The 57,373-nt window shown below is 60.9% G+C and carries 31 protein-coding genes (1 of these 31 running past the window's edge); 17 read left to right on the top strand and 14 right to left on the bottom strand.

Annotated features, from left to right (window positions below):
* Window positions 1–258 precede the first annotated feature (258 nt).
* On the top strand, window positions 259–18,651 hold the full coding sequence (locus H1B37_RS13690) for a beta-propeller fold lactonase family protein (RefSeq protein WP_182867220.1): 18,393 nt from the start codon (window positions 259–261) through the stop codon (window positions 18,649–18,651).
* A 112-nt stretch (window positions 18,652–18,763) separates the two neighbouring features.
* Here the strand turns inward: H1B37_RS13690 and H1B37_RS13685 are convergent, their stop codons facing one another.
* Both H1B37_RS13685 and rph read right to left on the bottom strand, forming a co-directional pair.
* The gene (locus H1B37_RS13685; protein ID WP_182867219.1) at window positions 18,764–19,792 is read right to left on the bottom strand and encodes an L-threonylcarbamoyladenylate synthase; all 1,029 of its coding nucleotides are present in this window, start codon (window positions 19,790–19,792) and stop codon (window positions 18,764–18,766) included.
* A gap of 7 nt (window positions 19,793–19,799) precedes the next feature.
* Window positions 19,800–20,495, bottom strand: a complete 696-nt coding sequence (gene rph / locus H1B37_RS13680) for a ribonuclease PH (protein ID WP_182867218.1) — start codon at window positions 20,493–20,495, stop codon at window positions 19,800–19,802.
* A gap of 486 nt (window positions 20,496–20,981) precedes the next feature.
* Here rph and H1B37_RS13675 point away from each other — a divergent pair, with 486 nt between their 5' ends.
* Window positions 20,982–21,506: a four helix bundle protein gene (locus H1B37_RS13675; protein WP_182867217.1), complete on the top strand. Its 525-nt coding sequence runs from the start codon at window positions 20,982–20,984 to the stop codon at window positions 21,504–21,506.
* Window positions 21,478–22,077 carry a hypothetical protein gene (locus H1B37_RS13670; RefSeq protein ID WP_182867216.1) on the top strand — a complete coding sequence of 200 codons (600 nt, stop codon included), beginning with the start codon at window positions 21,478–21,480 and terminating at the stop codon, window positions 22,075–22,077. The genes H1B37_RS13675 and H1B37_RS13670 overlap by 29 nt, the downstream gene beginning before the upstream one ends.
* Before the next feature lie 128 nt (window positions 22,078–22,205).
* On the opposite strand, the gene argF is transcribed toward H1B37_RS13670, so the two are convergent.
* Both argF and argB read right to left on the bottom strand, forming a co-directional pair.
* On the bottom strand, window positions 22,206–23,141 hold the full coding sequence (gene argF / locus H1B37_RS13665; RefSeq protein ID WP_182867215.1) for an ornithine carbamoyltransferase: 936 nt from the start codon (window positions 23,139–23,141) through the stop codon (window positions 22,206–22,208).
* Window positions 23,142–23,200: 59 nt separating this feature from the next.
* A complete protein-coding gene (argB, locus tag H1B37_RS13660) occupies window positions 23,201–24,064 on the bottom strand; it encodes an acetylglutamate kinase (protein ID WP_182867214.1) in 864 nt (287 codons plus the stop codon).
* A gap of 204 nt (window positions 24,065–24,268) precedes the next feature.
* Between argB and proC the strand changes: the two genes are divergently transcribed.
* Window positions 24,269–25,075: a pyrroline-5-carboxylate reductase gene (gene proC / locus H1B37_RS13655; RefSeq protein ID WP_182867213.1), complete on the top strand. Its 807-nt coding sequence runs from the start codon at window positions 24,269–24,271 to the stop codon at window positions 25,073–25,075.
* Window positions 25,076–25,258: 183 nt separating this feature from the next.
* On the opposite strand, the gene odhB is transcribed toward proC, so the two are convergent.
* The 7 genes from odhB to H1B37_RS13620 all read right to left on the bottom strand — a co-directional run bounded on the left by odhB (window position 25,259) and on the right by H1B37_RS13620 (window position 37,957).
* Window positions 25,259–26,530, bottom strand: coding sequence for a 2-oxoglutarate dehydrogenase complex dihydrolipoyllysine-residue succinyltransferase (gene odhB, locus H1B37_RS13650; RefSeq protein WP_182867212.1), 1,272 nt, complete (start codon window positions 26,528–26,530; stop codon window positions 25,259–25,261).
* A gap of 136 nt (window positions 26,531–26,666) precedes the next feature.
* Window positions 26,667–30,041: a DEAD/DEAH box helicase gene (locus H1B37_RS13645; RefSeq protein WP_353620836.1), complete on the bottom strand. Its 3,375-nt coding sequence runs from the start codon at window positions 30,039–30,041 to the stop codon at window positions 26,667–26,669.
* 62 nt (window positions 30,042–30,103) lie between these two features.
* Window positions 30,104–31,813, bottom strand: coding sequence for an ABC transporter permease (locus tag H1B37_RS13640; protein ID WP_182867211.1), 1,710 nt, complete (start codon window positions 31,811–31,813; stop codon window positions 30,104–30,106).
* Complete coding sequence (locus H1B37_RS13635) at window positions 31,810–32,736, bottom strand: ABC transporter ATP-binding protein (protein ID WP_182867228.1); 927 nt, start codon at window positions 32,734–32,736, stop codon at window positions 31,810–31,812. Before H1B37_RS13635 ends, H1B37_RS13640 begins: the two co-directional genes overlap by 4 nt.
* Before the next feature lie 56 nt (window positions 32,737–32,792).
* Complete coding sequence (locus tag H1B37_RS13630) at window positions 32,793–35,096, bottom strand: hypothetical protein (RefSeq protein ID WP_182867210.1); 2,304 nt, start codon at window positions 35,094–35,096, stop codon at window positions 32,793–32,795.
* The gene (locus H1B37_RS13625) at window positions 35,093–35,422 is read right to left on the bottom strand and encodes a hypothetical protein (protein WP_182867209.1); all 330 of its coding nucleotides are present in this window, start codon (window positions 35,420–35,422) and stop codon (window positions 35,093–35,095) included. Before H1B37_RS13625 ends, H1B37_RS13630 begins: the two co-directional genes overlap by 4 nt.
* Window positions 35,423–35,875: 453 nt before the next feature.
* Window positions 35,876–37,957 (bottom strand): hypothetical protein, encoded by a 2,082-nt coding sequence (locus H1B37_RS13620; RefSeq protein ID WP_286177723.1) that lies wholly within the window; start codon window positions 37,955–37,957, stop codon window positions 35,876–35,878.
* 1,028 nt (window positions 37,958–38,985) lie between these two features.
* Between H1B37_RS13620 and H1B37_RS13615 the strand changes: the two genes are divergently transcribed.
* Window positions 38,986–40,794, top strand: a complete 1,809-nt coding sequence (locus H1B37_RS13615; RefSeq protein ID WP_182867207.1) for a response regulator — start codon at window positions 38,986–38,988, stop codon at window positions 40,792–40,794.
* A gap of 233 nt (window positions 40,795–41,027) precedes the next feature.
* Here H1B37_RS13615 and H1B37_RS13610 read toward each other — a convergent pair whose 3' ends face one another.
* Window positions 41,028–41,984 carry a hypothetical protein gene (locus H1B37_RS13610; protein WP_182867206.1) on the bottom strand — a complete coding sequence of 319 codons (957 nt, stop codon included), beginning with the start codon at window positions 41,982–41,984 and terminating at the stop codon, window positions 41,028–41,030.
* Between the two features lie 51 nt (window positions 41,985–42,035).
* On the opposite strand from H1B37_RS13610, the gene H1B37_RS13605 reads away from it, so the two are divergent.
* From H1B37_RS13605 to rplL, 4 genes are all read left to right on the top strand, one after another.
* The gene (locus H1B37_RS13605; RefSeq protein ID WP_182867205.1) at window positions 42,036–42,524 is read left to right on the top strand and encodes a CinA family protein; all 489 of its coding nucleotides are present in this window, start codon (window positions 42,036–42,038) and stop codon (window positions 42,522–42,524) included.
* Between the two features lie 217 nt (window positions 42,525–42,741).
* A complete protein-coding gene (gene rplA, locus H1B37_RS13600; protein ID WP_182867204.1) occupies window positions 42,742–43,419 on the top strand; it encodes a 50S ribosomal protein L1 in 678 nt (225 codons plus the stop codon).
* 40 nt (window positions 43,420–43,459) lie between these two features.
* On the top strand, window positions 43,460–43,984 hold the full coding sequence (gene rplJ / locus H1B37_RS13595) for a 50S ribosomal protein L10 (RefSeq protein WP_182867203.1): 525 nt from the start codon (window positions 43,460–43,462) through the stop codon (window positions 43,982–43,984).
* A 74-nt stretch (window positions 43,985–44,058) separates the two neighbouring features.
* Window positions 44,059–44,472 carry a 50S ribosomal protein L7/L12 gene (gene rplL, locus H1B37_RS13590; protein WP_182867202.1) on the top strand — a complete coding sequence of 138 codons (414 nt, stop codon included), beginning with the start codon at window positions 44,059–44,061 and terminating at the stop codon, window positions 44,470–44,472.
* Window positions 44,473–44,725: 253 nt separating this feature from the next.
* Here the strand turns inward: rplL and H1B37_RS13585 are convergent, their stop codons facing one another.
* A complete protein-coding gene (locus H1B37_RS13585) occupies window positions 44,726–45,520 on the bottom strand; it encodes a metallophosphoesterase family protein (RefSeq protein ID WP_182867201.1) in 795 nt (264 codons plus the stop codon).
* A 469-nt stretch (window positions 45,521–45,989) separates the two neighbouring features.
* Window positions 45,990–47,174 carry a methionine adenosyltransferase gene (metK, locus tag H1B37_RS13580; protein ID WP_182867200.1) on the bottom strand — a complete coding sequence of 395 codons (1,185 nt, stop codon included), beginning with the start codon at window positions 47,172–47,174 and terminating at the stop codon, window positions 45,990–45,992.
* A gap of 184 nt (window positions 47,175–47,358) precedes the next feature.
* On the opposite strand from metK, the gene H1B37_RS13575 reads away from it, so the two are divergent.
* The 8 genes from H1B37_RS13575 to H1B37_RS13540 all read left to right on the top strand — a co-directional run.
* Window positions 47,359–48,417 carry a vWA domain-containing protein gene (locus tag H1B37_RS13575; RefSeq protein WP_286177722.1) on the top strand — a complete coding sequence of 353 codons (1,059 nt, stop codon included), beginning with the start codon at window positions 47,359–47,361 and terminating at the stop codon, window positions 48,415–48,417.
* Complete coding sequence (locus tag H1B37_RS13570) at window positions 48,414–49,415, top strand: hypothetical protein (protein WP_182867199.1); 1,002 nt, start codon at window positions 48,414–48,416, stop codon at window positions 49,413–49,415. The genes H1B37_RS13575 and H1B37_RS13570 overlap by 4 nt, the downstream gene beginning before the upstream one ends.
* 473 nt (window positions 49,416–49,888) lie before the next feature.
* Window positions 49,889–53,656 (top strand): protein kinase domain-containing protein, encoded by a 3,768-nt coding sequence (locus H1B37_RS13565; RefSeq protein ID WP_182867198.1) that lies wholly within the window; start codon window positions 49,889–49,891, stop codon window positions 53,654–53,656.
* Between the two features lie 168 nt (window positions 53,657–53,824).
* On the top strand, window positions 53,825–54,439 hold the full coding sequence (locus H1B37_RS13560; RefSeq protein ID WP_286177721.1) for a hypothetical protein: 615 nt from the start codon (window positions 53,825–53,827) through the stop codon (window positions 54,437–54,439).
* A gap of 103 nt (window positions 54,440–54,542) precedes the next feature.
* On the top strand, window positions 54,543–55,253 hold the full coding sequence (locus tag H1B37_RS13555; protein ID WP_182867197.1) for a PDZ domain-containing protein: 711 nt from the start codon (window positions 54,543–54,545) through the stop codon (window positions 55,251–55,253).
* Between the two features lie 420 nt (window positions 55,254–55,673).
* Window positions 55,674–56,285, top strand: a complete 612-nt coding sequence (locus H1B37_RS13550; RefSeq protein WP_286177720.1) for a hypothetical protein — start codon at window positions 55,674–55,676, stop codon at window positions 56,283–56,285.
* A 262-nt stretch (window positions 56,286–56,547) separates the two neighbouring features.
* Window positions 56,548–57,306, top strand: coding sequence for a hypothetical protein (locus H1B37_RS13545; RefSeq protein WP_182867196.1), 759 nt, complete (start codon window positions 56,548–56,550; stop codon window positions 57,304–57,306).
* Between the two features lie 30 nt (window positions 57,307–57,336).
* On the top strand, window positions 57,337–57,373 hold the start of the coding sequence (locus tag H1B37_RS13540) for an ATP-grasp domain-containing protein (RefSeq protein WP_182867195.1). It continues 824 nt past the right edge of the window; the window shows 37 of its 861 coding nt (coding positions 1–37); the start codon lies at window positions 57,337–57,339; the stop codon falls past the right edge of the window.

Below are 57,373 nucleotides of genomic sequence, written 5' to 3'. Positions count from 1 at the left end.
ATGGCGTGGGGGCACTGTCTTGGCGGGTCCCCGCCAGTTTTTTGCGGCGCGCACCGGCAACCGCTAAGCTAGCGGCCCCCAGCACCACCGGTGCCTCGTTCCCTTCCTTCTCCACCGGAACACCAGTCCGTCGCATTCGCTTTTCCTCCCGGCGACTCGATGGCTGGTGCGCTCATGATGATGCACTCTCCACGCAAGCTCCGACGTTCATTGTCTCGCCGTGCCGCCTCGCGACAACCTTCTCAATCTCGACGCCGAATGCTGTACGAGGCCTTGGAAGCACGTCATTTATTGACGGCATCGATCGAAGGTTTGGTGTTCGGCGATACGAATCAAGATGGGATCCAGAACAACGCCGAAACGGGAATCGCCGGCATCACGGTCTATGCCGACCTGAACAGCAACGGCGCCAGAGACGGCGGCGAACCGTTCACGCAAACGACGGTCGATGACCCGGGAACCCCGGATGTGGACGAGCTTGGCCGCTACGTGATCGACAATCTCAGCGAGCAAACGCATCCGGTGACGATCGAGCTGTCGGCCAACACGCGGCAGACCGCGCCGCTTTCGCCGGCCACCGGATTGACCTTACGACTGTTTGAAGACGCGATTCGGCCGGTCCAAACCAGCGGTTCCAGCCCGTCGGACATTCAGGTCTCCATCGACGGGCAATTTGTGTTTGTCGGTTGGGACCAAGGGCGACGGATCACGACGTTTAGCCGGCGAGTCCAAGACGGCCAGTTGACATTTCAGTCGGAACTGCATGGCGATTCGTTGTATGGAATTCGTCGCAGCGTGGCCTCGCCGGACGGGACCTTTCTGTACGTTCCGGCGGAGTACTCCGATGCGATCAATGTTTTGCAAATTGATTCCTCCGGAACGTTGTCGGTCGTCCAGTCGATCACGATCAGCGAGGACGGCAACCTGGACCGCGTCAACGCGTTGGCGCTCGCGCCGGACGGGTCGCAGCTGCTGGCGACTTCGACCACAACGAAATCATTGTTGATCTACGACATTGATTCTGCCTCCGGTACGTTGACGTTGTCCCAGACCTTCAAAGAGGGCGTCGACGGAGTCACCGGGTTGAACTTTCCGGCTCAGCCACGGGTTTCCCCCGATGGAACCTTGGTCGCAGTTGCGACGCAAGCCAGCGGCAATCCATTGACGTTGCTGGACCGTGATCCGGTGACAGGAATCGTCACGGCCGGCGGGAACAGTTTGTCGGTGGGCTCCAACCGCGACGTCATTTTTTCCGACGATGGGCGATTCCTTTACGTCGCCGACTTCAACGGCCGTCTGTGGACGTTAACGCGGGATGAAACCAGCGGTGATGTGCAGGTCCAAGGATCAATCGATCTGGGCACGAAACGTTTGGACAAATTGGTGATGCGTCCCGACCAAGCGGGGATTTACGCGACGTCCAGCTACACCGATTCGTTGTTGGCGTTCGATCGTGACCCGGTCAGCGGTGCGGTGACATTCAACGCGACCCTCGACCCCGGCGATGTACCGGGAATCTCCGACGCCGAGGGCATCGCGATCAGCCCCGATGGCCAGCACCTTTATCTGGCGTCCCAGCGAAGCAACCGGATTCAAACGTTCTGGACCGGCGCAGCGGGGCAAGTCGCGGTGGCGAACGTGGCCGCCACGGTCAGCGGGCAAACGGTCACGGACATCAACTTTGCCGTCAGCGACGCTTCGCCGCGGGTGACGGAATTTTCAACGACGTCGGTCAGCCCTGAATCTGCGGATTCTGTCGCGTTCACGGTGGTGTTTGACGAGGCCGTGACGGGCGTCGATGTCAGTGATTTTCAGCTTTTTGACAGCGGCTTGTCCCAAGCGGCGATCACGTCGCTCAGCGGCGGGCCGACCGACTACACGGTCACGGTGTCCACGCCGAGCTACGCCGGCAACGTGCAACTGCAATTGGTCGACGACGACACCATCGTTGATGTGGACTCAGTCCCACTGGGCGGCAGCGGCACGGGGGCGGTGGCGGCTCGAACGGCACCGCTTCAGGTCGACTCGCTGCCGCCGCAGGTCGTCGCCATTGCCTCGGCGTCCGACGTGACGCCGATGGCTCGCGAGCTGTCGTTCTACGTGACGTTCGATGAATCCGTCAGCGGGGTCGATGTCGGCGACTTTCAATCCATCGACGGTGGCGGGGCGGTGGCAACCGTGGATGCCGTGGTCGCAACGGGTGATACGAGTGTCTATCGGGTCGATGTCAGCGTTAGCGGTTCGGCGGGAAGCATTGCGCTCCGGTTGGTCGATGACGACACCATCATTGACGTGGCCGCCAATCCGCTCGGTGATGTCGGCACCGCCGGCGGTGCATCCGGTGACGGATCGTTCCAATCATCCGCAGTCGTGATCGACGACGCCCGGATCGTCGGACGTGTTCGGGGGGACGACAACGGCGATGGCTTATTCGATTCCGACGAGTTCGGCCAAGCCGGCATCACGGTCTACGCCGACACCAATCTGAATGGAATGCTGGACGCAGGCGAACCTTCGGCGGTCACCCAGAGCGATGATCCTGGGACAAGTGGCATTGATGAATCCGGGATCTACGAATTGACCAGCCTTACCGCGGGGACGACGTATTCATTGCGTATCGATTCGTCGCAACATCGTCAAACCACACCTGTTTCATACACCGTTGACGATGGGACGCTGACGTTTGCGGATTCTGTTTTCGGGGGCGTCAGCACGTCGGATTCCCTGTATAGCGTTGACGGCATCACGGTGACCAATGACGGAAAGCAGCTTTATGCGATCTCGCCGTTTGGCAACAAGGTCAGCCTGCTCACGCGCGAATCGGTCAGTGATCCGTTCATTTATGAAACTTCGTGGTCGGACGTCACGCCAGGGTTTTCGGGGCTGGCAAGTCCCACCTTATTGATCTTCCGTCCCGATGAACGGTTTGGGTACCTGTTGGCGGGCAATACGATCTATGTGGTCCAACGTGACAGTCTCAGTGGTGAGCTGAGTGTCACCAGCACGGTCGACGGTGCGACCAGTGACGACAGCACCTTTCACCGTATTTTTTCTGCATCGATCAGCCCCGACGGTCAGTATCTCTACACCGCCGGTGTTTATAGCGACACGCTTTCGGTGTATCGAATCGACGCGACGACGGGGGCGTTAGAGCCGATCCAAGAACTGCGTCAGGGAGTCGACGGCGTCCAAGCCTTGGACTATCCCGACAGAGTTCAGGTCTCGCCAGACGGGGCGCATGTCTTTGTCCATTCATTCTTCAAAGCGGCGATGACCATCTATTCGGTCACGCCGGGAAGCGGCCGCCTGGTCGAGTCCAAGGTTTTCGCGTCGGTCCCCTCCGCATTCGACATCGCCTTTTCACCGGACGGAAATTTCGCCTACTCCACCAGCCAGTCCTCCACATCCGACAAGATTCGAGTGTTCCACTTGGACGCCGGCCAATGGATTCAACTGCCCGGCACCAGCGTCGGATTGAACAACCCGCGTGATCTGGATATCAGCGCGGACGGACGTTTTGTGTACGCGGCCGACGCGACGGCGGACTCGGTCGTCGTCTTCTCGCGTGACACCCAATCCGGCGCTCTGACGCTGTTGCAAACGCTCAACGACGTTTCACCACACGATTCATTGAACGGTGTGGAGTTCATCAAGTTGTCGCCGGACGGACGGGAATTGTTTGCCGCTTCGTCACAGGATCACAGCTTGACACGGTTTACGCGGCTCAGTGGCGCCGTGACCGAACAACCGCACGTGATCACGACGCCCCATCGCGAAACCAGCGGAGTGGACTTCGGAATCCGCAGTTTATTTCCTTCGGTCACGGAATTGATTGCGGCCGCCGCCGGAGCGACGTCGGAACCGACGCTGACGTTCACGGCGACGTTTGACGAAGCGGTCAGCGGAGTGGGGCCCGACGATTTTGTGATCGAGTCGACGGGAATCAGCGGCGCGGCGATCATCGAGGTGACCGGAGGACCGACACAGTACAACGTGCTGGTGGACACAGGCAGTGGTGACGGAACGCTGCAATTGCGACTGGTCGATGATGACAGCATCGTCAACGCCGCGCAGTACCCGCTCGGCGGCGTCGGTGCGGACAACGGCGGCGTTCTCTCTGACCCGATTGCGATTCAAAAGTCGGGATCGATCGAGGGCCGGTTGGTACTTGACGTTGACGAAGACGGTTATGCGGACCTGGGCGAAGTCGGGCTTGCAGGAGCGACCATTTTTGTTGACACCAATGCTGACGGTGTGCTTGATCCCGGCGAGCCGTTTGCAGTGTCGATCGCCGATGATCCGGCGACGACCGGTGTCGACGAAGCGGGGACCTATCGTATCCAGGGTGTCGCCCCCGGGGACGCCGTGATCGTTGTGATCCCGCCGGCCGGCTTAGAACTGTCCAATCCGGCGACGCGTGCAGCACCGATCGGAAACACGTTCTTTGTCCGATCGATCAAAGATGGATCGTCCGGGGCGAACTACTTGGATGAAGCCGCCGGGGTGACGACCAGCCCGGACGGCAACTATTTGTACGTCGCGTCCTACAACGATGACTCGGTCACGGTGTTCTCTCGAAACGCCGCGACGGGACAACTGACCGTCGTCCAACAGGTCGTCGACAACGTCGGTGGCGTCTCGGGGCTGTGGGGCGCGCAGTCGATCGCGATCACCCAAGACGGCGAAAACCTGTATGTCGCTTCGGCGCTGGACGATGCCTTGGTGATGTTCGACCGCGATCCGTTGACCGGGCAGTTGACCTTCCTGGGGAAACTGACCGACGGGATCGGCGGCGTTGACGGGTTGAACGAGGCCGTGGGGGTCCAAGTGAGCGACGACGGAAACCACCTGTACGTGGCAGCGTTCACCGATGGCTCGGTCACGTTATTCACGCGCGATCCATCCACGGGGCTGGTTTCTTACACCCAGAAATACGTCGGCAATACCAGCGGCGCGTTTGCCGCCGAGTTCAGTCCCGACCAGCGACACGTTTATGTTTCCGCAGCGAACAGTTCAGCAATCACCGTTTACGATCGCGACGCATCGAGCGGATTGCTGACGTTGAAACAGACCATCCGCCAATCGGACGTCGGCGTCGACGGACTCTCCGGCGTTTCCGGCATGTCGGTCAGCCCCGACGGCAAGAACGTCTACGCGGCGGGGCATTTCAGCGACAAGATCGCCGTGTTTGATCGCGACACCACAACCGGTTTGTTGTCGTTCCTTCACACGACTGCCGATCCCAATGGCACGTCGTCCGCTCGTCCGATTTCCGTGTTGGCCAGTCCAGACGGTCATCAAGTCGTGGTGATGTATGAATTGTACGATGCGATTCAAATCTACGATCGCGATCCGTCGACAGGGCAATTGACATTGTCGCAGCAGTTTCGCGACGGCTTTGGCGGCGTGGACGGCCTGAACGGCGCCTGGGACGCCGAGTTTTCTAACGATGGTCGGTTCCTGCATGTGGTCGGTGCCTACGACGACGCCGTCGTTGTTTTTCATCGCAACGCCGGCCCCTGGGTTGCGACGACGACCGAGACGGCCGTGTCGACCGGGACGACGACCCATCTGCCCGCATTCGCGGCGTTCAACGTCGCCCCACAAGGGATCGCGATCGATTACGACGGTTCCAGTCCGGTCACATCCGACACGATCGACGTCGAGATCAGCTTCAGTGAACCGGTGGTCGGGTTTGACGCCGACGACTTGCAACTGGGCGGTTCGCTGACCTCGGCAACCGTGACCGATGTCGCCGGATCGGGCAGCAATTACACCGCGACGATCTCCCTCGGTGCCGAACAGGGCACGCTGGTCGTGACGGTCGTCGATGACGGATCGATTGACGACGCCTATGGCCTTGACCTGGGCGGCCCCGCCAACGGGGACGGCACGTTTTCTTCAGCCGTGATCGATGTTGATTTGCTCGCCCCGGTCGTCACCTCGATCGAAAACGTCTTCAACGCTGCGACATCGATCCGCCGACTGGAGTTTGAGGTAACGTTCAGCGAGCCCGTCACGCAAGTCGACGCGAGTGATTTCCAGGTGGTTGCCAATGGATTGTCAGATGTCGCGATCGAGTCGGTGACCGGTGCGGACGATCGTTACACCGTTGTCGTCACCAACACCGCCGGCACGGGGACACTGGCGCTGAATCTGATCGACGATGACACCATCGTGGACGTGGTCGCCTTGCCGCTGGGCGGGACAGGGTTGGGCAACGGAGACTTTGCGGGGGCGGCCCAGCAGGTCGAACCGGCCCAACTGACCGGACGCATCTTTCACGATCTGGACGACGACGGATACGGGGACGCCGCCGAACCGGGAATCGCAGGCATCACGGTCTATCTGGACGAAAACAACAACGGCATTCGCGACGCCGGCGAACCGGTTGCAGTGACGGCCGACGACGATCCGGGAACGCTCGGTGTCGATGAGTCGGGAACGTACTCGATCACGACCGAGCAAACCGGAGCGGCGACGCTGGCGATCGATCTCGCCTCTTCCCAGTACCAGCAAACCTCGCCCCGGCAATTCGGCGGCGGCACGGGATTCCTGACGCATCAGCAAACGATCACCACCGACCCGCTGGCGGTGACAGTGTTCGGCAATTACGGCGTCGAAGTCTCTCCCGACGGCAATTTCGTCGTGCTGCAGGTGACCGATGGCGGGGGCGGCATCGCGGTGTTTCGCCAGCATCCCGGCGGAACGCTGGAATCGTTGCACTGGTATCCGGCTGGCAGTCTGACCGATTTTGGTGATCCGCAATCGCCGACGTTTTCGCCCACCGGCGAGTTTCTGTTTCTCTATTCCAAGCAGAGCAAGCAGGTTCAGACCTATGGATTTGACTTGAGCGACGGCTCGCTCACACAGCTCCAAAGTCTAGATCTGTCAGCGGCAATCCCCGGCAATTTCGTTTCGCTGGATCTGCAGATCAGTCCCGACGGGAAAAACCTGTATGCAACGTCCTATTCCGAAAGCACACTTCGGGTCTTCGGCGTCGATTCGGCTACGGGTGCGGTCACGCTGTTGCAAACCTTCCATGATTGGGCCGAAACACCGAGGTTGCAAAACGCATCGGGACTGACGATTTCCCCGGACGGCCGGCACGTCTATGTCGGCAGTTTTGCCGAGTACTACATCAACGCGTTTGATCGTGACCCGGCCGACGGCACGCTGACCAAGATCCAAGAATTGCCCGATGTGCGTCGTCCGTCGCGATTGCTCAGTTCACCCGACGGCGAGTTCATTGTCGTCAGTGCTTGGGACACGTTCACCGGCCAAGACTTGATCACGTTGCGGCGTGATCCGGAAACGGGGTTATTGAGCGTTCATTCACGACGCGTGATGCCGGCGACACCCTCGGGAGCGTCGCTGTCGCCGGACGGGACGTCGCTGCACTATGCCGACGACGATTACGCGGATTTGAACACCCTGACCCGGGACCCGGCGACCGGTGCGTTCACGGCGTTGGATGTATTGACCGACGATGTCGACGTGCCGGGGATGCGTGGTGTGGACGACACCGCCGTCAGCCCCGACGGCAAGTACCTGTACGCGGTCAACGGGTTTGAACGCAATCTGCATCGGTTCACCCGCGACCAGGGGACTCGCAGCATCATCCCCCACCTGACGTCGCTTGGATTTGGTGCCCAGGGCACAACCTTCAACTTCGGAATCTTCAACCCGCCGCCGACGTTGGTGTCGGCGACTTCAAATCGCGATGACCCGACCACAGAATTCTCGGCGACGATCACCATCGAATTCAATGAACCGGTGACCGGATTCGATTCCGACGACTTGGCGTTCACCGCCGCGACGTTGGCGGAGTTCCCGACGGCCATGATCGGACCGGTCAGTGGCGGACCATCGACGTACACGGTCAGCTTGAACGGATTGGCGGGATCGGGTCTGGTCGAATTGATTCTCAATGACGACGACACGGTGGTCGACTCCCTCGGGGCGCCTTTCGGCGGAACCGGGACGGAAGCCCTGGGCTTGATTTCATTTGCCGTCGACAACGTCGCGCCGTCGGTGCAAGGCTGGTTACCAAGTGCGGGGACCACGACAACCGAAGCGACGCTCGCGTTTACGGTGACCTTTGACGAACCCGTCCAGGGAGTCGGGGTCGATGACTTTCAGTTGGCCGCCGTCGGGGTCACTGGGGCGTCAATCATCGATGTGACCGGGGCCGATGACACGTACACGATCAACGTCAACACCGGCAATGGCGACGGGACACTGACGGTGCAGTTGGTCGACGACGATTCGATCACTGACCTGCTCGCGCAACCGCTCGGCGGCCTAGGTGCGGGCAACGGCGATTCGGCTTCCAATCCGGTGACGATCACCAAGACGGGGACGATCGAAGGCACGCTGTGGCACGACTTCCACGAGAACGGCGTGCGAGACCAGGCCGAAGGAGGGGTCGTCGGGGTCACCGTTTATCTGGATCTCAATGGCAACGGCCAATTTGATGCCGCGACCGAGCCGAGCGTGGTCACCGATGCCGACGATCCGGGCACGCTGCAGTACGACGAAGCCGGACGCTATCAATTCTTCAACGTGGATCCGGGAGAGTATTCCGTGCGTGTCGACTCGGCCGTCTGGAGTGCGTCGGTCGAAACCGATTGGGAAAGCGTGACGTCCAGCACTTACACCGACCAAGGGAACTTCGGCGCTGACAACAAGTCGCTGCGTCTAAGTCCCGACGGACGACACCTGTACGTGTTTGACCACCTGACCGACGCGATCGTGGTCTTGGCCATGCCACAGTCCGCGACGGAATCCTTGACCGAGGTCCAGGTTCTGGCCGATCAATTTGTCGACGCCAGCAACGCCGCCGGTGACATCGCGTTCACACCCGACGGCGCGTTCATGTATGTCTCCGAAGACCAGACCGAACGTGTCGCTGTGTATGCGCGAAATACCAGCGACGGGACGTTGGTGCGAAAGCAATTGATCTACGTTCCTGACATCGGACCGTATGCCCTGGAGGTCTCGCCCGACGGCAAACATCTGTACGTCGGCGGAGGCTACGTCGCACCGTACGCGATCGACCCTGTCGAAGGGACGCTGACCACGCTTGCCAACACCGGCACGCCGGCGCGTGTGCAGGACCTTGCCTTTAACAGTGACGGGACCAAGCTGTACGCCGTGGACTATGGCAACGTCCTGATGCGGGTCTACACCCGCGACCCCGCCACCGGCGGAATCACACAGATTCAGGCAACCGGTTCACAGACCACGCCCAACTTGTATAGCAACTGGTCGGTCGAAATCGCCGACAACGACCGTGACGTCTATGTCGCCGCACCGCTGAATGATTTGGTTTGGCATTTTCACGCAGCCGCCGACGGGACGCTGTCGTACTTCAGCAAACTGGATCTCGATCACGATGGGGTTCGAGATCTGCCGATGGACCTGCAATTGAGTCCGGACGAAGACATTTTGTTTGCGGCCTTGGGGTTAGACAACGCGATTCAAGTTCTGTACCGAACGCCCGACGGCAGTTTGGTCGAGGGGCCGATCTACGGCACCAAGGACCCCTCGATCACGAACATCTATCAGAACACGTCCTCCTTGATGGCGGTTTCTGACACAGGCGACGCGGTGGTCCGCGTGAACAATCGCTCCCAATCCATCGAACTCTATCGCGCCGATCGGACGGATGCAGCCACGGTCACCGTGGTCTCTGCAGCAGTCGCCGCTGCCGACCTGGGCGTCACCACCCCGGCACCGGAAGTGGTTTCGGTGACGACGTCGGCGACGAGTCCTTGGACGGGAGATTCACTGCAATACGAGGTCAGCTTCAACGAAGGCGTCACCGGTGTCGACACCAGCGACTTTCAAATCGTCTCGTCCTCGATCAGTGGTGCGACGATCGGCGCGGTGACAGGAAGTGGAACGACCTACACCGTCACGGTCGACTTGAGCGCGGCCTACGGGCAAGGCGATCTGTCGATCGAGTTGATCGATGACGACTCGATCAGAAACGATCTTGACGTGCCGCTGCTGGGATACGGCGTTGGTTCGGCGACGGTCTCGCCGACGATCACGATCGAGTTGCCTGCGCCGACGTTGAATTCATTGGTGTTCACAAACGGCACGGCAAGCGAGATGCAGTTCACTGCGACGTTCAGCCAAAGTGTTTCGGGCGTCGACATTTCCGACTTTGATTTGGAATTCGTTTCCGGCAATCTTGCGGGACTTTCTCTGGCTGCGGTTGCCGATGGACCGACCGTCTATTCCGTGACCGTGGATCTTTCTTCGGCGACGGGGCAAGGCGAGTTTTACCTTTTCCTGAAGGACGACGACTCGATTATCAACGGACGATCGATTCCTTACGAAGGTGTCGGGGTTTCATCGACGACACCACGCTCGGACACGATCCAACTTGATTTCTCAAACCCATCGGTCACCACCATCACCGCCGATCCCTCGCCGCTGCTGGACAACTCCGACATCCGATTCGAAGTGACATTCTCCGAGTCGGTGTTTAACGTCGACGCCGCCGACTTCTCACTCCTCCAGTCGGGCGTTTCGGGGGCTTCGATCCTGTCCGTCACTGGACTCCCCGACGGCAGGACGTTCCAGGTTCTTGTTGATTCGGGATCTCTTGATGGGACGATGCAGTTGTTGCTGGTCGATAACGACACGATCAGCGACGGACTCGGCAATCCGCTCGGCGGACAGGGGCTCGGTAACGGCGACCAGGCCAGCGAGATCGTGACGGTCGAACGATTCCCGCGCCGCGTCTTGTCGGGGCATATCTTCTTCGATACCGATGGGGACGGTGTCCGTGATCCGGGGGAACGCGGAGTCGACGCGGCGGGCATCTATTTGGATTTGGACAATGACGGCCAACGTGACGGCAATGAACCGGTCGGCACGGCGAGCAGTGATGATCCGCAGACCCCTGGCGTGGACGAGGGGGGATTCTACCGCTTCGGCAGCCTGGAATTGGGGCAGTACATTTTGCGTGTCCGCCCCGATGTGCGTTGGATCGACGACATCAATAACTTTACGCCCGTGACACTGGAACTTTCGACGACCGAGGCCGTCGCCGATCTGGGTGTCACCGAAAACCTGGCGGCGATCAACGGGGTGGTCTTCGACGATTTGAATCAAGACGGGGTGTTGGACGCGGGCGAACCCGGATTGGCCGGATGGACGCTGTACATCGACGACAACGACAACGACCAACTGGACGCGGGAGAACGCACGACGGTGACGTCGGACGATGATCCGCAAACCCCCGAGAACGAAACCGGCCAGTATTCGTTCTCGCCACTCGAGTTTCAGTCACACCGGGTGCAACTGGTCAGCCGGCCCGAATTCTTTTCGACCTCGCCCACGTCGGCCGATCGTACGATCGCCGGCGGCACGTCGGTGGAGATCGCCAATTTTGGGACCACTGCGAATTTGACGCAAATCAGCGGGGCGGTGTTCGACGACACCGATGGCGATGGCATCCGCTCGGCCGGCGAAACGGGGCTGGCCGATTGGACGGTGTTCTTGGACGAAAACCAGAACGGCCAATGGGATACCGGCGAACCGACGATGCAAACCCTGGCCGATGATCCGGCGACGGCGTCGATCGATGAAGCGGGGATGTTCGAGTTCACGACGCTGCGTCTGGGAACGCATGTGGTTTATGCGTCTGAGCCCACGAACTACTTGAGCACCAGTCCGAACCCCGTCTCGGTCTCGTTTTCCGCCAGCACCGACACGGCGGACGTCAGTTTCGCATTGGTGGCCAATGACACAGCGCTTTCCGGTGTCGTTTTTGACGATGTCGATCGTGATGGCGTTCGGGATGCCGGAGAAGCCGGGGTGTCCGGTGCGCGGGTGTATTTGGACTTGAACGACAGCGGCAGTCGTGATGCGGATGAACCGTCTCGCTTCACCGCCGCCGATGGGCAATACGAGTTTCTGCATGTTGTCCCGGGAGACCACGTCGTACGCGCGGATTTGCCGCCGCTGCACGAAGCGACAAGCCCGGCGCACGATGTAACGGTGGCACTCAATCAGGTGATCACCGATTTGAATTTCGGCGCCCGCTATCTCGGCTACCAGATCACCGGCACGCAGTTTGATGACCTGAACGACAACGGCGTGCGCGACGCCGGCGAACCGCCGCTTAGCGGCGTCACCGTGTTTGCCGATTTGAATAACAACGGTTTTCCGGATTCCGGAGAGCCGCAGACGACGTCGGGATCGGGCGGCGATTACGTGTTGACCGGAACGCAACCGGGAACCTTCACGGTTCGCGCGCTATCGCCCGAACATTATCGCCCCAGCAACTCGTATCCGTCGCGTGATCGATTGTTCGGCATCTCCAATTTGCATTCGCAACTGCCCAGCCCCACCGGGCTCGTGCTCAGTGAATTCGATCCGGCCAACGGTGATGTGTTGGGCGAATTTGTCGTCAATCAGCCGGTCACGACCGAGACGGAACTGACGTTTGACGGACAGAATCTGGTCTTGGTCAATAGTGATTCTCACACGCTGACTCAACTGGCATTTGACGGAGCGGAAGTGCGAGGGTTCAGTTTGCCGAGGGCGTTGACTGGGGCACCGTACACGATCTTCAGCGTGTCGTCTCCTGTGTTGATCGGCGGGTTCTTGTTTGTCGTTGCCGGCCAGACGACGGACGACATGGAATTGTGGCGAACGGATTTGCACCCCGACGGCCTGGGGGCCAACTACGCTTCGGCTGGCGACTGGGAACTTGTCGGACCGATCACGTTGGCAACACCGGGATCCGCGGTCTCGCTGCGACCTGCCAGCACGACGTCCACCGACGGTCGGTCCATCGTCGTCGGCACCACGTCCAGTGACCCCGGCAGCGGTGCCTGGCTGCAGATCGATCCGTTCACGCAAACGGCCGACTGGGTCAGCGATTTCAATACCGAAGACGACGAACGCGGCATGGCGCGCATCGGTGACGAGGTCTTTGTCGCCTACCCGGACTTTTTCGCGCCCGATCAGGGGGAAATCCAGGTTTACGATGGTTCCGGTACGTTCCGCCGCGTCTTGTTCGGGTTTCCGTCCCAGCAAGGCCTTGCCGGCGGCGTGTATCGTGACAACGGCGTGGTCGTCACGCTGGCCGAGCGTGAGTCGGTCGCCGACGTCAACCATGCCCACCATGCCGAACTCGCCTCGATCAGCGGCAACATTTCCAAAGACCTGGACGTCAATGGAACGATCGATGCCGGCGAGCCCGCCCACCAGGGCGTCACGGTCTATGTCGACTTGAACCAAAACCGCCAATTTGATGTTAGCGAACCCTCCGCGATCACGGATGCAGGCGGCGACTACACGATCTCAGGATTGATTCCCGATCAGTACACGGTGAGGCAAGTTTCCCCGGCAGACCATGACGGGTTCGCAGTCGCCGATCCGATCTCCCGGCTGTTCACACAGGCGACCGATGCCGGCGTGTCGACGATCTATGAAATCGATGTCGAATCCGGCTCGGTGTTGAATCAATTCCCATCACCCGGCGCCGTCGAAGCCCATGCCGGCATGACGATCTATGACGGCGATCTGTATCTGGCCAAGTCGAATCAATTGTTCCGAATCGACCCGGACAGCGGTGAAGTCTTGGAGACGATTCCGACCACGCCGGGCCTGAAAGACGCGATCGAAATCCGTGACGGCGTCGCCTACATGACACAACTGGGCGGCGTCGGGATCGAGCAGTTTGATCTCGTGCGCCGACACCTGATCGCACAGCTTGACATTCACGCGATCAACAATCTGCACGGACTGGGGTATGTGATTTCGACCCAGGGTGCCGCGGTCGATCGTGAAAGCTTTGTCGTCAACATGCGTTCGGGAACCTACAACGTCGACTTCCGCACCGGGCTGATCATCCCGCACGCGCCGACGCACGGTTTCCCTTGGAATGCGTATCTGGCCGCTGCCGCAGGCGAATCGTTCGACTACGCCACGTATGGCACGTCACTGCGAACGATCGCGACGACGTCCACCGCCGCTTACAACATCCCCGGGGCGGTGACCTACCGCAACATTTATTCCGCGATCCCGGGAACGGTCAGCGACTACGGGGCCGACGTCGATCTGCCCGCCGAGCACACGGTCTGGGCCACGCAAGGTGAATCGGTCACCGGCGTCGATTTCGGCAACCAACCCGCGGCGGGTACGATCAGCGGTGTTCAATTCGAAGATGACAATGGCAATGGCATCCGCGACGCCGGCGAAACCCCCTTGGACGGCGTCACCGTGTTCATCGATCAAAACGCCAACGGGTTTGCCGATCCCGGAGAGCCGCAAACGGTCAGCGCCGCCGACGGGACGTACCTGTTTGCCGGCGTCCCACTTGGGCGACACCTGATTCGCGCCGAGTCCCCCGAACTTTATCGGCCGACCAACACCAGTGGCGTCAGCGATCGGCTGTTCGGCGTGACCGTTGTCAGCAATGCGGAAAGCCCCACCGGCAACTACCTGCAAATCCGCGAAATCAATCCGATCACCGGAGATCGAATCCGCACCACCGACACAACCATCCCAATGACCGTCGCTCAAACCGCCGCGTTCGACGGAAAACGGTTGATTGTGGTCGACAACAATCTGGATCGGTTGTTCGAAGTGGGGCTCGATGGAACGCTGCTCGACCAAACGCCGCTTCCCGGACTCAATGGGTCCACCGTCTTTTCACAGGGGCCGGTGGTGATCGACGGCACGATCTACTTGATGACCGTCGGCGGTTCGATGCCGATGCAATTGATTCGTTACGATGCCGAGGCGAACACGTTCTACGGCGCGATGCCGATCTCGCGCTACATCGATCCGGCCAACGAGCTGAACGGATTGCCACAGTTTTCGCTTTCGCTGAGCGAATCGCCCGACGGTCGATCGATTCTTGCGTTCTCCTACGTCGATTCACGCGTCTTTGTGATCGATCCGCAAACCGCTCGAATGACGACTGTGATCAACTTGCCGCGGACCGATGACGGCGATTGGAGTGCGGGGACTGTCGGCGGCGAGTTGTTCGTGCGGTCCTCGAGCATCCAAGGCGCCGTGGATGTTTACGACAGCCAGTACAACCTAGTCCGCACCCTCGCCAATCCCGGGGCATCGGGAATGGGTGGCGGTGAGTATGTGGACACGGGGATCGTCGCGGCGGTCACCTCCACCGGTGCCACGTCGGGGATCGATTTGGGGCACCAGTCTGACGCGACGGTGATCTCTGGGACGGTGCGGGATGACTGGAACCAGAACCGCGCCGTCGATGGCGGCGAGCCGACTTCTGTCGGCGTCCGCGTCTACCTGGACTCCAATCGCAACGGCCGATTTGACAGCGGTGAACACGAAACGCTGACCGATGCCAGCGGGGCATATGCGTTCACGGGGCTTCCGCCGGGCGATTACACGGTGCGCGTGGATCAACCGATCAGTTTAAAAGTGCTGACTGACACCGATGGCGTGGAATTGTTCACCCTGGAAGTCGCCCAAGGTGTTTCGACGATTCGCAAGTATGATCCGATCACCGGTCAGTTGCTGCGCCAGTTCCCCGCTCCCGGCGCGAGCACGACGTTCGCCGGATTGGCGCTCGACGATTCAGGATTGTTCTATTCCGCCGACTCGACGCTTTGGAAGCTGGATCCCGATGACGGAACCATCCTCGATTCGCTTTCGTTGCCGAGCGGTGAGTACGGCGGTCTGGCGGTGATCGACGAGATCGTTTACGCGGTCGAGGCCAGAAATGAGACGCTTTACAAGATCGATGTGTCGACCTTACAAGTGATCGAATCGATTGAGACCAACAGTGTCAATCAGGGGCCACGTGCCTTTTTGCTTCAAGACAATCTGGGAGAATCCGCCGACGGGACGAACCTATTGACGCGTCTTGATAACGGTGACGGCACCCTTCTCATCCACCCCGAGACGGCGGTTTTCATCGACTACCTTCCGACCAACCAGGGGACGGTGGGGCTTTCTGGAGTCGGGGGCGAAATCTTCCGGGCATCCAACGATCAGATCCGTGTTGAATCATATTGGGAAGGCTTGATTCGTGACCTTGAAACGGTCCAGTCGCCTTACGGCATCGGCGCCGCGTTGGTCCCTTCCAGCGAGTACACTGTCCGCGCGGCGCCGGGCGTCGACCATCCGGGACTGGATTTCTTTCAGCAGGTCGAAGTAACATCGATCCAAGGCGTTCTGTGGGATGACCTCAATGCCGACGGCGTGATGGATCCCGCCGAGAATCGACTCGCCGGTCGGACCGTGTTCTTGGACGACAATCACAACGGTGTGCTGGACAGCGACGAGCCCTTCGTTGTGACCATGGCCGATGATCCGGCAACGACGGGAATCGACGAAACGGGCCGCTACCGGTTCGGCGACCTGGTGCCCGGGGCTTATGACGTTACCCAGGTGTTGCCGGAAGGCTGGCGACCGACGTTCCCGTTCGCCGACGCGTTTGACGTCGGCCATCTGGTCGCCAATGGATATGTTGCCGGCGTGAATTCCGGAACGAATCCGTACTACGATTCTTCGATCAGCGACGATGGTGCGTTCATCGCTTTTTCGACCGACAACGCACTGCTGCCCGAGGACACTCATCCCGGCTCGGACATCTATGTAATCGACAGCTCGACCGGTCAGTTGGAAATGATCACGGTTTCCAGTGAGGAGGTGGTCGGCAACGCGAGGAGCTTGCATCCGCTGATCAGTGCCGACGGACGTTTCGTTGTGTTCTGGTCCTATGCGACCAACTTTGTCGCCAATGACAACAACAACACGCAAGACATTTTCGTCCGCGACCGACTCCTTGGCACCACGACGCTGGTCAGCGCCGCCGATCCGAACCTTGCGACGGGAAGTTCGACCGGCAACAGCTATAGTTACAGCCCGGGATTCAGCGACGACGGCCGCTACGTCACCTTTTGGTCGGACGCAACCGATCTGGTGCCCGGCGATACCAACGGCGTGTTTGACCTGTTTCTCCGTGACCTTCAATTGGGGACGACCGAGCGAATCAATCTCGCCCCCGATGGAAGCCAAGCAATCGGCGGGAACACGCACAACAGTCACCCCAGCGCCGACGGTCGCTTCATCGCCTATTGGAGCTGGGCCGACAATCTCGTCGCCGACGATACCAACGGCGTCTCCGACGCGTTTGTCTTGGACCGACAGACCGGGATCACCGAACGCGTCAGCGTCACCGCCGCCGGTGTTCAAAGCGATGCCAATGTGCACAACGTCAGCATTTCCGATGACGGACGCTACGTCGTTTTCCACTCCGGTGCAACGACGCTAAGCAATGGCCCCGGTGTGGTCGGAACGCAAGTCTATTTGAAAGACCGATTGACCGGTGAATTGCGGATGATCGGCCGGGACCAGGATGGAATTGCTCCCAACCAATCCTCGGTCATGCCGCTGATCAGCGGCGATGGTCGATGGGTGGTCTTTAGTTCTTGGGCCAGCAACTTGGACGAAGACGACCCCGACGGCGGCAGCGATGCCTTCCTGTACGACGTCAACCGAGACACGGTGACACTGCTCAGCCGATCGCTCGCGGGCGGATCCGGCAATGGACGCAGCGACTGGGTGCGGATCTCCAACGACGGCTCGACCATCACATTCAACTCCGTGGCCGACAACCTGACATCCGCCCCACCGTCGGGCGGCAATCTCTATTCGGTCAACATCAACGACGTCACAAACGCGACGCTCGTGCAAACCGTTTCCGTCGCATCGGGACAGGCGGTTGCCGGAATTGATTTTGGCAGCATCTACGACCCGATCGCGCCGAGCGATATCGTGCTGTCCGGCACGTCGATCGTCGAGAATCTTGACACGTCGGCGTCCGACACGCCGATCGCGACGCTTTCGACCGTCGATTCCGACACACCCACCGGACACAGCTATGAACTGGTTTCCGGAATCGACGATGCGGACAACACGCGTTTCACCGTCGTCGGAAACCAGTTGCTGCTCAAACAGGGCGAGACCGTTGACTATGAGGCGCAAGACACGTACCGCGTTCGGTTGAAAGTCACCGATACGACCGGGATGACGTTTGAGAAAGCGGTGGTGTTGGACGTGGTCGATGCACTGGAGTTGTCGCCGATCGATCTCGACGAGGGATCAGCACAGCGGTCTTCATTGACGAGCCTGTCGATCGCCTTTGACGGCCAGGTCGACGTGGACCCCGGCGCATTTTCGATTCGCCACCGTGACAGCGATGGGATGGTCGATTTCGTCGTCTCGCTCGATCACAGCGGCGGTCAAACGACGGCGACGTTCACGTTTACCGGGGCGTACACCGAGACGGGAGGCTCGCTTGTCGACGGCAACTATCAATTGACGATCGACGGCGACAAGATCCGCTCTGCCGGCGGTGGCGCGAACTTCGATGCCGACGGGAACGGCACCCCCGGAGGTCTGTATCACTTCGGTGAAGAAGCTGCCGACCGTTTTTTCCGTCTGTTTGGTGACAGCGACGGAGACCGCGATGTCGACGGCCAAGACTATGGACGGTTCGGGATGTCGTTCTTGAAGCGCGAAGGGCAGCCCGGGTTCGATGACGCCTTCGACAGCGATGGTGACGGAGACGTTGACGGCCAAGATTACGCACGCTTTGGCCAACGCTTCCTGCGATCGCTGCCGTTTGAATGACGAGCCGTTTCAGCGGACGGTTGTTCGACGTCCTGTGGAACGGCGTCGCACACGGAACGTTGATCGCCCTAGGCGGGACCGCCCCCGGGCGCTGTCCAGCGGGGCCAGCCGACTAACCGGAGGCGCGGTCGATGCGGTCCATGATGGCTCGGCCGATGCCGGTGCGATCGCACCGGTCGATCACAATCCACTCGCATGGCGTCGCGTCGGCTTGGCGGATCGCCGTGAACAGGTTCCGGGCGACTTCGTGCAGATCGCCCGTCTCGCTGAGCGATCGATACCAGCCGAAACTTGCCGCCTCGCTGCGAGGCAGTGGGGCGAAGCTGATTCGGGCGACCCGAGCCGGTTCGATTTCCTCGGGTTGCCAACTCCCGACGACCCGCAGCGGTTTGGTCGGTGAATAGTGCTTGGCCAACATGCCGGGTGCGGGCATCGCGGCAGGTGGATTGGTTGAAGGGGCGTCGGCGGCAGCCGTGTTCTTTTCGGTCACGCGTGCGGCGATGACCGCGCCAAAGGCGGCTTGCAGTTGTTCGACCGAGATGCTTCCCGGGCGGAGCAGTTCTACCCCGTCGCTTTGCAGGCGGATGATCGTCGACTCCAGTCCACACTGGCACTCCCCGCCGTCCAGGATCATCGCGACTTTGTCGCCGAGCCCTTGCCGGACATGTTCGGCCGAAGTCGGGCTGACGTAGTTGGACGGGTTGGCACTGGGCGCGGCGATGGGAAAGTCGCACGCGGCCAATAGGGATCGCATCACCGGATGGCTGGGGACGCGGACGGCCACGGTCGGCGCCCCGGCGGTGACTTCATCGACCACGTCGCCCGAGCGGGGAACCACGACGGTCAACGGACCGGGCCAGAACGTCGCGGCGCGCTGCCACTGGTCGGCCAGCCACTCGGGATCGTCGACGCGGACCCAGCGGCGGGCCGCCAGAGCCGATTCGACGTGCATGATCAGCGGGTTGTTCGCCGGCCGACCTTTGGCCTGAAAGATCTTTCGAACCGCAGCGGGATTGGTGGCATCGGCGGCCAAGCCGTAAACGGTTTCGGTGGGCACGCCGACCAGTTGTCCGTCGGCGAGCAGTTTGGCGGCTTCAGCGATCGAAGCGGCCGAGGCGGATTTGATCTTGGAATCGGCCACGGGACGCTCAGCCGATCAGATCGCGTTGCATGGTCGTCAGTTCGGCGATCCCCTTTCGGGCCATCGCCAGCATGGAGGCCAGTTGGTCGTCGTCGAAGGTGGCTTCTTCGCCGGTGCCTTGGATTTCGACGAACTTGCCGCTGCCGGTCATGACCACGTTCATGTCGACGTCGGCGGCGAAATCGAGTTCGTAGTCGAGATCCAGTTTGACGGTGTCCTTGATGACACCGACGCTGATTGCGGCGATGGAGTCGCGGAGCGGGCCTTGGCCGATCTTCGCGTCGGGCAATTCATTCATCACCGCTTTGGCCAGCGCGATGAACCCGCCGGTGATCGACGCGGTCCGCGTTCCGCCGTCGGCTTGCAAAACGTCACAATCGACGACGATGGAGCGTTCGCCGAGTGCTTTCAGATCCACGACGGCGCGCAACGAGCGGCCGATCAAACGCTGGATCTCTGTCGTCCGTCCGTCGACCTTGCTGCGTTCACGTCGCTTCCGCGGCACGGTGCTGCCGGGCAACATGTTGTACTCCGCGGTGACCCAGCCCTTGCCCTTGCCTTCCATCCACGGCGGAACACTCGGTTCCACCGAAGCGGTGCACAGGACGATCGTGTTGCCGGATTTGTAGAGGACGTTGGCGGGATGATGGGCGAGGTAGCCGAGTTGGATCTCGACCGGACGGAGTTGATCGTCGGGACGCATGAAGGGGCTGTGTGGGGTAATTTGTGTGAGATTAGCAGCAGATTCGCGGGAGCGTCCGGGCACTTCCGCTGAATTCTTGGGGCGAATGAAGCAGTTTAAAGTTGCTTGCTCGCAAACGTTGATGAAGCAAGCCGGCTCAAGGTTAGCAGACTCTCATCCGTGGTCATCAAGCGTAACACGGTTGTCGCTTTCGATGGACATTGCTACATCCTTGAAGCCACTTCTGCAAGCCTTCACAGCCGCAATCATTGATTGCCGATCCGCTTCTCTGTGGAGGGGATTCGATAACCCCATTGCATTGCAATCTTATCAGAAAACAGGATAATTCGAGGATCACTGATCGCCGGGCCGGGGATAAGACGGCCGATAACCCCCCCGGCCTACGAGACCGGGTAATGAACAAGTTCTGCCATGTAAAAAATCGTACTCGTACTCGTACTCAGGGCGCAGGCCGGTACTCGTCCTCCTACTCGAATCGGGGCACCAATGACCGAACCAATCTTCGACCACGATCGATTGGACGTTTATCGCCTTTCGATTGAATACGTTGCTTCATCGTTCGCCGCCGCCAAGGATTTGAACGGCTGTCATCGTCATGCTCGCGATCAATGGCTTCGCGCGGCACAATCGATTCCGCTGAATATCGCCGAGGGCAATGGCAAACGCAGCCTAAAAGATCGAAGCCGCTTTCTTGATATCGCTCGCGGTTCGGCGCTAGAGTGTGTTGCGGTTCAAGACGTTCTTGCTGCGACCGACGGACTGGGCGATGATCGACACGGTGAACTTAGACGAACGCTCCACCGGATCGTTTCAATGTTAACTCGTCTCATTGCACGCTCGGATACTGTGGGCGAGCCAGCTGTCAAGCACACTGCGGGAGTCGAGTACGAGTACCGCGATGCTGAGTACGAGTACAAGTACGACGAAGGCAGGAAGCCAGAACCAGGCCGTCCACCTGAGGACGGCTTGCGCGGTTTTACAAATGGAAAATCAATCGTTCGTCCTGGGTGACGGCCGCCGTACGAATGATGCGATGCACGACTGCTTGAAAGTCTTTACAACGAGCACGCTGATATTGGCACTTCAATCCGCGGTTGCAGCCGAATCATCGGGTGATGCACTTCCGTCGCCGGGATTTTGGCGCATCACTGAGTCCCAGTCGAGCGTTCGCGTTCAAGGGAAAGTCAGGAAAAACGATCCGCACTGGCGTTATATTCTCATCACCGAGAAGTCCATCATCACCTTCTACAAGGCAGGGGATCCTTGGTGGCATGCGACTACGGCCCACGTCAAGTGTGCTAAGAGCACAGCAGAGGGGTGGATCGTAGAAACCGCAGATGCTCAAGGAGTTCAGCAAACGTGGACGCTGCAGTTGGGCGACAATGCAACGTCGATCAAGTTGAGACGAACGTGGTCACAAAACGAAATGGAATTCGAATCCGAGCGTCGCTTGGAACGCGTGTCTGCGCGTTCTGAGACGGAGTTTATGGATAGGTTTATCGAAAATTGCCGGTTCCTGGCTGACGAGGAAGGCAAGAGAATCGTCCAACGCTACAACCGTCGGGCACAGAGGGCCCCCTAATCCCAGCCGTTGACGCTGCTGGCCGAATCATGAAGCCAGGGACTTCGTTGTTGGTCAGTGACGCGCGGAGGACGTCCGCTCACGTGAGGTGAGTGATTGGAGGGTTCGTTTCCGATGAGCTCTTGCCGTCAACGGACGTGTTTGCTGATCCAATCGCGGCCGAGCAGCCAGACCAACAAACCTTTTTGGGCGTGCATCCGGTTTCCGGCCTGACGGACGATGTCGCTTTGTTCCCCGTCGATCACCTCGTCGGTGATCTCCTCGCCGCGGACGGCCGGCAAGCAGTGCAACACACGGGCCGTCGACGGGGCGGCGTCGAGCAACGTCTTGTTCAACTGGAACGCCTTGAACGCCTGGCGACGCGCGACCACCTCGGCTTCCTGCCCCATGCTGGTCCAAACGTCGGTGTAGATCGCATCGGCCGTTTTCACGGCGGCGGCGGGGTCATGCAGCGTTTCAATCTGGGCGTTCGGGTAGCTGGCATTGATCTTTGCCAACCAATCCGCATCCATCTCGTAGCCTTCGGGACAGGCCAATGTGAACCGCATGTCCAACATCGCACAGATCAGCGCCAGCGACTGTGACACGTTGTTGCCATCACCGACGAACACCAGATGTTTGCCGGCGTAGGACCCGAACGCCTCTTCGATCGTCAAGACGTCCGCCAATGCTTGGCAGGGATGACACAGATCGGTCAGCCCGTTGATGATCGGCATGGCGTCATAGCTGGCCAACAACTCGACCTGGGCGTGCTGCTTGGCGCGACACACGACGGCGTCGACGAATTGGCCGAGCACGTTGGTAAAGTCCGACGGTGACTCGCGTTTTCCCCAACCGACATCGGATCCGAGAAACAGACTCTCGCCGCCCAGCTGCGCCATTCCGGCCTCGAAACTGACTCGGGTGCGGAGACTCGGTTTTTCGAACAGCAGCGCGATGACCTGGTTTTTCAAGATGTTGGGACGATCACCGGCGGCCAACTTTTGTTTGACGACGCCGGCTGTCCTCAGAATCAGCTTCAAGTCTTCGGGGCTGATGTCGAACAGGGATAGGAAGTGTTGCATGAGAAGAACGGCTCACTTTCCAGCGTGATGAGAAACGTGCCAAGGCAAGACACGGTGAGTTACTTGTAGATTTCGGTACCGACGCCTTCGGAGGTGTAAATTTCCAACAGCAGCGAATGTCGCAATCGTCCGTCGACGATGTGGACCTTGCCGACGCCCCGGCCGAGCGTTTCCAAACACGCTTCGACTTTGGGAATCATACCCGAGGCGATGTGTCCGGAGTCGATCAGTGCGCGGGCTTCGGTTTCGCTGAGCGAGTGGATGATCGTGTCGGGATCATCCTTGTCCATGCGAACGCCGTTGACGTCGGAAAGGAAAACCAGTTTTTCGGCCCCGAGTGCCTGGGCGACCGCCATCGCCGCGGTGTCTGCGTTGACGTTGTAGCAACGCCCATCTTTGCCCTCGCAAAAACTGGGGATCACCGGGACCTGGTCGGTGTACAACAGCCCTTCGATGACGCTGCGGTCGACCTCGGTCACCCGGCCGACGTGCCCCAAGTCTTCGCCGCTGTCGAGTTTCAATTGTTCGCCGAACAACACGTTGGTGCTGTGCACCGACAGATTCATCGCCCGGCCGCCGAGCCGTTCGATCTCGTCGGTCAAAAATTGATTGACCTCACCGGCCAACACCCGCCGCACGACCTCCAACGTCGAATCATCGGTGTAACGGCGGCCGTGAATGAACTTCGGTTCGACGTTGGATTCGGCCAAGGCGCGGTTGATCGCTTTCCCCCCGCCGTGGACGACGACCGGTTTCATGCCCACCGTTTCCATGAAGATCACATCCAACAAGATGTGCATCAGGGCGTTTTCGTCATCCAGGACGCTGCCGCCCAGCTTGATCACGGTCGTCTTGCCGCGGAACTTGCGAATCCATCCCATCGCTTCGATGAGGGTATCTGCTTTGGCAATCGCTTCTTGCACGCGGGAGACTCCAGACCGTGGGAAGGTTAAACTGTGCATGTCGAAATGGGCGAAACGAAAAACGGACCATGCTAGGTGCCCGCCCGATGGGGGTCAATTGCGTGCCGGCCCGATGGCCCCAGGTATCCGGAAAGATCCGCGCCGCGGGCGACAATCCGGCCCCCTAGCCGAACAGCGAATGCATCCTACGGAGAAGAAATCTTGATGAAGAAAGCGAATGTCGTTGTCATCGGCGGGGGGCAAATGGGACGTGCCCTGGTCGGCGGAATGCTCTCCTCCGGCTTCGCTGCGGCCGAGCAAATGACGATCATCGACCCCAGCGGCCCGTGCCGGCAGTGGTGGGCCGAACAGCACCCGGACGTCGCCACGGGCGAGCAAATCGGTGACCACGCCGCCGGGGCAGACGTCTTTTTGCTGGCCGTCAAACCGTACCTGGTTCCCGACGTGGCTGCGGAATTCGCGAAATCGGTCGACCGGCCCAGGCTGGTCGTTTCGATCGCCGCCGGCGTCCCGCTGAAGACGCTTTGCGACCACGCCGGTCACCAGCGTGTCATCCGCGTGATGCCCAACACACCCAGTCTGGTCGGTGCCGGAGCGAGCGCGTTTTGCGCCGCGGCGGGCGTGACGGACGAGGATTGCCAGTGGATCCGGCAAGCGTTGGCGGGCGTCGGAACCGTCGCACAAGTGGCCGAAAACCAAATGGACGCGGTGACCGGATTGAGCGGTTCCGGGCCGGCGTACATCTGTCTGGTGATCGAAGCCCTGGCCGATGGCGGCGTGCTGGCCGGATTGCCCCGACCGCTGGCGATGACGCTGGCCGCCCAAACGGTCCTGGGCACCGCCAAGATGGTGATGGAAACCGGTCGCCACCCCGGCGAACTCAAGGACGCCGTCGCCAGCCCCGGCGGCACCACCATCGCCGCACTGAAAGTTCTCGAAGAAAAGGGGCTGCGGGCGGCGCTGATCAACGCGGTCGAAACCAGCGCCCGACGCAGCGGGGAGTTGGGTTAAATTAAGGTTTCTGGTTTCTGCCGCGTTCCGGCGACGTCGCCTGGGAACAGGCGGAATGGTCAAAAAATAACCGGCGGTCGCCCGACCGCCGCGAGAGACCCCCGCAGGATTCTCCCATTTTTTGACCAACCCATCTTCCAGCCAGCCGGCAACTGACTTGGAACTCGAAAACCTGAAACTCTCTTAAAGCTCCAAGAACAGCCGCGCCGGGTCTTCGATCACTTCTTTGATCGTGCGCAAGAAGCTGACGGCTTCGCGTCCGTCGACGATGCGGTGGTCGTAGGTCAGCGCGACGTACATCATCGGCCGGATCTCGACTTTGCCGTCGATCGCCACGGGACGGTCCTGGATCGAGTGCAGTCCCAAGATACCGCTTTGCGGCGGGTTGACGATCGGGGTGCTGAGCAGTGATCCGTAGATCCCACCGTTGCTGATCGTGAACGTTCCGCCGATCAAGTCTTCGGCTTGCAACCGGTTTTCGACCGCCTGCTTGGCAAAGTCGGCGATCGTCCACTCGATTTCGGCAAAGGACAAGCGTTCGGTGTTGCGGACGATCGGCACGACCAGTCCCTTGCCGCCGCCCATCGCGATCCCGATGTCCTGGTAGTTGCGATAGATCGCGCTGTCGTCACGGATTTCCGCGTTGACGGCGGGGAATCGTCGCAGCGCTTCGACGCTGGCTTTGGCAAAGAACGACATGAAGCCGAGCTTGACGCCGTGCTTTTCCTGGAAGGCGTCTTTGTACTTTTTGCGCAGATCCATCACGGGCTTCATGTCGATTTCGTTGAACGTCGTCAACAGTGCCGCGGTCTGTTGGGCGCTGACCAGCCGCGACGCGATCGTGCGACGGAGCATGCTGAGCGGTTTGACCTCTTCGCTGCGATCGGGCGCGCCGGTGACCAGGGTGCTGGCCGGTTTGCTTGTCGCGACGGCGGTCGACGCGGCGGGTTTTGACGCCGGAGGCTTTTCTTGCGGTTTCGGCTTAGACTTTGCCCCGCCTTGATCGAGAAACTTCAGGACGTCTTCCTTGAGCAATCGTCCGCCGGGGCCACTTGCCGGGACGTCGGACGCGGACAACCCGTTTTCGTCCAGCAGCCGTTGGGCGGCCGGCATCACAAAACTGGCCTCCGCCCCGGCGGAGCTCGCCGGTGAGCTTGACGACTCGGCCTCGCCCCCACCGCCGGCAGGGGCGTCGTCTCCGTCGGGACGCGGGGCGACGCGGATTTTTGCAATCACCTCCCCGATCTCGGCAAAGTCTTCCGATTCCTTGCTGATATTTTCCAAGAATCCCGCGGCCGGGGCGGGAAGCTGGACCGAGGCCTTTTCCGTTTCAATCTCGACAAGATCTTCGCCCTCGTCGACCCAGTCGCCTTCGGATTTGATCCAGGTGCCCAGTTGGACTTCGGTGATGGATTCACCCACGGTCGGCACTTCGACGTCTACGATTTCGCTCACGGTTTCCGGCTTCCCATACAGGATTGGACTTCGACATTGGTTTCTCGGGCTGCGCCGCCGAGCGACGGGCCGCCGACAGGATAACCAGCCGGAGTCGCAGTGTCATCGACGGGGCCGCAGAGAAAGGAGGCGTTTGTCAGCCGCGGAGCATGCGAATCAGGTCGTCGTTGGACAGCTTGGCGGCGGCCTCGGTCCCCTCCATCACCCCGGCGACGAGATCGCGTTTGGATTCGTGCAGCGCCAGAATCTCTTCTTCGATCGTGCCCCGGGCGACGATGCGGTACACCATCACCGGTTTGTCTTGCCCCATCCGGTGGGCCCGGTCGGTCGCCTGGTCTTCGACGGCCGGATTCCACCACGGGTCCATGTGGATCACGTAATCGGCCGCGGTCAGATTCAACCCGGTTCCGCCGGCTTTGAGCGAGATCAGGAAGACGTCGGCGCTGCCGGATTGGAATTCGTCGACGGCCACCTGGCGGGCCTTGGCCGGCGTTGATCCGTCCAAGTACTGGTAGCTGAATCCACGCTCGTCGAGTGCCTTGCGGATCAACCCCAGGTGCTCGGTGAATTGGCTAAACACGAGCGCCCGGTGGCCTTCTTCGCGCAAGCTGTCCAGGGTCTCACAAAGCTGGTCCAGTTTGGCCGAGGAATCGGTCCACTGCTTGTTGACCAACCCGGCATGGCAGGCGATTTGCCGCAGCCGGGTCATCAGGGCCAGGATCTTGAAGCGTTGGTCTTGGATGTGCGGCAGGGCTTCGATGGAATCGATTTCGCCGATCGCCGCCAAGCGAACCTTCTCGTACTCGGCACGTTCGGCCGGGCTCAGGTCCACGTACAGGTTCATCTCCGTGCGGGGCGGCAATTCCGTCAATACTTCGGATTTGGTCCGCCGCAACACGAAGGGTTTCAATCGTTCGGCCAGCGCCCGTCGTGCCGGCTGGCTGGCTTCCTTTTCGATCGGGGCGGCGAAGCGTTTGCGAAAGTGTTCCCAGCCGCCGAAGACGCCCGGCGACACGACGTGGAACAGGCTCCACAATTCACCGAGATGGTTTTCCACCGGCGTTCCCGTCAGCGCGACCGTCCAATCGGCATCAATCCCGGCGATCGCCTTGCTGGTTTTGCTGCGGCTGTTCTTGATCGCCTGGGCTTCGTCCAACACCATCGTCGACCAGTTCACGCCGGCCAGCGCCTCGGCGTCTCGCAACGCCAAACCGTAGCTACAGATCACAAGCGATCCGGGGCCGACCGAAGGCAGGAACTCGCCGCGTTCGGTTTCTCGGTACAAGTGAACGTCCAAATCGGGGGCGAATCGCTCGGCTTCTCGCTGCCAATTGAATCCGACACTGGTCGGCGCGATCACCAGCGCCGGGCCGTCGGCGGATCGATCCAACAGGACGGCCAGGGTTTGCAGGGTTTTGCCAAGGCCCATGTCGTCGGCCAAGATTCCGCCGACGCCCCACTCGGCCAATTTCCGCAGCCACTTGTAGCCGTCGACTTGGTAATCCCGCAAATCGGCATCCAAGCCTTTCGGCACGGCCGGGTCCAGCTTTTCCGCTTTGGCCAGGCGTTTGACGCACTTCTCCCACGCCCGACTGGCTTTGACGGCGACGTCGGCATCGACCAGTTCACGGATCGCCGGGGCCGCGGTCGCGTCCAGTTTAAGCGTCTTGCGATCGGTGTGCGTCGCCGCCTGCAACTTCTTGAGCCGCTGACGCAGCCCCGCGGAGATCCTGGCCCACTGCCCGTCGGCCAGTTTGATGTAATCGCCGATGCCCGCTTGGTCGTCGTCGGGAAGCCCGTTGATCAAGTCACCCAGCGGCATCGAATGCTCGCCGAAGGTGCACTCGCCGGTGATTCCGAACCAGTTGCGTTTGTTGGTGATGTCGACCTTGACGTTGCTGCTGGACAGATTGCCGAGCACCGAGACCGGTTTCTCACCCGTGCGATCCCACAACACTTCGACGTCGCTGTCGGGCGATTGCAGGTCCTCGATCAACCGCAACGCGACGCCAAAATCTTCGATCGTCCCGAACCCGTCTTCGGGATCGATCGACAATCCCCAACGGCTGAGCAACCGGTCGATCTGTTCGGATTCGCGCGTCACCGAGCGAACGAGTTGCACTTTCTGGCCATCGCGTTCGGTGGCGACCACCATCGGGTCGGACAACGGTCGCCGCAACACCCCGGCCGCGTCGCGGATACGGATCCCGAAATCCAGTCGGCCGTCGGCGCGGCTGCGCAGCAGGATCGCCGGGCGGCCCTCACCGGCCTGGATCGAACCGGCGATCGAAGGCGGCAACAGAATGGACAGTCGTTTTTGAAACTTGACCAACGGCTGAACCAAATCGTCCAGGCGCCCCTTGGCAACCGGCGGCAACTGAGCCAACGACCGAATCAATTCAGAATCCGTCTCTGTCGTGCGGCCGACCAAGATCGCGTTGTTGTCCAGGTCGAATCGCAAGAAAGACTCACGCGATGCAAGCACTTTGGTGAAAATGCTGCCGCCCGTTTCGTCGCAGAACAGAACACGAAACTTATCGTCGGCCGATCCGATGGAAAGGTAGTTGGGATAGGGCAGCACACGGACCGGTTCCTTCTCCCACGCAACGTTGTCCTGCCCGACGAGCTGTTCGATCGCGGCCACCGGATCTAATTGATACGAGTACTGGCTGTAGTAGCTCGTGTCCCGCTCGATCAGGTCCACCACCCGCTCGTCGGCTTCGGACAACGGAATCGAACGATCATTCAGCAGGTGGTCCAGCCGAATCTTCTTGCCTTTGGTGTACCCGTCGCCGCGTTTCTTTTTTTGCTGAAGCAGTGGTTGGACCGACAGATACCCTCCGCTGCTCTCACTGAAATCCCACAGCACACGCTGCGGGACCGAGTCGGCAAGCGGCGGAAGCAGATCGTCATCGCGATCGACGACATCCGAAAACAGGTCGGTTTGGTCGGCAACGATTTGATTCAGCTGGGCGATGGCGATCGTCGATGGATCGGGCAAAAACGATTCCCGCGGCGGTTCCCCCGACAGCATCTCATCACGCTCGATCTTGGCCCGCAAGCTCCGATCCTGATCCAGTCGCTCGATGGCGTGAATCACAAATTGATAGCAGTGCAAACAGGGGTTCATCCCCTCAGATTCCTCGCAATCGCATCCGGCCGGCGCAGATTCCTCATCAACCGATGCATAGACGTTGTGGACCTCCCCGTCCTTGCTCCACGTCCCCTGCATTTCGCCGCAGTCATAAACCTGCTCGATTCGAATTTCTGCCCGGTTTGACCGTTCCCGTTTCGAACGAACGTGGGCGGATTGAACCGAACTGGGAAACTGGCCCGTAATGTCTCGCATCCATTCGATCCACGAGTCGGGATCCAGTGGATCGAAGACCGGCTCGTCGAACCAATCATCGTCGCCGCCAAAGAGCGACATCAACTCGCTGAGGTTCCCCGGACTGCGTCGGGACGCGAGGACTTTGCGGAGTTTTTCCAATTGGCTTTGAGATCGCGACACGTTGAACTCCGTTTCGGATGAGGGGGCGTCAGGCGAGCAGCAATTTAACAGCGCCCGCTCAATCAGACGAGTTCGTTTTCCGACTGGTCGGCGAAATCCTGCTTCACCCGCAACGGGACCGCGATTTTCCGCAGTCGAAACTCGCGGAACAGCAGGATCAGATTGATCGCCAGCACGCCCGACCCGACCACCAGGATCAAAATCGCGACCTCCGCCGGCAGCCCCCGACCGCTGAACGCTTCATTCCAGGTCCACATCCAGTTGCTCGCATGCAGTGCGGAATAGGTTATGGATATGCGGCCTCGCAGAGTGACATCGATGATCGCCGGCACGATCACGCCCATGAAATAGACGACGATCGCCGCAACCAGCGGGGCGACAAAGGACGGCCCCAGCCGCTTTAAAAACGGCATCGACAGCAACCGCATCGCGCCCAGGTACCCCAGCAAGTACCCGATCATCATGGCCGCAAAGATCGCGACCGGTGTGTCGGGCCCGGCCCCCAGGACAGTCCCCGATTGGCGCCACAGCGTCCCCACGCCGGCCAGCACCACCAGCCCGGCCACGCCGGTCGCGACGACGAACATGAACCCGGTCCCCGGCCCGGGCATCCACCACGTGAACAACATGCGAGTCGTGTAGGTCGCCGGCAACCCGCGGCGGACGCGGGGGCTAAGCTCCGCCGACTCGCCGCACATGAACATTCCGACCAGCAACCAGAAGATCCCCAAGTACAACAAGCCTTCGTTGATCCATGCCAGATCACCGGTCGCCAGCGTGGCGTACGCGATCGTCACCACCCAGATCGCCTGTTGGCAAAACAAAATCGCCCGCAACCGCGTCGATCGGTTCTCGGTGACCGGAGCGATCCGAGCCGCCGCCGCGGCGACGAACAGTACCACGAAGGACGCCGCGACGGTGAACGAGGACAAAAACCCGAACCAGGTTCCGCTCCACTGCTCCGGCAAAACCATCGAAAACACAAACCCGCAACATGTAAACTCGACGATAACAATGAACGCGACCAAGGCGACCAGTAGAAACGTCTGCAGCGTCCGCCCCTTGGCCAACGTCGACAACACCAGCGCCAACGCGGTCAACACCAGCGCGATGATAAAGATGATGGCGACCACCAACAAAATCGTCAGCAACCCGATCCCGCGCAACAGGTAACAGAACGCCAGGCAGGGCACGATGGCAGAAAAGTAGATCAACATCTGCAACACGGCACTGTTCATCTTGCCCGAGACGATCCTCCAGGCCGTCAGCCGCGTGATCGCCAACATCTCATACGTGCCTTCGTCCAACTCGGCCGCCAGGGATCGAAACGCCACCAAGGGGACAAAGGCGAACATCGAAATCGACAGGATCAAAAAGTACCCGATCATCATCGTGTCGCCGGTCGGGATGTAATAAACATCCGGCGCGTTGAACACGATCCCCATGATCGTCCAGGCGCACGAGGCGGCAAGCAAACAAAAGAACGTGATCAGAAACTGTTTGCTCTTGAGTGATTGACGGGCTTCCTTGACCAGAATCGGATTCAACAAACTCGTCAGTCGCTCGGTCGCCCGGTCGATCCAACCCCACCACCCGCTGCCCTCGGGGTCGAGCGCAAGCGCCGGGTAGGGGAACGCCTGGCCGCCGCCGCCGAGCGAAAGCGTCGCATCGATCGACGATGTCCCATCAACCGCCGTCGGCACATCGCGAGCTGCTTCTGCATCGGCTTGCGACTGATGATCCCCTGGGGCGGGCTGGCGTGACTCGGTCATTGCACGTTCCCCGCGGTGACCTTCAAGAACAAATCCTCCAGCGACTCGTCGACCAGCCGATATTCCAGCACGTTGACGCGGGCGTCGCACAAACGATGCAGCACCTGGATCTGGCGATCGCGTTTGCCATCGATGCGAAACCGAAGCGAGCCGCTAAGCTCGACAACTTCCGAGACATCCTCCAGTTGCTGCAAGACGGTTTTCGCCGTTTCCGTTTCGCCGTCGATGACGACGATCAATTCCAGGTGCGGCTTCGAGTTGCCTTTCAGACCGGCCACGGTGTCGTTGGCCAGCAAACGCCCCTGTTCGATGATCCCGACCCGATCACACATCTCGGCCAATTCGCTCAAGATGTGGCTGCTGATCAGAATCGTCTTTCCGTCGGCGGCCAAAGACCGAATGATGTGCCGCAATTCGATCCGGGCGCGGGGGTCCAGTCCGGCGGCGGGTTCATCCAGGATCAACACGGAGGGATCGTGGATCAGCGCGCGGCCGAGACACAGGCGTTGCCGCATCCCCTTGCTCAAACCGGTGATCGGTTTTTCGGCCATCGAACGCAGGCCGGTAAAGTCCATCACCCAGCGGATCCGTCGCGTCCGTTGGCGGCCGATCAAGCCATTGGAACGTGCGAAAAAATCCAGGTACTCCGCACAGTTCGTATCGCTGTAGGAACCGAAGGCATCGGGCATGAACCCCAATCGCCGGCGGACACGGTCGGGGTCGTTGACCGAGGACAGGCCTTCGACAAACGCGTCGCCTTCGGTCGGCAACTCCAGCGTGGCCAGGATCCGCATGCTGGTCGTCTTGCCGGCCCCGTTGGGACCGATGTAACCGAACACGCTGCCGCGGGGCACCATAAAGGACACGTGGTCGACCGCGCGGGTGCTGCCGAACAACCGCGTCACATCCTGCAATTCGATCATCGGCCCCTGCCAGGGCGTCGGCGGAACCACGGCATTGCGGTGCATCGTCACGTCGGTCACGGCAACAGCCCTCCGATCATGCGGACGCATTCGTCTTGAACACACTGCCGCAGCGCAAACTGGTCCTCATCGACCTCCGTCAATGCCAAGAACGATCGCCACTGCGGATTGCGAGTGAACGTCAACAACTGCTCTTCGACCGCGGTTCGGTCGTTCATCGACACGCGGTTCTGATACGGCGTGGGCATCTGGGTCGAATCCGGATCGATCACGCCCTCTGCGATCTCCAAGAACACGTTGGAGGCTGCTTTGTTGAGCGTCACGGTCGCGCCACCGGCCACATTGCGGGCGATCCAATACTTGCCCTTGTCGTCACGCACACCCACGATCGACAACGGCGTGGACAGGTGGTTGGTCAACCTCACCGCATCGCCGCCCAACGTGATCCCCAGCGGGCACTCGCCTTCGCCGGGCCGCGTGACCAGGTAATGGACCTGAGTCCGCGTGGGTAGAAAGTCGCCGGAATAACGTCGATCGTTCCCGATCTGGTCGATCAGGTATTCGCCCGGCCGCGAGTCATCGGCGACGTAATAATTGTAGGTGTTCATCATTTCGGAATGATGAACCGGCAACACAAACGCATCACCGTCAAACCGCAGCCCCCGTTGATTGTCGACCACGGTGTAATAGGTCTGGCGCGATTGGTCGACGATGGGATAGCGAGGCGTCTGGTTCTCGCGTGCATCCGAGACCGGATGCCGACCGTCGATCCAGGTCAGCTGACGGATCCGGGCTCGGTTGTCGAACCCATCGGACAGGAACGCATAAAAAGCCAATCCCATCGTGGTCAGAAAAGCCAGCGTCGGAGCGAGGAAGTACAGCAAGTAGAGTCGCCCGCGCCGCCGCAACCCGAAGTACAGCAGCGGCCCCATGACCAACACAAACAACCCATTCAGGATGACAAACATCGTCACCGGCGGCTGACCGACCGTCGACATCAACCAGGCCCAGTAGCTGTCGTTGCCCGTGGCGTATTCCACCCCGTTGCGTTCGCCCCAGCGCTGCTTGTCCATTTCCAGCGCCTTCCAAAACTGGAACGACCCCGGAAACGGATCCTCTTGGTCGATCAGGACGACGCGTCCCCAACCGTACGGCATCACCCCCAACCCGGCCGCCAGCTTCCCCCGGGGGATCGTCTGAACCATCGGATGCTTGGCCGCCACCAGATCTTCATAGACGGACTTGCGAGTCGTTTCGCTGGCCCCGTAGGCGTAGGAGTTGGAATAATACGAACCGTAGTTCCAGGGCTGGTACTGGATCGCCGACAGGTCGTTGGGCTCTCGGAGCGACAAGGACGTCGCCGGATTGGCCGTGTACCGAATCGCTTTGTTGACATCGATTTGCTCGCCCGCCAGCCAACTCGCCGACAATGTCGCCGAAGGGGGCTGTGCCGGCGGTGTTCCGGCCGGCGGTGTTCCGGCCGGCGGTGCTCCGGCCGGCGGTGCTCCGGCCGGCTGTGTTCCGGCGGGCGGTGCTCCGGCCGGCGGTGGCGCCGCGTAGGCCCAAATCTGGCCGCCGGCGGAAACCCACCGTTTGATCTCCGCCGACCGCTCGGGCTGCTCCTGCTCGATGCGTCGCAGCAACGGATAGGGCGCCAGGATTAGATCCAACTGGCTGTATCCGATCCACGAGCCCTGCAATGCGTCTTCCTCGATCAACCGGAACCGCGCCCAGCCATAGACGACATCGTCGATCAATTTGCGCGCCTGTTTGTCGCCGAGTCGTTTGATGTCGTCTTTGGTGCTGATCGGGCCTTCCCCCAAGACGGTCACGATCGAACGGACATCGGGAAACCGGGCCCAGGCCGCGGTGGAGGTCGCCGCGTCGCGGGGGATCATGATCCCGATCGACATGTATTGCCCCCAGTCTTTCACGTTCGGCGGGATGGCCAGTTTCGAAGCGAGCTTTCCCAACCGGCGACCGTCTTCGATGATCTGGACCGAACACGATTCCCAGCGATAAAAGTGCGGCACCAGAACCGGCTGATCAAACGTCTTGACACCTTGGGGAACGGTGACGTCGCATGCGAATTGGAAATCGATTTTTGTGGCGTATTGGGTCCGGGGACGGAACAAGATCCGCAGTCGTCGTTGACGGGTGAACGACTTGCCGATCGCCTGAAACCGCAACGTGATCGGCTGAAACCCCTCGTTGCCTAACCGCTCGCTGATCACAAACATCGTGAACCCGGCTTGGGCCGGATTCGAGGGTGCCGCCCCCAACTGGGTCTCTTCGGCGGCGGCCGGGACCATCATCAGCGCCCAGCACGCCGCGACGCCCAAGCGAAGAAGTTTTCTCATTGGGCCTCGCCGTCGCAATTGACGGGCGCCGGCGTGACATCGGGCATCCGTGTCGCCGGCACATACACCTTGGCCGGTTGCTCGGGTCCGATCGCCGCCGAGCCGATCGTGGAAAACAAACTGGCCAGCGAAAACGTGGCCACGCACATCAACATCGGCAGCGTCACGATGGCGATCAAGACCGTCGCCAGCACGGCCCACGGCTGTCCGTTGCTGACCGCTTGTTGGACCACACCCATCGCCGCGGCGCACACGGTGACCAATCCGATCAACCATCGCAGCGAGATCTTGGGCAAAAAGGGTTCGGATGTGATCGGGTCAGCCATAAGACTCTCTTTCCCCAGGGCAAATCGTTCCCCTAACATAACAAATCCCATTCGACTCCGGCGGCTGGCAAGCACTGCCGAAAACTGGCAGAAAAATCGGCGACAGAAAAATGAAGACCGGGAGAGCAGAGCCAGGCAAGAGGGGCGATTGGTCAAAAAATGGGTGGGTCAAAAAATGGGTGGACAGCGCGATCTGCACGCCGCCAGATTTTTACGGTGATTTGTCGTGATTCTTGTGCAATGAAGCGCTGTCGAGATTGATAAGTCCTACGAGACTCGCTCAAACAAGCCGGGCGACGGTCCGCCATTTTTTGACCACTCAATTTTTTGACCACCTCCCCTCCCCCAAAAAAACGGCCCCGACAAGTTTCCTCGCCGGGGCCGTTTTCGGGTTTGTCGTGCGACCGCTGAGCGGCGTTCAAGACCACTCAGCGGCTGGGTCGTTCGGCACGATCAGTTGCAGTTGGTGCAACCGGCACCGGTTGCCATCGGGGCGGCCGCGCCGCAGTCGACGCATCCGGCTCCGGGAGCGGCCGCGGCGCCGTAGCTGTACACGGGCACTTGGACCGTGGTCGGCACGGGTTTGCAAACCTGAACCTGGACTTCCTTCATGGTCGTTTCGGGGATGCACACGGTGTACTCCTCGGGAACCTCTTCGGTCACGTTTTCATAAACGGTGACGTTGTAGGTGCGGACGCGTTCCTGCTTGACGCAAACGGTGTAGTTAACGTCGCGCTGGCGAGTTTGCTCTTCCATCCGCGTCTTGGTGACCGTTCGTGTCCCTTCTTCCGTCTTGTAGGTCGTCTGGGGCACCATGCGGACGCGGGTTTCGTTCACCATTTTGGTGACCGGAACCATCTTCTTGCGAGTCTCGTTGCGGTACTTGGTGACCTCACGAGTCCGTTCTTCTTGCTTGGTCGAGCACAACGTCACCATCCGTTTGCGGGTTTCGGGCACCATTTCGCAATAGGGGACTTCGCGGGTGCGAGTTTCGATCCGCGTCTTCGGGACGTTGACCGTCCGTTTCCGCGTCTCGGTCACCATTTCGCAGTAGGGAACCTGACGTTCGTGCGTTTCCATTCGCGTGCGTCGGACCGGAACTTCGCGGGTGCGTGTTTCGGTCTTGTACTTGGTGACGTTACAGGTCCGTTCTTCGGTACGCATTTTTCGCACCTGAACCTTTCGCATCCGTTGCTCGGTGCGATAGCGGGTGACGTTCACCACACGCGTCTTCGTCTCCGGAACGCAGCGGGTCACCGGGACCTTGCGGGTCTTGGTTTCGGTGACGTAGCTGGTCGTGGTGTAGGTGTAAGGTTCCTCGGTGGTCTGACGCTCGTACGTCGTGACCGGGACCTCTTTGGTGACCAGGTTGGGCACCCAGACCTTGCGGTAGGTCACCACGGGGGCACATCCACCGCCGACAACGCCGGCCGAGCCGCCACAGGGATCGCACGGGGACGCACATCCGCCACAGGGGTTGCAGGCCGAAGCGCATCCGCCACAGCTTCCGCAACCTGCTCCGGCGCCGCAACCTGCGCCAGCACTTGCGGCGGTCTCAACCGCTTGGCATTCGTAGCTGCCGTGGTCTTCGGTGACGGTTTTCATGGTCGTCACCGGAACGCACTTGGTGACCGTTCGCGTCGCGGTCTTGGTTTCCGTGACCGGCGTTTGAACCGTGTAGGTCTCCTCGACTTCCTCGGTGTGCGGGACCATCACCGTGTAAGGCTGCTCGACTTGATCGGTGTAGGGGACGCAGACCGAATAGGGCTGTTCGACCGTTTCGCAATACGGGACCTGGACGGTGTACGTGTGCGGTTCGGTGTAAGGCACCTGGACGTTGTAGGTTTGCGTCACGGTGTCGGTGTACGGAACGCACACTTGGTACGTCTCGGTCCGCATTTTCTTGACCGGAACCTGAACGGTGTATTCCTGTTCCTCCGGCTCGGTGTAGCGGACACAGACGTCATAGGTCTCGGTGCGGGTCTTTTGGACCGGAACGTGCACGGTGTATTCCTGTTCCACCTGTTCGGTCACCGGGACGGTGGCCAGGTAGGTTTGGGTTTCCTTGTAGGGGACGCAAACCGTGTAGGTCCGCTCCTCTTCGGTGGTCTTGGGAACACACACCGTGTAGGTCTGTTCGACCTCGGTCGTCACCGGGACCTGAACCTTGTAGGGCACTTCCTCGGTATACTCCACGGGCACGCAAACGGTGTAGGTTTCGGTTTTGGTGCGGACCTCGGGAACGTTGACCGTGTAGGTCTGCTGGCGGGTTTGCACCTTGGCCACTTGCCGCGTCACCGTCCGCATGCGAGTGCGGGTTTCGGTCTTGTAAGTCGTCGTCGGAACCATGCGGGTTTCCGACACCAGCTGCGGTCGCATGACCGTGCGGGTTTCATACGTCACGGCGGGGCCAGCAGCCCCGCCGGCCGCGACGCAGCCCGAGCCGCTTGAGCAGCCGGTGCAATCGCCGCATTGGGCAAAGACGTTGGCCGCGCACAACAGTGCGATGCACAGTCCTGCAAAGCCTCGATTCATGTTGATCTTCATTCGAGTGAGTCCTCCAAAAAGTCTCACAGCCAGAGAGCCGATGATGGAAATACGGGAGAGTTTTTAACGGCTGCGTAGTTTGGGCTACCGCCCAGCCCCTTGAATGTAGACGTACGCTATCCCCTGTCAACAATTCGCAACGGACAGGAAACGCAAATCGCCAATTTCGCCTAAGCGTGCCAAACAGCGGCAAGGAAACCGAGCCGTACCACGAACGTCTGTCGACCCGACAGGGATCGATCGCGTTACCGGGCTGAAGCGAAAAAGTTATGGAATTCCCGCACCCGCATTGTTTTTTTTCTCAAGTCACGCGGCCCCGGTGACGACATCCGCCCGGCGTTTGCGGCGGTGTCATTTTGATTTGCACGGATTGTCGCACGATCACGCCGCAGCCCATTGAATGTGCACCGGCGACCGGATCGGAACGCACACTCGTGCTCGGATTGACGACAGCGATGGCATCGTCCCGAAAGCCGATGGCTTTCCTGTGTGCCGACCGAGCGGTTTCCGATCGCACCCGTTGCCCCCGGAAGACGGATTCAAGACGACGGATTCAATCAGGACGTCCAGTCGACCGGTCGCCCCAGCGGTTCCCGTGCCGCTATGATTCCGCGCCATCGGAGGGTGATCCGGGAAGGGGAGATCGCGGCATTGGGGCTCGGGCCGACGGGGCGCGGCTTCGGCCGCAGCGATACGATCACGGGTGTTCGCCGGCGGGATCTTTCGACGTCTCGGCGTTGCGGGATTGACTGCCAGCGACGCCAACCGCCTTCGGTTAGGGCGGAAGATCTGACCACAAGGTGGGTTGACAGGCAATTGAGCCGGTTTGCGCGGGCAAAGCCCGGATTCGTGGGGGTTCAAAGGTGGTTGATGACGCGTTTTCTCGTATGATTCTTTGGTGAGGTAGTGCCGATGAACCGACGTATGTATGGATGTGCGTTCATCGATGAGTTTTTGGAGGCGGCCCCGGACAGGTCGCCTTCGCTCGATTTTATCCGCGTGGTCAGAGGCGTGATATGACTCGATCCACTTCCCCGTTCGGCACCGACGACGGCACCGGTCGCCCCGGTGAGTCGACGGAGACGATCCGGCTGATCTGCGTCGGCGACAAGCAAACGCTCCCGCGCGGGTTCTCGGACGACGAAGTGCTGGCGCTCGATTCCTCGGCGACGGTGCTGGATCAGTTGGCGAGCCCCTCGATCGAGGGCGTCTGGATCGCACGCGATTTGTTGCCCGAACTGGGCGAGCTGCGGGGGATCTGTCAAAGCGGACTGATGCTCCGCGATCTTCCCGAGGGGGCTGCACTGCTGGATCACAAGATTCGTGTGCTGTGGGCCAACCGACGCCTGAAGGCCTGGGCCGGCAAGCTGGATGAAGATCCGACCGGCGAAACGATTTACGACTTGCTGGGCAACCCGGACATCATGGGGTCGGACCTGTGCCCGTTCCACACCGCGTTTTCGACGGGCGAAGAAAGCAGCGGAACGTTTCAAACCTCCGACAACCGTTTCTTTCAAGTCCGCGCAGCCCCGGTCGGGGACAATGCCGCCGAGCCTCATTTGGTGGTGACCGTCGGCGACATCACCGAGGAAATCCTGCAGCAACAAAAACTTGCCGCAATCCACCGCGCCGGACGCGAACTGGCCGATTTGCGGCCGACCGAAATCTATCAGATGGGCGTCGACGAGCGGATCGATTTGCTGAAAGACAACATCCGTCACTACCTGACCGATCTGCTGAATTTCGAAGTGATCGAGATCCGGCTGCTGGAACAAGCCAGCGGCAACCTGGTCCCGCTGTTGAGCGTTGGGATCGACCAGGAAGCGGCCGATCGACAACTGTTTGCCCATCCGCAAGGCAACGGGATCACCGGCTACGCCGCGTCGAGTGGAACGAGCTACCTGTGCTACGACGTGATCAACGATCCGTTGTTCATCCCCGGCGTGGCCAACGCACGTAGCTCACTGACCGTCCCGTTGATTTTGAACGATCAGGTGCTCGGGACGATCAACGTGGAAAGCCCCGAAGTCGCCGCGTTCAGCGAAAGCGACTTGCAGTTCCTCGAAATCTTTGCCCGCGACATCAGCTTCGCACTCAACACGCTCGAGTTGCTGGTCGCCCAGAAAGCGGACACCGCCCAGCAGAGCTGCAACGCGATTCACAGTGCCGTCGCCTTGCCGGTCGACGAGATCCTGAACGATGCCGTCAACGTGATGGAGGATTACATCGGCCACTCGCCGGAAATGGTCGATCGCATCCGGCGGATCTTGAAGAACGCCCGTGACATCAAGCAAACGATCCAGCAGATCGGCCAACGGCTCACCCCGCTGGAAGCCGTCCCGCCGGGCATCTCCTCGGACGAACACGCCTTGCTTCGCGGCAAACGCATCTTGGTCGTCGACGAAGACAGCACCGTCCGCGAAGACGCCCACACGCTGCTAGAACGCTATGGTTGCATCGTCGAAACCGCCCGCGGTGCCGACCAGGCCGTGTTGATGGTTCGTGATGCCGGGGAAGACGACAAGTACGACGTCATCATCAGCGACATCAAATTGCCCGAACACAGTGGTTTCCAATTGATGATGCGGCTGAAAAAGATCATCGACCCGGTGCCGATGATCTTGATGACCGGCTTCGGTTACGACCCCGGACACTCGATCGTTCACGCCCTGCAAAACGGCCTGCACCCCAAAGCAAGGTTGTTCAAACCGTTCCGGCTGGACCAGCTGATCGACGTGGTCCAGACCGTGCTGCTGGCCGGCGGCGTCGCTCCCCAGGCCAACACCAGTGCCGACTCTGCGACTAGCAAGTCCACGGTCGGCTAGTGCCGTCACGAATCGCTGATCAAGCGAAGCCCCCCAAGACAGATTAGGGCCCGGATCGCAGCCGATTGTTTTGCGGTGCGATTGTCGCAAGGTCTCTTTGCTTCGGCATGAATGACCATCGTCAGAGCTTCCCCGCTGCCAGCGGGCACGATTCATTGGATTCCCCCGCAAAGCCGGGGGAGAAGGGAGCCATTGCAATTTGCGTCGACACCAGTGCTGGCCGGCGGCTTCCGCTACACCGATCGCGGTGCCGCGTAGGGGTTCAGCTGCGGCCGCGGCGATTGGGCGCCCGGCTTGCCGACCCCAACATGCCCCAGATCCAAACGCTGCCTGTGCTCGCCGCCAGGGTCGCGGTAGCTGAAGTCCCCACCCGTGGCGATGCGGCCGATGTCGTTGCACAATTGAATCGTTTGCTGCCGTCGATGCCGCGAACGCAAGCCTCCCAAGCGGTGATCGCGATAGGCCAACGCAAACTCCAGCGGCCCGTCGGCGGTCCGCACGGTCACGACCACAAAGTGCAATCGATGAAAACAACCGGTCGGCCGCACCGATTCCACGCCCACGTCGATGATCGACGCAGCGGGGAACCAATACCGCGAGTGATCGCCTTCCATCGCCACGCCGGCCTCGTCGATGTGAATCAACATCACGTCCTCGGCGGTGTCCAGCATGGTCGCGTTCCAATTCTCGCGCGGCACCCATTCGACCAGACGGGCCGTTTGGATCCAGTCGTGGTCACGTGTCTCGGGATCCAGGCCCCCCTGCGGCCGCATCCGCAGACTGCGACGCAACCGACGCACCAACCACTGGTTCATCGGCCATTCGGGATAGGTGCCCGCCCACGAGATTTGACCGACAATGATCAGCGGAACGAGGACGGCCGCGGGCAACAATGCGACACCGGATCCGACCCAAGCCGACAAAAGAAACAGCGGCGAAACCAAGCCGACCATCAGCACCGGGGCCAGCAACAACGATGCATTGAGCATCAATTTCCAGCCGATCGTGAGCACCCGCCCGGCGTAGGGTTCCGGGACCGGTGTCACCGTGGCGAGAATCGAGTCGGCGGCGGACGGGTGCATGAAACAGGGCCGATCGGGGAGTGCGTCAGGCGCGAAGCAATAAAGCCCCAGGTTAATGATCCGCGACCATTTTCCCAACTGATTTCCACCGCCGCTTGGTAAGTTCATTCCGCGGCGGTTCGGATTAGACACCCCATCCACCTTCAACATCGGACAGACATGGACCTGGATTCACAAGCAAGACGACTGGTGGAGCTTCTCGGTGAGAAGCGTCAAACGCTGGTGTTGGCCGAAAGCTGCACCGGCGGGCTGATCGCGGCCACGCTGGCCACCATCCCCGGCGTGTCGGCTTGGCTGGCCGGGTCGCTGGTCGTCTATCAAGAGGCCAGCAAACAACGCTGGCTGGGGGTGGCCGAAGAAACACTCGCCGAACACACCGCCGTCAGCGCGCCGGTCGCCCATCAAATGGTTGCCGGGGCGCTCCACACGACCCCTCATGCCGACCTGGCGGCTTCGGTGACGGGGCATCTGGGGCCGAATGCCCCGGCAGAGTTTGACGGCTTGATCTATGTCGGTGTGGGTCGACGCGGCCAACCACCGCGGACCTGGGGCGTGGAATTGAAGGCCCCCAAGCGTGTCGGCCGGCAACGCGAATCGGCCTTGGTCGTGATCGACACCTTGATCGGGGTCCTGGAAAGGCTGGAGTAGTTTCAGGTTTCAGAGGAGAAAGCTCGACGTCGCGAAAAAACTTCTGGGCAACTTGCACAATTGGCGTTGACGCTTTCTCCGACTTTCTCAATATTCTCGTCTCGTCAGAAGCCGATAGGTTTTCTGCGAAGTGGGAGAATTTGCCGCCGAGGTGCGTTTTCGCCTCGGGACTGGTGATTTTGCTAACACCACCCGACCTCCATTGAGTCGTGACCATATGGGTAAGAAATCAAAGCGGTATCGCGCCGCGCTCGAAAAGCAACCAGCCAACACGCTTCCTCTGGATGAAGCGGTCACCGCGCTCAAGGCGTACGATTCGACCAAGTTTGATCAAACGGTCGAAATCCACATGCGGCTGGGCGTCGATCCGAACCAAGCGGACCAGATCATCCGCGGCTCGCTGGTGCTTCCTCACGGGATCGGAAAACAGCAACGCGTCGTCGTGTTCGCCAAGGGCGAAGCAGCGGACGCAGCCAAGGAAGCGGGTGCCGATGAAGTCGGCCAAGAAGACCTGGCCAAGAAGATCAAGGACGGCTGGACAGACTTTGACGTCTGCATCGCCGCACCCGACATGATGGGATTGGTCGGCCCTTTGGGACGCGTCCTGGGGCCCCGCGGCCTGATGCCCAGCCCACGTGCAGGGACCGTGACGCCCGACGTCGGCAAAGTCGTCGGCGAGTACAAGGCCGGGAAGGTCGAGTTCCGCAACGACAAAGGCGGCAACGTCCACGCGATGGTCGGGAAGATGAGTTTCGAGGCCGACAAGCTGGTCGACAACATCAACGCGTTCATCCAATTCGTGGACGGACTGAAACCGCAGACGATCAAAGGCACGTACGTCAAAGGCGTGGCGATCTGCGCAACGATGAGCCCGAGCGTGCGAGTCACGTGCTAATCGGCGTCCCCGTCATCCTTAACTGCAGTGAACCAATCTGATGAGTAAGTACGTCAAACAACTCGTGACCCGCGACATCCAGCGGCAACTCGACGGCGTCCAAGACGCCGTCCTGGTCAGCACCGTCGGAATGGATGCGAACACGACGAACGAACTACGTGGCGAATTGGCCGAGAGAAACATCACGATGTTTGTCGTGAAAAACTCCCTCGCCCGACGCGCCACCGAGGGAACCTCGTTGGCCCCGGCCTTCGAAGGTGCCAGTGGCCCTGTGGCAGTGTGCTACGGCGGCGAAGACTTTGTGTCGCTGGTCAAGGAAGTTGTCCGTTTGGACAAGGACGACGAGAAATACGAGAAGTTCTCCGCCACCGGCGGTGTCATGGATGGCGAACGGCTTGACGCCGATGGTGTCAAAGCGGTCAGTAAATGGCCCAGCCGTGAAGAACAAGTCTCGATCCTCGTCGGACAAATTCTGGGCCCCGGATCTACGCTTTCGGCCGCGATGCTGGGACCTGGGAAAATGCTGAACAGCCAGCTGAAAAAGATCAGCGAAGGCGACGAGTAGTCGACCGCCACAGCTATCACCCCCCATTCCGTTTTTCAAACAACCGACCATTCGTTTTTTAAGGGAAACCTGTCATGTCTGATGAAGCCACTGCGGTTGCTGAGTTCAGCGCCGAAGCTAAAGAAATGGGCGACAAGATCGCCGAACTGACCCTCAAGCAAGCCAAAGAGCTGAGCGACTACCTGAAGGAAGTCCACGGCATCGAACCCGCCGCCGGTGGCGGTGTGGTGATGGCCGCCGCGGGCGGTGATGGTGGCGGAGAAGCCGCTGCCGAGCAAACCGAATTCGACGTCGTCCTGACCGGCTTCGGCGACAAAAAGCTGAACGTCGTCAAGGTCGTCAAGAACCTGACCGGCGCCTCGCTGATGGAAGCCAAGAAGATGGTCGAAGGCGTTCCCGCGACCCTCAAAGAAGCGGTCTCCAAGGAAGAAGCCGAAAAGGTCAAAGCCGAGATCGAAGAAGCCGGCGGTTCGGTCGAACTCAAGTAGTTCCAATACGATCACGCCGATCGCAACTCAAAGAACTCTGCGCCCGGAGCCCACTCTCGGCCGCAGGGTTTTTTGTTGCGCCGATCAGCCTCCGCGGCTTCCGCTTCCAATCCGCTGATTGGCCCTCCAACCGTAGCGGAACTCGCCAAGAGCTTCGCACCCCAACCGGCAAAGCCGCAAGCTGCCGAAAGCCTTGGCGGCTTCCGCTACAGTTCCAGCACCTGCAAGCTGCCGAAAGCCTTGGCGGCTTCCGCTACAGTTCCAGCACCTGCTCGACGCGCGGGGCGCCGTACTCGGCCGATGCGGTCTGCACGACCAGATTGGGAGCCATCTGCGCCGTCCCGGCATGATGCGTGTGGCCGCACAACACGGTCACATGGATCCCGGGCCGCTCGAATGCAAATTGCGTTAACACCGCCCCGACTTGGCCGCAGACGAAGAACGGAGCCCAGAAGTCATCGGTCGTCCGGCCTTCGTACCAGCACGCGTCGCGAAACGGCGGCACGTGCGTTGACACAATGACGTGTTCAGCCGATGCCGGCAACGCGAGTAACTTTTGCCGCAACCGCTCGGCCGACTGGGCACCTTGCTCGCGCATCAGTCGCGGCCAACTGATCGGATCGACCTGACGAAAGTCTTCGATGGCGACAAAATCGTTTAGCCGCACCGGCGAATTCTCGTAGTCGCCTTCGGTTCCGTCCCCCCAACCGTCTTCGCCGGTCAGAAATTGCCCCGGCGCCAACTCGACCGGGCTGGCATCGGTCAGGTAACACAGCGAGGGAAACTCACGCATCAGCGAGGCGACGCTGCGCCGCATCGATGCGATGGACGAGCCATAGAAATCATGATTGCCCAGCACGAAGTAGATCGGCATGCCGATCACTTCCCCCATCCGGCGCAACTGAAAAACCACATCCTCGGCTTCGGACAGGTCGCCGGTGATCACCAAGACATCGGCAGCAGCTTGGCGGACCTGGTCGACCCAAGCGTCCCAGTCCTTCAAGGCGACGTGGTTCAGATGAATATCAGACGCCCAAGCGAGACGCATGGAAGGACTCCCGGGGAGGAACCGCTTGGCAGACCGGACGGGGACCGATCACGCCTTTGCCGCCAGACTCAACCTGGCCTGGGCAGAATCATTTCGATTCTTTCGAGTTTGCGATGGGGAGATTTTAACGGCTTCGCGTCCGCCAGGCTCCCGGGGACCAACCGTTTGGCGCCAGCCTAAGGCACCTCATCATTCTGCCCCGAACCATTCTGCCAACTCTCCGCTGAGGTCCACTGACGCCATCCCCATCTGCATCAAGTAAAAGTGTCGCGTCATCGCTGTCTCGGACAAACCGTCCCCCTGGGAGGGTCGCGGAGGAGTGAGCGACGACGCGGGGAGGGTTCGCTGTGGCTCGAGTGCACTCAAATACCACCAACCGACGCTCCCCTCGTTACGCTCGTCCCTCCCTTCCAGGGAGGGTTCAGTCCCATGCCTGTCACGCTTGGCGTGACCTACACGGCTGACCGACCTACTGTGCCGCGGCGGCCAGCTTTGATGCAGCGGCCAAGGCTTCTGCCTTGTCGGTCTTTTCCCACGTAAACGTGTCGCCTTCGCGTCCGAAGTGACCGCCGGCAGTGGTGACTTTGAAAACGGGGCGACGCAGTTTCAGGTGCTCGATGATTCCGGCCGGGGTGAGCGGGAAATGCTCGCGGACGAGTTCGCACAGTCGTTCGTCGGAGATCGTTCCGGTCCCTTCGGTGTCGACGTGCACGCTGACGGGCTCGGTAACACCGATCGCATAGGCCAACTGGACTTCGCAGCGCTCGGCCAACCCGGATGCAACGATGTTCTTGGCGACGTAGCGGGCCATGTACGCGGCACTGCGGTCGACCTTTGTCGGATCCTTGCCGCTGAACGCCCCCCCGCCGTGCCGTCCCCAGCCGCCGTAGGTATCGACGATGATCTTGCGTCCGGTCAGGCCACAGTCACCGTGGGGACCACCGACGACAAATTTGCCGGTCGGGTTGATGTGGTACTTGATGTCACCCTTGTCCAATCCCTCGGGCAACGACGGCTTGATCACGTTTTCGATGATGAACGTTTTGATTTCGTCGTTGGTGACGTCGGGATCGTGCTGGGCACTGACGACGACGGTATCGATCCGAACCGGCGTGTTTCCTTCGTACTCGACCGTCACCTGGGCCTTGTTGTCCGGCCGCAACCAGCTGACTTCCTTGTTGAATCGGGCTTCGGTGATCCGGTTGATGATGCGGTGCGACAGCGCGATCGGCAGCGGCATCAATTCCGGCGTGTCCTTGCAGGCATAGCCGAACATCAACCCCTGGTCGCCGGCACCGACTTCTTTGCCGCTGGCGCTGTCCGAATCGACACCCTGTGCGATGTCGGGGCTTTGGGTATCCAGCGAGACCATCACGGCACAGGTGTCGCCGCAAATCCCCATCTGGTCATCGGTGTAGCCGACTTCGTTGATCGTTTGCCGAACGACATCGGCATAATTGACCTTGGCCTGGGTGGAAATCTCACCGGCGACGATGGCAACGCCGGTCGTCACCATCGTTTCGCAAGCGACGCGACTGTTGGGATCTTCGGTAAACAGGGCGTCCAAGATGGCATCAGAAATTCGATCGGCCAACTTATCGGGGTGGCCCATGCTGACCGATTCGCTGGTAAACAAAAAACGAGCTTGGCTCACAGATCTACTCCAATATGGAATAAGGGGCGGGTAAGCCGTCAGTCCAGACAATTCGGAGACGTCGGCGCCGGCGTGAAGTCGTTACAATAGTGATCCGATAACGTAGTTTGGACAGACCCTGCTGAGAACCGCAAGTCGGCATTCTGGCCGCGGAATTGTCTCGGATCTCGCGAAACACCGCTTCTTGAACGTCACACCACCCCGAAACGATCGACCGGAGCCAACCGTCAGCCCGGAAGTCCCGCCCCATCGGACACCGCCCTTGCTGTTGTCCCTGGCCTTGCACGTGGTGTTGCTGATTCTGATCGCCTGGGTCGCATCATCGGCTCCTAAGGGCACCGGGGAAGCCATTGACCGCCAGATCGGCATCGCGGTGGTCCATCGGTTACCCGATCGAGACCGCTACGACGAAGTCACCGCGGAGTCCCTCGAAACGGTCCAGGACGACGCCACCGATTCGGCCAGCGAGTCGGCCGCCGCCGCCCCACCGGCAGATCTGTCACCACCGATCGACCTGCAGGGTATTCTGTCCGCCATGCAATCGACACCGGCCCCGGAAAGCGGCAGCGGGATCGCCGGCGATGTCAAATTGGACGGCGACGCACTGGGCGACGCCGCGGAGGCGGCCAGCCGACCCTCAACCGGACAACAAGCCACGGCGAAACTCTTCGGAGTCTCCGGCAGCGGCACCCGATTCGTCTATGTGTTTGATCGCAGCGACAGCATGAACGGTTTCGGCGGGTTGCCGCTACGCAGCGCCAAACGCGAACTGATCCGCAGCCTGCAGTCGCTTTCCCCCCAACAGCAATTTCAGATCATCTTCTATAACGAAAACGTCAAACCGTTTCAGTTATCCGGGATGCCGATGACGATGGTCTCCGGCGAGCCGAATCATCTGAAACGGGCCCAACGATATATCGACGCCATCCAAGCCTTCGGCGGCACCAAACACAAAGGCGCTTTGTTGATGGCGCTGCGACTATCGCCGGACGTGATCTTCTTTTTGACCGACGCCCACATCCCGCGGCTGTCCCAACTGGAACTCCAAGTGATCCAGGACCGCGCCGAGCGGGCCGGCACGACGATTCACGCCATCGAATTCGGCAGCCGCGCCGGCCCCGCGGCGGACAGTTTTTTGAAACAGCTGGCCGCGATGAACAACGGACAGTACCAATACGTCGACGTGCGGCAACTGCGGTCGGAACCGGTCCAGCCGCAAACCGACGAGGTGAACGCGCGGTGATCCGGACACGGTTTTGCACCAAAGCGTTGCCGCAGGTTTTCACGGCATGCTTGATCGCGTTGACGGTCGTGCACGCGGCCGGTGGAACGGCTGGTGGCCAGGATCCCGCAGCGCCGCCGTCGCCGCATCGCGTGCGGTTGTCGCCGTCGCTTGCATCAACCGCCGATTCGCCCCGGCGCTGGTACCCGCGTCCCCTGACCACCCTGGACGGAACGATCGTCACGTTCGACGCGGACCAGCTCTCGATCCTGATCGGCGATCAGAATGCGCCCACGCGGGTCGCATCGGCACGTGTCAATGCAATCGAGTGGAGGGACGCGCCGGCCGATCAAATCGCCGCGTTGGACTTGTTCCATCAAGGCGACTTTGCCGCCGCGCTGCCCGCACTGGTCCGCTGCATCAGCGACCACGACGCTTCCAGCCGTCCGCCGGTGTGGCGTCAACAATGGCTGTCAATGATGGCCGCCCAAGCAGCGATGCGATCCGGCCGCGGCGACATCGCGTTGGAACTGGTCCGTCAACTCGACGCCCGCCCCCTGCCCCTAATGATTCTGGGAATCCTGCCGATCGACTGGACCGGGTCGGTCGGTGACGATCAAGCGTTCGTCCAGACCGCCGCCAAACACGCCGCCTCCGATTCGCTGGCGGTCAAGTTGGTCGTGGCCAGTTGGCTGCTGCGCTCGCCAAAGTATCGCGGCGCCGCCGAAGCGGCGCTCGTGCGTTTGGCCGGACAACAGGACCGGAAAACGATCGCATTGCTTGCCAAACAGCTGACGCACCTCACCAAGTCTCCGCCGGCCATCAAATCCAATCTACGTTTGATCGAAGCGGAAATCGAACAGTTGCCGATGGCCCTGCAAACCGCCCCGATGGTCTGCCTGTTGAACCTGGTGCAACAGTCGGGCCTGGAGGACGCGGCAAAGAAATGGAAGCTGATGTTGGAACTGGCCGCACCGACATGGCATCCCGATTTACCGGCCGCCGTCGCCACACCGTAGCGGAACTCGCCAAGAGTTTCGCACCCCTAGCGGTAAAGCCGCAGGCTGCCGAAAGCCTCCGCGGCTTCCGCTACCGATCCGCTGATTGACCATCCACCGGTAGCGGAACTCGCCAAGAGTTTCGCACCCCTAGCGGTAAAGCCGCAGGCTGCCGAAAGCCTCCGCGGCTTCCGCTACCGATCCGCTGATTGACCGTCCACCCGTAGCGGAACTCGCCAAGAGTTTCGCACCCCTCAAGCGGTAAAGCCGCAGGCTGGCGAAAGCCTCCGCGGCTTCCGCTACCGATCTGCTGATTGACCATCCACCCGTAGCGGAACTCGCCAAGAGTTTCGCACCCCTCAAGCGGTAAAGCCGCAGGCTGCCGAAAGCCTCCGCGGCTTCCGCTACCGATCCGCTGATTGACCGTCCACCCGTAGCGGAACTCGCCAAGAGTTTCGGCCGTTCCCGCAATGTGACCTGACACGACCAATTCCATGCCCAACCGCCAAACCATCGAAGCCATCTTTCTGGAAGCGGTCGAGTTGCCTGCGGAGCAACTTTCATCTTTTCTCGATCAACGCTGCGCTAACGACACCACGCTGCGCGCCGCGGTGATGGAGTTGATTCAAGCCGATCGGCAAGCCGGAGACGATGCGTTTCTGCGCTCGCATCTGTTTGCAAACGACACCCCCGCCCCGGCAACCGATCCGCCCGCTGAATTGAGCGGCGATGACACCGATCGGTTTCGCATCATGAGCGCCTATCGCCAAGGCGGGCTCGGCGAAGTCCTGCTGGCCCACGACCGACAACTCGATCGCGACGTGGCGGTCAAGCGAATCAAACCGCGCTGGGCCGAAAGCGACGAAGCTCAACAACGATTCATCCAAGAAGCCAAGGTCACCGGTCGATTGGAACACCCGGGGATCGTCCCGGTCTATGCAATGGGGACTTTGCCGGACGGGCAGCCCTATTATGCGATGCGGTTCATCGAAGGCGACACGATGAAGGACACCATCGAACGTTATCACCGGCCGCTGAATCACTCCGATTCCGACGATGTCAAACGAATGCAGTTGCGTGATCTGCTTTCGCGGTTCGTCGACGTTTGCAACACCATCCAATACGCGCACAGCCGACGTGTCCTGCACCGAGACATCAAACCGTCCAACATCATGGTCGGTCCGTATGGCGAAACGTTGGTCGTCGACTGGGGGCTGGCGAAATTGTTGGACGAACCGGTCGAAGAATCGATGACGGCCGATCTGGCACGGGAGCTTGCCAAGGGCGACGGTTCGACGCCGACACGCGTCGGCGGCACGGTCGGCACGCCGCAATACATGAGCCCCGAACAGGCGCGGGGAAAGCTGGAATCGATCGGCACGCGGACCGACGTCTATTTGCTCGGCGCTACGCTCTACCAAATCCTGACCGGTCGTCCGCCACACCATGATGATTCCATCACCCGCTTGCTCAAACGCATCGCCGCCGGAACCCTGATTCGGCCCCGCGAGATCGCCCCCGACATTCCGCCGCCGCTGGAATCGATCTGCTTGAAAGCGATGGCAACCGAACCGTCGGACCGATACGCGGACCCGGTTCAAATCGCCGAAGACGTCAATCGCTGGATGGCCGATCAAGCCGTCTCCGCCCACAAGGACTCGATCTCGGTGCGGATGAATCGATGGATGCGACGCCATCGAACGGTCACCAGCACCCTCGCCGTGGCCGTCGTGCTGTTGGCCATCGGCGGCGTGTTGGGGTCCATCCTCTGGAACGTGGCCAACGTCCGCAAATTGCAAGCCGAACAGGAACGCCGTTCCAAACGCTTGGAATTGGAAGCCAGGGATCGCCAGCGACTTGCCGAGCTAAACAGTGCCGCCGACGCCGCGGAAACTTTGGCGCAGATCGAAGTCTCCCGTGACCGATTCTCCTCCGCCCTGGACGTCCTGCGCAACGCCCTGCCCGGTCTGCGATCCGATCCCCGATTGTCCGCACAAGCCGATCGGATCGGGCACAAGGCCGACCGTCTTAATGCCCTCGTCGATTTCTATGCACTCGCCGAAACCGTCGAGCAACAGAATGTGCTCAGCCGCGACACCAAGGCCTTGTTGGCTTGCACGACCGCACTGAAACGATTGGGAATCTGGGACCGCGCCGATTGGTGGACGGGGCTGCCCGACGAAGATCTGTCGGCCGAACAACTCGATCGGCTCCAGTGGGACGTCTACCAGCAATTGATGCTGATGGATGCCATGTTGGTCAAATCGATCGGCGTCCGCTTGTCCGGCCAAGGGCGCGTCGGCGGTGCGGGTGCGATGCTGCGAGCGGCCGGGCGACTGCTGACCACCAACGCCGGGATGACCGAAGCCCAGGCCGCATTGGTGGTCAGCGATCGCATCGATCGGTTTCGCATCTCGGAGTCGACACGACTGTACCGATCGATCGCAATGATGCGACTGGGCCGGGGAACGCGTTTGCAGGGCCGGGACTTGGGCCAGACCCGTAACGGCGCCGACGCGCACTCGCTGGCCGTGCTGAGCATGATCGCAGCGATCGACCCCAGTTTCGAATTGGTCTTCCGTGGTTATCAGGGCGACGATTCGCTGCTGACCGCCCGTGATCTGTTCGCACGCTCGGCGGCGCTGCGGCCCAAGTACTACGGCACCCACTTGGGGCTCGGGCAAGTCCATTACTTGATCGCCGAGCGTCGCGAGGAGCTGCAATGGGAAGACCTCGCACCGGCGCTGCACGCCTTCGGCCAATGCATCACATTACTGCCGCAGCGATGCTTTGCCTTTGCCGATCGATCCAGCATTTATCGTTGGCAGGCCGACTTGATCGCCCGAGACCAGCGTTACAGCCCCGCCGAACGTCGCCGGCGGGTCACCGAACGATTGCAGTGGAGTTTGGAGGACGCACAGCGCGCGATGCGATCCTACGACGACCCCCCCTGGGTCGGATGGCAAGCCGGCCAAGCGTACGCCGAGGTCCATCAGGTCGACCGGGCGCTGCAGCTGTGGATCAAAACCGCCATCGACACCTATCCCTTAGGGGACATCGCTGACATGCGATTCGTCGCCGTGGACGACTTGCGGGGACGGGCTGAAATCGGTGACTGGTTGCAGCAACAATTGGCAAAATCAAAATCGGACGCGCGTTTGGATCGCGTCGCCGGTTTCACCGCCTTGGCCGGCGTCCGGCTTAACCAAGCCCGTGCCGAAGAGGCGTTGGCGGCGATCGAGTCCGCACTGGCGGCCGACAGCGACAACATCGACGCGCGGGCCATTCGCGGCACGATCTTGTTGCGAGAGCGCGCCGCGGAAACCGCCCGCGTGGATTTTCGAGCGGTGGTCGACGCCGATCCCGATCATCCGCTCGGTTCGTTCGGTTTGGCGCGGTCTCTGGAACAGCAAAACCGGTTCGCCGAAGCGGCGGCAATGTTCTTAACCGCCGAGAACGCGGCGCTGACGGGAGAAAACCAAGCCACCGCCGCACTGGGACGCTGCCGAACCGCTGCTCTGGCCGACGACCTGGTCACTGCGGAAACCGCCGTTCGACGCGCGCTCGACGTGGAACCGGCCTGCGATCTGCTATCCACCGTGCGAACCATCGCAGCCGAACTGAATCGATTGACGCGTGCCGAACCGGTCGACCAGATCCGAGTCGATGCGTTGAAAGGGTTCATCTCGTCGCTGGCCAAGCTGCCGCGGGCAACCAAGATCGAAGTGATGCCGGCAGCCCAACCCGATCGCGTGACCGCCGCGTCGATCTTGAACGGCGGCTTCGAACTCGATTCGATGCGTTACTGGAGTTCCGATTCCGGGGCACCGTGGGAAACCACTCCCGGCTTCCATTGCTCCGCGCAGATCTCCGGCCAAGCCCAGACGGGAAACCACTCGCTGCGAATCGAAGGCTCCGCTGTTGATCAGCCCTCGTCAGACGCCGCTGCCTCGGGAAGAACCGGGCAGGAGTTTTCCGTCGTCGCCGGCCGGCAGTACTCGCTGTCATGCTGGGTCAAAGCCGAACAGGTCGCCACCGGTGCGATGCGAATCCTGGGTCCCGGCGGCGAGACGTTGATGGAATTCGATGCCGGGACGTATCCGTGGCGCAGGGTCGCCGGATCGCTGCGGGTGACGCAAACCGCCGACGGGCAACCCATCGCCCCCGGCACGATCGCCCCGGTCCGGATCGAAATCGTCGCCGGCGGCCCCGGCACACTGTGGATCGATGACTTGGCGTGCCAAAGCAGCCCGGAAAACTGACCCCAGTGGGATAGGCTTCCAGCCTGTCAGTCCAGCCAGTGACCGGCTGGAAACCGATCCCACCCATTTTTCTCGTTTTTGTTTCAGGGGTTTCTCGGGGGCTCTCGCAGGGTCGTGTGAAAGGCAACTCATTCGCTTTAAAACACCCCCAAACGCCCCCAAAGAACCATGAAACGCTCCACCCTGCTGACCGTCGCTGCCGCCGCCCTGCTGACCGCCGCTCTGGCTTGCTCGCCCGCCACCGTCTCCGCCCAATCGGCCGGATCCTGGGTCGACATCGCCCGCGGCAAAGCCGGAGCGGGAGCCAACGCATCGGGAATGATCCAAATCGCGAAAACCCGTAGCAGTTCGAAAAACGGCGTCGATTTCGGCCACGGATTCGCCCTCGGTGCCGGCCCCAACGGCATCGCCCTGAGCAACTCGATCGGTGTCGGTGCCGGCCAAGGTGGGGCGGCCCATAACGTGCAATTGAACATCGGACGCGGCGGAGCCCACGTCAGCCACGGTGGAGTCGTCTCCCAGGGCGGCAACCGACGCGTGATCAGCGGCGGACACACCGGCACCACCTCGGGCGGAAAAGTCTACGGCGGCAGCCACTCGACCGGATACGGACAACACACCAAAGCCTACTCCAAAAGCCATACCCGGCAGTGGGGCGGGCAGGTCTATCAGCCGCAACCGACTTACAGCCAACCGGCCTACTCACAACCCGCCTCCTCGCGAGGACGCACGATGACCAATCGCGTCATCCGCAGCGGCGGGATCCGAATGTTCGGCCGCTAAGCCAAGTTCACCCGCGACCAAGCCCCTGACCACCGTCGGGGGCTTTTTGCGTTTGCCATTCCGATCGTTTCCAATCCGCCTCTCCAGCTTTAGGATCAATCCCATGCCCGTTCGATTCATCACCGGCACCGCCGCAACGCTCCTCCTTTCGCTCGCCGTCTTCGCCCAAGTGCCACCAAGGGCCAATGTGCCGCCAAGGGCCGATGTGCCTCCGACGGCCGATGTGCCTCCGACGGCCGATGTGCCGGCGTCGGCCACCGAGCCCCCAGGCGAGTTGACGCTCAAACCCGTCCCGCCCCTGCTACGTTTGCATCTGCCGATCCTCGGCCGGCAACGCGGCGTGTTGATCGAATCCGTCGCAGCGGAGTCGGCTGCCGCCAAAGCCGGACTCCGCGGCGGCGACATCCTGCTGGAAGCCGGCGGACGAACCGTCTTGGCCGGCGATTCACTGGACACTCCCGACCCCTCATTCCCGATCGTCGTGTTGCGTCGTGGTCGGACTCGCGTGCTGCATCCCGCCGCCGCGATGGAACACAGGTTCTTTGACCGAATGTTCGGCCCCCCAATGCCGGGCAACCCACCGGCCGGAACCAGTGCCAGCGCGTCGGCGATCAGTTCCGGTTCAGGCAGTCGCGCCGTTTCGATCAGTCGTGCGGGCAATCAAATCGCGATCGAAATGTCGCTACCGGAGTTGGCCGACACTCCAATCCGATTGCGAGGCACCGCGGCGGAGATCGAGCAACAACTGCAACAAAGCACGCTCGGCGAAGCGGCCAAATGCGAGGTCCGAAAGGCCCTGCAACAGACACGGTGATCAAGCCCGCGAGGGCTCAGCATTAATTCATTCGATCCGACCGACGCATGTAGAAATGCTGCGGCGATTAAACCCCACGGATGGCAGAGCGTCCCCACGGATTCCAGGCTGATTGCCATCCGTGGGTACGCCTTGCCATCCGTGGTTTGCTCCCATTGCAGCTCTCAATCGCCCAACGGGTCGGTTGGTGCGAGACATCGATGGGGAAACGGGCCGGCAAGCACGAGCTGGGTGTGTCTGTCGTCAGACACTGCGTGATCACCCCCCGTCGCGCACACCTTGAAGCACCGTCCTAAGAAAACTTTTCGAAAATCGTTCAGGGGTTTGGCGGGACGCGACGCAGGTGTCTGGTGAAGGCCGACAACACCGGCCACCGACACCCATCACGCTCGTTGAACTTCTTTCGCCAGGAACCGACCCATGAAACGCTTCGCAACCACCTTCGCCATCGTCGCTTTGACCACCCTCGCCGCACTGACCGGCAGCGACGCCCACGCCCAAGTGTCCGCGTCCAGCTATTCGACCGGCGGCACCGCCATTTCGAGTGCCTACGGCCGCGGCAACACGCGATTGAACTCGTCCGCCTACGCCAGCGGCGGCGGTTACGCCCGATCGACGATGACCGGCCGCGGAGTCAATGGCGGTTTCGCCAGCGGCAACAGCCGCGCGGTCTCCCACGGCGGCGTGGCAATCAGCAACGGAAACTCCTCGGCCAACGGCTGGGGCGCCCGATCGCACTCCAACAGCTACGCCCGCACCGTCGGCGGATTCGCCCGCAGCAATAGCAACGCGGTGGCCAACGGCAACTGGGCCGACGCCCGCTCCAACGCCGTCACCCGAACCTGGGGCACCTACGGAAGCTCTTCGTCCGAGGCGATCGACAACCGCCAAACCGGTTATCCCGTTTATCCGACCAACACGCCCAATTACACCAGCGGCAACTATGGCGGCGGAACCTCGGCAACGGTCTACCAGTCCTCGACGCCACGACAAACGATCTTCCGCAGCCGCAGCGTGCGACGCGGCTGGTGAACGGCGGATCGGAGCCCAATCCTTGTCCCCTCGCATCGTTTTCGGTGCGAGGTTTCTTTGATCTGACACTTTTCCGATACGAACCTAAACTAGTTGGACGTCGCCACTTCGTAGGAAAACGTCGTGAATCTTCGTTCAATCGTAGCTACCTTCGCCAGAAGGTGGATCGCAGACGCTTTCCACGCTCTGGCGAGCGTAGCTAGGCAAGAGTGATGCCGTCCTGTTAGAAAACTCCGACACCCCCTTTATCCCCGGCTTCGTCATGTCTGACCGTAATCCGTCTGCCCCCAATCCCAACACCGATCCGGCCGTGGACGAAGTCGTCCGGCAAGCCCTCCAAGACGACGTCCCTCGTCGTGATTTCCTGCGTCGGCTGGTCGTGGCCGGCCTGTCATCGGCGGCAGCCTACCAAGTGCTCGATGAAACCACGGCCTCGGCACAATCCGGCGGCTCGGGGCGGATCACCACCTTTGCCATCGGCGAAGAAGGCACCGCGCCCCACCCGCCCAGCGAAAAGCCGTCGCCGAACCCTCCGATGACGACGAAGGCCGTCGGCGAAGAATCGCAGCGTCCGCCGACCAAGCAAATCACGACCGGTGCCATCGGCGAGGAATCCACCAAACCGCCTTCGCAGCAGATCACGACGCATGCGGTCGGCGAGGAAACGACGCGACCGCCCAACCGCCAGATCACCACCTACGCGGTCGGGGAAGAATCGAGCAAGCCGCCGACGACGTTGTCCTATGGTCTGGGCGAAGAGAGTCCACGTGCGACGACGTTGGCCGTGGGCGAAGAAGGCAAACCGGCGCCGCGGCCGACGCCAAAACCGACCACGACCAGCCGCAGCGGCGAAGAGTCCAAGATGACAACCTTTGCAGTCGGCGAAGAATCCGGCGGAACTCCCAAACCCAGCACACGCGCCTGGGGCGAAGAGGGATCGATCAAGCGGCCCCAGTTCAACGCGCCCTCGGGTCCCTTTCAAAACATCCCGAGACCGTGGAAGAACTTTCGCCGCTGGTGAACGCGTTGGTCTGTGGTAGTGGACAAGCAGATGAACGCAAGAAACATCGACCTGGTGATCGTCGGCG

This window comes from Stieleria mannarensis (assembly GCF_014154935.1).
Taxonomy (GTDB): Bacteria; Planctomycetota; Planctomycetia; order Pirellulales; family Pirellulaceae; genus Stieleria; species Stieleria mannarensis.
The sequence above is the reverse complement of the archived record's forward strand: the minus strand, read 5'-3'. Positions and strand labels throughout refer to the sequence as shown.

Coding starts and splice junctions, on each gene's coding strand:
- H1B37_RS13690 (WP_182867220.1), top strand. CDS start 259: ATGCTGTACGAGGCCTTGGAAGCACGTCATTTATTGACGGCATCGATC.
- rph (WP_182867218.1), bottom strand. CDS start 20,495: ATGCGTCCCGACGATCAACTCCGTCCGGTCGAGATCCAACTCGGCTAC.
- H1B37_RS13675 (WP_182867217.1), top strand. CDS start 20,982: ATGACCGAACCAATCTTCGACCACGATCGATTGGACGTTTATCGCCTT.
- H1B37_RS13670 (WP_182867216.1), top strand. CDS start 21,478: ATGGAAAATCAATCGTTCGTCCTGGGTGACGGCCGCCGTACGAATGAT.
- argF (WP_182867215.1), bottom strand. CDS start 23,141: ATGCAACACTTCCTATCCCTGTTCGACATCAGCCCCGAAGACTTGAAG.
- proC (WP_182867213.1), top strand. CDS start 24,269: ATGAAGAAAGCGAATGTCGTTGTCATCGGCGGGGGGCAAATGGGACGT.
- H1B37_RS13640 (WP_182867211.1), bottom strand. CDS start 31,813: ATGACCGAGTCACGCCAGCCCGCCCCAGGGGATCATCAGTCGCAAGCC.
- H1B37_RS13635 (WP_182867228.1), bottom strand. CDS start 32,736: ATGATCGAATTGCAGGATGTGACGCGGTTGTTCGGCAGCACCCGCGCG.
- H1B37_RS13630 (WP_182867210.1), bottom strand. CDS start 35,096: ATGAGAAAACTTCTTCGCTTGGGCGTCGCGGCGTGCTGGGCGCTGATG.
- H1B37_RS13625 (WP_182867209.1), bottom strand. CDS start 35,422: ATGGCTGACCCGATCACATCCGAACCCTTTTTGCCCAAGATCTCGCTG.
- H1B37_RS13620 (WP_286177723.1), bottom strand. CDS start 37,957: ATGAATCGAGGCTTTGCAGGACTGTGCATCGCACTGTTGTGCGCGGCC.
- H1B37_RS13615 (WP_182867207.1), top strand. CDS start 38,986: ATGACTCGATCCACTTCCCCGTTCGGCACCGACGACGGCACCGGTCGC.
- H1B37_RS13610 (WP_182867206.1), bottom strand. CDS start 41,984: ATGAACTTACCAAGCGGCGGTGGAAATCAGTTGGGAAAATGGTCGCGG.
- H1B37_RS13605 (WP_182867205.1), top strand. CDS start 42,036: ATGGACCTGGATTCACAAGCAAGACGACTGGTGGAGCTTCTCGGTGAG.
- rplA (WP_182867204.1), top strand. CDS start 42,742: ATGGGTAAGAAATCAAAGCGGTATCGCGCCGCGCTCGAAAAGCAACCA.
- rplJ (WP_182867203.1), top strand. CDS start 43,460: ATGAGTAAGTACGTCAAACAACTCGTGACCCGCGACATCCAGCGGCAA.
- rplL (WP_182867202.1), top strand. CDS start 44,059: ATGTCTGATGAAGCCACTGCGGTTGCTGAGTTCAGCGCCGAAGCTAAA.
- H1B37_RS13585 (WP_182867201.1), bottom strand. CDS start 45,520: ATGCGTCTCGCTTGGGCGTCTGATATTCATCTGAACCACGTCGCCTTG.
- H1B37_RS13565 (WP_182867198.1), top strand. CDS start 49,889: ATGCCCAACCGCCAAACCATCGAAGCCATCTTTCTGGAAGCGGTCGAG.
- H1B37_RS13560 (WP_286177721.1), top strand. CDS start 53,825: ATGAAACGCTCCACCCTGCTGACCGTCGCTGCCGCCGCCCTGCTGACC.
- H1B37_RS13555 (WP_182867197.1), top strand. CDS start 54,543: ATGCCCGTTCGATTCATCACCGGCACCGCCGCAACGCTCCTCCTTTCG.
- H1B37_RS13550 (WP_286177720.1), top strand. CDS start 55,674: ATGAAACGCTTCGCAACCACCTTCGCCATCGTCGCTTTGACCACCCTC.
- H1B37_RS13545 (WP_182867196.1), top strand. CDS start 56,548: ATGTCTGACCGTAATCCGTCTGCCCCCAATCCCAACACCGATCCGGCC.